The sequence below is a fragment of the Candidatus Darwinibacter acetoxidans genome (genome assembly GCF_041936445.1).
Classification (GTDB): domain Bacteria; phylum Bacillota; class Limnochordia; order Darwinibacteriales; family Darwinibacteriaceae; genus DTU010.
Genome location: NZ_JBHGXH010000298.1, coordinates 1 through 57022, shown reverse-complemented (window position 1 = coordinate 57022; position 57022 = coordinate 1). Strand labels below are relative to the sequence as shown.

Genomic DNA, 57022 nt, shown 5'->3' with positions numbered 1-57022 from the left:
GCGAATTTAGTGGACAAGCTTAACAGTTGGCGGGTCAATTACGTGGTCTACACCGGGGAAAGCGCGGGGGAAAAGGTGCTGGCCCCGGAGGGAAGCTGGCGGGAACCGGAAAACCTCCTCGCCTATTTCCTCGGCGAAGCCGCGGAATTTGCCCGGGACATCGAGATTACCAGCCCCCCTGTGCGCATCGCCATCATCGATCACCCGGCCAAGGTGGATCCCCTCTATGCCGAGATCAGAGAGAACTACGCCGGACAGGTGAGCGCCCTGCTCTTTGGCGCGGAGCGGGAGGACTGGCGGGGGATCGAGCTGCTCCCGGCCCACTCCAACAAGGGCACGGGGGTAGCCTTCGTAGCCGAGCGCCTGGGTCTTGCGGCAGCGGAGGTGGCCGCGGTGGGGGATAACATCAACGATCTGGAGATGATCCTCTGGGCGGGGCTGGGCATCGCCATGGAAAACGGCTCCCCCCTCCTGAAGGAAAAGGCGGGGCTGATTGCCCCCAGCAACGATCGGGACGGGGTTGCCTTTATCATTGAAGAACTGCTGCGCTAGTTAGGGGGCGGAAGTGTGACCGTTTTGTACGTGGTTCCCAGTGCTTATCTCAAGCAGACCAGGCGCCGCCTATCCCGGGAAGGGCAGCCGGCCCTGGCCGCAACATTAGGCGGGCTGGCCGCGCAGATTCTCCGGGCGGGCCTCGTTTCCTACCAGGAGAACCGCGTCCTGGAAGAGGTGGCGGTCTGGCAGAGCGTGGAGGAGCTCAAGGGGAGCCTGGAGTTTTTCGCGCCCATCGCCCAGTTCAGCGGGTTCATTCAGGAACTGAAGTGGCTCTTTAACCGGCTGGATTACGGGGAAGATATCTATGCCGCCATGCCCCGGCCGGGCCGGGCTGAGCTTGAGCTGCTCCACAGCCGCTACCAGGCGATCTTGGCAGAGCACGGCGTAGTCACTGCCCCCGGCCGGCTCCAGCGGGCCCTGGAGCTTATGGACGGGCAGGAAGTCCTGCCGGAGATCACCGTGATCAAGCTGGAGGGACTGGGAGAGCTCAGACCCCTGGAGGAGAAGTTCGTGCAGGCTCTGGCCAAGGGCCGCAGGCTGGAAGTGGTGGAGCCACCTATCCAGGAACCGGTGATCCAGGTGGTTAAAGCGGCGGATCCCACGGAAGAGGTGGAGCTGATGGCCGCGGCCCTGCGCAGGCAGATGGAAGAGGGCGCCGCGGTGGAAAGCCTGGCCGCGGCCTTTCCCCAGCCCAATCAGTACCTGCCCATTGTGCTTCCCGTCTTCGACCGAATGAAAATCCCCTGGCAGGTGCCGGGGACCAGCCTGCGCAACACTCCCCTGGGGAAGACCCTGCTCACCCTGATCGCCGGGGAGCTGGCGGGCTGGGATAAGCGGACCCTGGAGCTGCTCACCGCGCCGGGTTGGGGTTTCCCCTTTGGCCTGACCGCGGAAGAGCACCGCCTGCTGCGCCTGGCACCGCCTGTGAAGGGACTGCCCGCCTGGCGCAGCCGCCTGGGGCAGGCAGAGGGCTGGCAGCGGGTTTTGGCCCTCCTGGACCAGCTCGGTGCGGAACTGAAATCCAGGCCCCTGGCTGAGTACGGCAGTTGGCTGGCGGGCCTTTTGGCTAGGCTGGATCCAGAGCTTTGGGTCAAGCCGGAGGCGGACCTGGAAGGCTGGGCCGAGCTGGTGAAGGCCTGGGACGGCCTGCAGAGCATCGCCGAGACCCTGCAGGCCTGCAGCTGGAGTATATCCCCCGGGCAGTTCCTCCAGCTCCTCCAGGGCCTGCTGGACAGCTACCAGATCCAGGCCAAGCGGGTCTTTGCCGAACGGGTACAGGTGCTCAGCATCGAGCGGCTGGGGGGGTTTACCTACGATCATCTTTATGTGGGAGGGCTGGTGGAAGGGCAGTTCCCACCCCACAGCCGTGCCCACTGGCTCACCAAAACCCGGGCCGAGGTGCAGGGGGAAGAGCTTTTTGCCCGCCTCAAAGCCTCCGCTAAGTACCTCCATTTACACTATCCGGAAGTGGACAGGGAAGGGAAACTGAACCTGCCCTCCACGCTCCTGCCCAAGCTGGAAAAGGAGAAACGGGCCCCGGGCTTTGATCCCATCCACTACCCGTCCCTCTTTTTCGGCGACGGCCAGCTGCGGGACGGGGAGCTCCTGCGAACTCTGCGGGAAAAGGTTTTGGGGGAGGGGCTCAGCGTCTCTCAGCTCAACAACTATGCCAACTGTCCCTACCGCTTTTTCTGCGATTATGTTCTGGAACTAGAAGCCTTGGAAGAGGAATCCCTGGAGCCGGATGCCCGGGACAAGGGTATCATCATCCACGAGGTGCTCAAGGATTTCTGGCAGGAGCACCTAACGGGCCCCCTGCCCTCTGTGGAAACGGCGCAGGCCCTTTTGGAGGAGCTTTTGCACAGGGAGTACCTTAAGCTTGGAAACCCGGCCCCTGCTGATGTGCTGCGGGCCATGCGCTCTTTTATCCGCGAAGATCTGCTGCGGGTCCAGAGGGGATTTCGGCCGGCTTACCTAGAGCGCAGGTTTGACAGCGTGGCCATCCCCAGCCCCTACGGCCCTGTGCTTCTCCGGGGCCGGATCGACCGCATTGACCAGCATGCAGATGGCGCCTATGTCCTTTACGATTACAAGACCGGCTCTCCGCCCAAGCTGGAGTCCCTGCTGAAGGGGGAAGATGTGCAGATCGCCGCCTACCTTCTGGCCTCCAAGACCCTCCTGCCCCAAGGGCGCAATGTGGGGGCAGCCTACTATCCCATCGATGGCGCCGCGCCCCGGGGCATCTTCCAGGAGGATTACCTCAAGCAGCTGGGGGTGACCCAGCGGCAGAACATCCTGTCCGCGGAGGAATTTGCCCTACAGCTGGACAAGTTCGAGGGCATCCTGGCTGAACTGGTGAGCTCCATCTGCGAGGGGGCTTTCCCCATTGAGCCGGTGAGCCCCCGCATCTGCAGCTACTGCGCTTTCCAGGGAATCTGCCGCAAGGAGGTGGGCCTCAGTGGCTTTTAAGCCGACCGACAGTCAAAGAAAAGCCATAGTCACCATCGACCGCCCGGTGGCGGTGGTGGCCGGCGCGGGTTCGGGCAAGACCTGGGTCTTGGTGGAAAGGTACCTCCACCTCCTGGATCAAGGATTTACCACCGATGAGATCGCCGCGATCACCTTCACCAAGAAGGCAGCCCAGGAGATGAAGGAGCGTCTGCGGGAGGCCAGGCCGCAGCTCGCGGCCAGTTTGGAGCGGGCCCAGATCTCCACCATCCACAGCCTCTGCCAGCGCATTATCCAAGAGCATCCCCTCCAGGCCCGCCTGGATCCCAGGTTCCGGGTGGGGGAGGAGTGGGAAACCCGCCTCCTTCTGGCGGAGGTGATTGAGGAGATAGTGGCGGAGACAGAAATCCCCACTGAACTGGGGACCGCCGGGGAGGTCAGCGCTTTGGTCCTGGACCTCTACGAGAAGATGCTCAGCAAAGGCGACCTGCGCTTCCAAAGGTCTTTCCCGGAGCCTCTGGGGGAATTCCCCCTGCAGGAGCTGGAGCACCGGACGGAGCAGGTGCTTCGTTTGACGCCCAGCACCCCCCGTCAGGGGGAAGTCCTGGAACAGCTGGCCGAGGAATGGCCCTACCTGCGGGAGCTTCTGCGCCTGGGGGATGCGGATCTCCGCTTGGAGGCTTTGGAGATTTTGCAGAAGCTGGTGGGCGGCATCCGGGGGAAGCTGGCGGAGCACACCGCGGCTCTCAAGGTGCTCATCGCCTCGGCCCAGCAGATCATCACGGAAGGGCGGGGGAGGGTCATCCTCACCTATCTGGGCGAGGTGCTCCAGCGCGTGCACGGGCTCTACTCGGAGCGCAAACGCCTGGGGGGCCTGGTGGATTTTGGCGATCTAGAGCGCCTAACCTGTCAGCTCCTGGAGGATCCCCAGGTGGTGGCGGATTACCCTTTCAAGCACATCATGGTGGATGAATTCCAGGACACCAACCCCCTCCAGAAGCGGATCGTGGACGCCTTTACCGCGCAGGGTGCGGTGCTGTTTGTGGTGGGCGACCCCAAACAGTCCATTTACCGCTTCCGCGGCGCGGAGGTGGGGGTGTTTGTCCAGACCCAGCGGGAAGTTGCCGAAACGGGCAAGGGCATCTTCCTGGAGACCAATTTCCGCTCCAGGCCGGAGCTGATCAAGTTCTGCAATCAGTTCTTCCACCGGCTGCTCGCGGGGGAACCCATTGGCTTTGAGCCCAGCGAGGCGGATAAACCCGCAGCCGGCCGGCCCTGCGTGAGCATCCTGCTTACCCCGGCGGAGGCCTTGTCCGCGGACGAGGCCCGGGCCGCGGAGGCGGAGCAGATCGCCTTGCAGATCCGGGAGCTGGTGGAGGGCGGAAGGTATAAATACGAGGATATTTCCATCCTCTTTCGGGCCACAACCAGCATGTACATCTACGAGCAGGCCCTCAAAAAAGCGGGCATTCCCTATGTGAATTTAAGCGGGCGGGGTTTTTATGCCAAGCAGGAAATCCAGGATGTGCTGCACTACTTCCGCTGGCTGGAGGATAGCGGAGATGAAGTGGCCAAAATGGCGGTGCTCCGCTCCCCCTTTTACCTCCTTTCCGATGAGGGCCTCTACTGGCTGCGCAGGGGAGAGCTGGACAGGCTCACCCCCAAGGAGCAGGAGGCCCTGGCCAGGGCAGAAGAAGACTACAGCGCGCTGCAGCTTCTGGCCAAGCATCAACCTGCCCCCGTGGTCATCGGCGAGCTGCTCCGGCGCACGGGCTACGTGGAAAAGACCTGGCGGCTGCCCTTCGGCCCCCAGAAGGTGGCCAACATCGAAAAGCTCCTGGAGCAGAGCTGGGACCTGTTTGCCCGGGATGTGTACACGGTTCCGGAGCAGGTGCGGTACCTGCGCCTTCTGGCCAGGGAAGCCCACAAGGAGGGCGAGGCCCAGCTCGATGCGGAGCATGCCGATGTGGTCATCCTGCGCACCATCCACAACGCCAAGGGCCTGGAGTTCCCCGTGGTCTTCCTGGCGGACACCAACGCGGGGGCCGTGCGCACCCAGGGCGGCAAGGTGCTCTACCATCCCGAGTTCGGCCTGGTCTACCGGGAAATGGCAGACTACGAGCTGGCCAGGGGGCTGGACAGGGCGGAAGAGGCCAGCGAGGCCAAGCGCCTGCTCTATGTGGCCGTCACCAGGGCGCAGGAGGAGTTTTTCTGGTGCGCCCGGACGGGCAAGGCGGGCAAAGACAGCTGGTGGAGCTGGTTTCAGGAGCATCAGCCCCACATTGACCAGGACTGCTACCAGATCATACCCGGCGAGCTTCCACCCCTGCAGGAGGGGCCGCCCCAAGGCGAGCCGGCCCGCCTGGAGCTGCCTGAATACGCGCCCCTTGCTCCCCAGTACGTTCAGGTGCCCTTTTCCGTAACCGCCCTCATGAACTACGACCTCTGCCCCCGCTATTACTACCTGCGCCACATTTTGGGCCTGCCTGAGCGGGGAAGGGCCCAAAGCGCCGCCCCAACCCAGGGCAGCTTAAGCGCCACGCAGCGGGGCACCATCGTCCACCGGGTGGTGGAACAGATTAAAGATCCCAAGGAGCTGAGCAGGCTGGTGCAGGATGCAGCCGCGGTGGAGGGGGTTACACTGACCAGCCGCCAGCAGGCGCAGCTGGAGGAAATCATCCAGCCTTATCTGGCCAGCCCGTTCTTCCAGCGGGTGCAGGCGGGGGCCCCTGGGAGGCTGTACAAAGAGCACAATTTCTTCATCCCCGCGGGCAGCTTCCTCATTAACGGCTTGGTGGACCAGGTCTATGTGGGCGAAGAGGGCGTGGAAGTTGTGGACTTTAAGACCAACTGGATTGAGCCGGGCGAGGTGCCCAAGGTGGGAGATGCTTACCGGGTGCAGCTGCGCCTCTATGCCTGGGCCACGGCCCGGGAGTTTCGCCTGCCCGCGGTGAAAGCCCAGGCTTACTTCCTCATCCCCAACAGCCTGTATGATCTGGAACCGGAGCTTTTGGATGCAGATCAGACCGAGGCGTGGCTGGTGGACACCTGCCAGCGCATTATTGATGGAGCGGAAATCGGGGCGGAGGCCTTCCCCCCGGCGGCCAAGTGCGCGCTGTGCAGTGAGAGGTCTTACTGCCTCCACGGCCTGCCCGCTGGTAAGGTTGGGGTTTTTGGGGAAACTACTGATCTTGAAGAGGATCTCCTGGAGGAGGAACTGAGATGAATTTCACGCAGCAGGAGATGGGCCCGGGTGTAAGGCTTTATCTCTGCCCCACGGATAAGTTCAAAACGCTCACCTGTAAAGTATTTATCCAGCAGGATCTCCAGCCCAGGGAAGCGGCGCAAACCGCCCTGGTACCCCTGCTGCTGCGCCGGGGTTCCCAGAGGTTTCCCACCACCGGGGATATCGCCCGGGAGCTTGAGGATCTGTACGCCGCCGACTTCGGATCCGACGTTTTGAAGATCGGTGAGCGGCAAATTCTGGAGTTCCACTTCCAGATGGTGGATCCCCAGTTCCTGCCCCAGGGGCAGAAGCTTCTGCGGCGCAGCCTGGAGACGTTTTGGGAGATCGCTTCCCGCCCCTACGGCGAAGGAGGCTTCTTTGAGCCCTATTTCCAGCAGGAAAGGCACAACCTGGTGCAGGAACTGGAGGGGCTGATCAACGACAAACGCACCTATGCCCTGGTGCGCTGCACCGCCCTCATGTGCGCCCAGGAACCCTTCGGGATCTACAAGTACGGTGATGCCGACACGGTCCGCTCCTTAACGGCCGGGGAAGTGTACGCCCACTACCAGAAGCTTCTAGCCGGCTATCCCCTGGACATTTTTGTGGTGGGGTCCCAGGCGAAAAAGGCCGCGGAGATCCTCGCCGGGCTGATCCAGGGCCGGGACGGCCAGCAAAAACTCCAGCCCCCGCAGCGGGTGGAGGTGGAGCAGCCCCGGTACTTCGAGGAAAACATGGATGTGCAGCAGGCGGTTTTGGTTATGGGCTACCGCACCAAGCTCACCTACCCAGATGGGGACTACTACTCCCTCCTGGTGGGCAACGGCCTTTTGGGCGGTTTTGCCCACTCGAAGCTGTTCATCAACGTGCGGGAGAAGGCGAGCCTGGCCTACTATGTAAGTTCCAGCCTGGAGGGGAGTAAGGGCCTTTTGACCATCACCGCGGGCATCAGCGGCGAGCAGAAGGAGCAGGCTGTGGAGATTATCCAAAGGCAGGTCCGGGATGTCCAGGAGGGGCGGATCAGCGCCCAGGAACTGGAGCAGACCAAGCGGGGTCTGATCAGTTCCATGCGCAGCATGCAGGATAACCCCTCCAGCCTCGTGGACCGCAATCTCATCGGGATCGTCCATGAGGAGCTGCGCAGCATCGAAGAGGTGGTGGAGGCCATTGAGGCCGTGACCCTGGATAGTGTGGTCCGGGCCATGGGGCATCTGCAGCTGGACACCACCTACATCCTCCGTCCTTCCCCGCAGAAAGGAGCAGGCCATGGAACAGATTAAGCTGCCAGGCGGCGAAACACTCTTCCAGGAGCGTCTAGCCAACGGCTTACAGGTGATGGTGCTGCCCAAGAGGCAGTTCTTGCGAACCTTTGGCATTTTATCGGTGCACTATGGCTCTTTAGATTCTAAGTTTGAGCTTCCGGGAAGGGGGGCGGTTGAGGTTCCGCCGGGCATAGCCCATTTCCTCGAGCATAAGCTGTTTGAGGAGGAAGAGGGCAGCGTCTTTGACCGCTTTGCCGCCTGGGGGGCCTCGGTGAACGCCTTCACCAGCTACAACCAGACCAGCTACTTCTTCACCACCATTGATCACTGGCGGGAGAGCCTGGCTTACCTTCTGGAGTTCGTGCACACCCCCCATCTCACGGAGGAGAACGTGGAGAAGGAGAGGGGTATTATCGAGCAGGAACTGCGCATGTACGCGGATTATCCCGAGCACAGAATAGTCGCCACCCTCCTGGAGAACCTCTACCATGAAAACCCGGTGCGCCTGGATATTGGCGGGACGGTGGAGTCGGTGCGCAGCATCACCCTGGCGGAGCTGCAGCTCTGCTACGACACCTTTTACCAGCCGGGCAACATGGCCCTAGTGGTGGTGGGCGATGTGGAGCCCCAGGCTGTCCTTGAGCTTGTGCGCTCCAGCTGTCCAGCTGGGGGGAACGGCCAAGCGGTGCTGCGGGTGGACCCTGCGGAGCCTTCCGGCATAGTCAAGCCCTGGGCGGAAACACAGCTGCCCATCTCCCGACCCCGCTACATGCTGGGCTTCAAGCACGATCCCCTCTGGCGGGGGCAGGAGCTTTTGCGCATGCAGATTGCCATGACCCTGGGGCTTAGACTGCTCTCCGGCCGCAGCTCCCAGGCCTATGCCCAGCTCTACGGGGAGGGTTTGGTGGATGACTCCTTTTCCGCCAGCTTCCGGGGGCATCCCCGCTTCGCCCATTCGCTGATCAGTTCCGAGACCGATGATCCCCAGGCCCTCCATGGGCGGCTGGTCCAGATCATCGATGGCCTCAAGGCTGGTGGGGTAGAAGAAGGGGAAGTGGAGCGCTTGAAAAAGGGCTTTTACGGCCTGTTCCTGGGTGCCCTGGACTCCTTCGAATACACGGCCAACCGCCTCACCGCCCAGTACTTTGAAGGGACCCCCTACTACAGCTACCTGGAGGTGCTGGCAGAGGTTACAGCCCGAGACGTGCAGAGCGCCCTCGCTGAGATGTTAGATTGGGAGCGCTCCAGCGTTTCCATCCTAAGGCCGGTGCAGTCCCATGGCTAAAGCTGAGCTGCGCCGGCAGCTGAAGGCGGAAAGGGCTGAGGTCCCCCCAGAAAGGCGGGCGGTGTGGGATGCCCAGATCCGCCGGTTCCTGGCGGAGCTCCCTGCTTACCAGGGGGCGCGGCGGATCATGACCTACCTTTCCATCGGTTGGGAAGTGGATACCTGGGGCATTGTTGCCCATCTGGAGCAGCTGGGGCGGGAGATCTACGTTCCGGTGGTGCGCCGGGAACCCCGGGGCCTGGTGCCCACGCTTTATACCGGTAGGGAAAACCTGGTGCCCGCGGTCTTCGGCATCTTGGAGCCCGTGCCTGGCGCGCCAACCCTTTCCCCGGCGGAGCTGGATTTGATCATCGTGCCCGGCTTAGCCTTTACGCGCGCCGGTTTTCGCATTGGCTATGGAGGGGGCTACTACGACCGCCTGCTGGCCGCAAGCTCCGCCCCCACGGTGGGCCTTGTGTACAGCTCCTTCCTCCGGGATTTCCAGCCGGATCCCTGGGACCGGCCCGTGGATTTCTTGGCCACGGAAAGGGGCGTTCTGGGAAGGAAATAAACCTCGTTCTGCAGAATTCTGCACAGAGCAGAAGGAGGAGTGATCCCTTTGGAACAGTTCGTGCTGGCCATCGACCAAGGAACCACTGGAACCACTGTGACCCTGTTTAACCGGAACTCGGAGATGGTGGGCAAGGTCTATGAAGAATTCACCCAGCATTATCCCAAGCCCGGCTGGGTGGAGCACGATGCCCAGGAGATCTGGAATGGGACTATGACCCTGCTGGGGAGGATCTTTGCCGAGACCAACGTCAAACCCCACCAGGTGGCAGCCATCGGTGTGACTAATCAGAGGGAAACGGTGGTGCTCTGGGACCGCCGCACCGGGGAGCCCGTGACCAGGGCCATCGTCTGGCAGTGCCGCCGGACCGCGGGCATCTGCGATGAGCTGCGCAGCCGGGGGCTGGAACCCACTTTCCAGGAAAAGACAGGCTTGGTGCTGGACGCCTATTTTTCCGGGACCAAATTGAAATGGATCTTTGATTATTACCCTGAGCTGAAGCAGAGGGCCCGCCAGGGGAGCCTGGCCTTCGGCACCATCGACTCCTGGCTGATCTACAAGCTCACTGGGGGCAAGGTGCACTGCACAGATTACACCAATGCTTCCCGGACGCTGCTTTTCAACCTAAAGGAGCTGAAGTGGGATCCGGAGCTTCTTAAGATCTTGGATATACCGGAGGATGTGCTTCCCGAAGTGCGCTCCAGCAGCGAAGTGTACGGCCATACCGCGGATCTGGGCGTTCTGCCCGCGGGGATCCCCATCTCCGGTGCCGCGGGCGATCAGCAGGCGGCCCTGTTCGGACAGGCCTGCTACGATCCGGGTATGGTCAAGGCCACCTTCGGCACCGGGGCGTTCATCCTGATGAACACCGGGGAGTCGCTGATCAGCTCCAAAAACGGCCTGCTCACCACCGTGGCCTGGGGCGTGGACGGCCGGGTGGAGTACGCCTTAGAGGGCAGCGTTTTTGTGGCCGGCGCCGCGGTGCAGTGGCTCCGTGATGGGCTGGGCATCATCAAAAGCGCGGCGGAAACGGAGGGGCTGGCCCTCTCGGTGCCCGATACCAACGGCCTCTATTTCGTCCCCAGCTTTGTGGGCCTGGGCGCGCCCCACTGGAACCCCTATGTGCGGGGGATGATCATGGGTATCACCAGGGGAGCAGGTAAGGCCCATCTGGTCAGGGCGGCGTTGGAGGCCATCGTCTACCAGACCAAAGAAGTGGTGGATGCCATGGTGGAGGATTCGGCCATTCCCCTCACCGAGCTGAAGGTGGATGGCGGCGCCTCGGTGAACAACTTCATCTGCCAGTTCTTGGCGGATATCACCCAGACCAGGGTGCAGAGGCCCCAGATCTTTGAAACCACGGCCCTGGGAGCAGCTTATCTAGCCGGCCTGGCGGTGGGCTTTTGGGACGACCAAGAGGAAATCCGCCGCCTGTGGAGGGAGGACCGCACCTACGAGCCGCAGATCGGGGCGGAGGTGCGGCTGCAGCTGCTGGAAGGCTGGGCCAAGGCGGTACAGAGCGCGAAAAGCTGGGTAGCCAGCTCGTAAGAAAGGATGGTCAGCATGGATCAGAAGTGGCTGGAAGAACAGAAGGAGCAGATCAACCTGGCCCTGGCTCAGCAGGGCATCCGCCTGGTGGTGCCCGTGAGGCCCCGCGCCGGGCAGGGAGCGGCTGCAGATCAGGACCGCCCCCTGGCCAGCTTTATTGACCACACCCTGCTCAAGCCCACCGCGGCGAGGATGGAGATCGAGAGGCTCTGCGCGGAGGCGCGCCAGTACGGTTTTGCTTCCGTGTGCGTCCATCCAGTGCATGTGGCCTACGCGGCCCGGCTGCTCAAGGGCAGCGCGGTCAAGGTGTGCACTGTGGTGGGCTTCCCCCTGGGGGCCAATACCACACTGACTAAGGTCCTGGAAGCCAGGGATGCCGCGGCCGCGGGCGCAGAGGAGATCGATATGGTGCTCAATATCGGCAGCCTGCTGGAGGGCGATTACGCGCAGGTTTATTCGGATATCAAGGCGGTGCGGGATGCCGTTCCGGGATTGGTGCTCAAAGTGATCCTGGAAACGGGCTATTTGACCAAGGAGCAGATCGTCAAGGGCTGCATTTTGACCAAGATGGCCTGCGCCGATTTCGTTAAAACTTCAACCGGCTTCGGGCCCGGCGGCGCCACGGTGGAGGACATCAAGCTCATGCGCCGAGTGGTTGGTGAAGAGTTCGGTGTGAAGGCTTCCGGCGGCGTGCGCGACTACGAAACAGCAGTGGCCATGCTGGAGGCGGGAGCCAACCGCATCGGCGCCAGCGCGGGAGTGGCCATTGTTGAAGGGTTGAGGGGAGAGACCGGCAATTGACCCTGAGGAAGCACAAATCAGCACTGCTGATCACCATACTCTTACTCCTGCTCGCCCAGGAAGGGCGGGTTGGCGCTGCCCAAGGTGGGGACGGGCTTGAGCACGGCGCGGGCAGTGTCCATGTGGTCTCCCAGCTGATCCGGGAGGCTGAAGAAGTCCTGCTCATGGATGGACTGCTCCGTTTTGTCTACCCCCACAGCTTCCAGGTGCAGTACTTCTCCCAGGAAGGGCCGGTGATCATCACCAGCCACGCGGGTTTTCTGGAAGTCCAAGCGGGCAACGACGTTCAGTTCAGCTACGAGCGGTACTGGCTTTTCGAGGATTTCACCAACTACCTCTTTGCCTTTGCCGACTACCTCCGCGCGCCGCGCAAGTTTTCCGGCGTAGACCTGGTGGCCGGCGTTAAGGTGAAGCGCTACATATCCGAGGCAGATCCCGAGCTGTGGCTGTATGTCCATGAGCAGAGCGGGCTGCCTTTCCTCATCCGCCAGGGTAAGAAAACCCTGGTTTCTGTGGTGAGTTTTATCCTCGATGCGGTAGAGCCGGACAAGATCACCTGGGTGGAACTGGAACTGCTCTTTGCCAGGGAGAAGGCCACGCTCCAGCTGGAACTCACCGAGCAGGGCTGGGTGCCCACCCGCCTGACGGTGCATGAAGCCTTGGGGGAGGTGCACACAGACTTCACCGGCTGGTCCTGGGGTGCCCAGTGGCAGGACAGTCCCTTTGAGCGGCTGGAGGAGCTGCGGGAGTTCCACGATGCCTTCCTGGAGCGCTACGAAGAAGGGGATTGGGCCGCCGCCCTTCAGGCAGCCCAGACCCTGGCGCAGCTGGCGCCCCAATCCTGGCAGGCCTATCTGTACCAGGCCTTTGTCTATGACCGCCTGGACAATTACCTGGGGGCTGTGGAGAACTACCAGCAGGTTCTGATGCGCCAGCCCGACAATCCCCTGGCCTTGAACAATTTGGCCTACCATTATTTACTTAAGGAAGTGAATATCAGCAGGGCCCTGGAGATGGCGGAGCGGGCCGTGGAATTGGACCGGAAGGCCATCTATTTGGACACCTTAGGCTACGGCTATTACCTGGTGGGCCGGCTGGAGGAGGCCCGGGAACTTCTGGAGGAGGCTCTGGCCAGTGCTCCGGAAGAGGCCGTGGCGGAGATCACGGAGCACCTGGAGCTGGTGTTGGCCTCCCTGGGTGAGGAGCATGACTGATCACTATTTCACCGCCAAACCCGGAGCGGAGCACCGGCCCCTGGAGTTCACAGCAGAGCTGCGGGGCCGGACCTATCGTTTTCAGACCGACGCCGGGGTTTTCTCCAGGGCAGAGGTGGATCCAGGCACCCGCTTGCTCATCGACTGCCTGGAACTCGCGCCCGGCGATGTGGTCTTGGACCTGGGCTGCGGTTACGGCCCCATCGGTATGGTGGCCGCGGAGCTGGTGGGCCCTACCGGACAGGTGTACATGGTTGATGTAAATGAGCGAGCTGTGGAGCTGGCCAGGCGCAACCTGGCCGCCAACGGCATCAAAAACGCCCAGGTCTTCGCCTCGGACGGCCTGGCGGCCCTTACGGGCCTCACCTTTGACTGGGTGCTTTCCAACCCGCCCATCCGGGCGGGGAAAAAGGTGGTCTATCCGCTGCTCGCGGAGGCCTATAGCGCCCTGCGGCCGGGGGGCTGTCTGCTCGTTGTCATCCGCACCAAGCAGGGGGCCAAAAGCCTCCAGGCCTACTTGGCGGAACTGGCCGGTGAGTGCACCACTGTGGAGAGAAAGGGGGGCTTTCGGGTCCTGCGGTGTTGTAAACAGCCCCACGCCTGAATAGCTTTGGGTGTGGAGGTGTTTTTATGCGCGTGTGGTTTTTGCGCGCCCAGCATCTGGCCTGGTGGGTGTTGGGCTGCTTGACTCTCGGCATTTACTTGGGAACCGGGGGCCTTTGGGCGGTGCCCGCGGCCACAGGCGCAGGAGGGGGCATCTCCGGCCGCACCATCGTGCTGGATGCGGGACACGGGGGCATCGACCCGGGGGCGGTGGGCCCCGGGGGAGTTTTGGAAAAGGACATCACCCTGGCCATCGCCCGGGAGCTGGAGAGGCTGCTCAGCCGGGCCGCGGTTTTTGTAATCATGGTGCGCCATGGCGACTACGACCTGGCCGACTCCAGCGAAATGCAGCTGCTCAACCGCAAACGGCAGGATTTGGAGCGCCGGGTGCGCATTGCCGAAGAGGCCCAGGCGGATTTATACCTATCCATTCATGCCAATTACTTCCCTTCGCCGGTGTGGTCTGGTGCCCAGACCTTTTATTACGAAAACCAGGAAGCAAGCGCTGCCCTGGCCCGGGCCATCCAGGGGGAACTGGTCCGGCGCCTGGGACCCAACACCCGAACTGCCAAGGCCGGCAACTACCGGGTGCTGAGGGATACTTCCATGCCCGCAGCCTTGGTTGAGGTGGGATTTTTGTCCAATCCCCGGGAAGCGGAGCTCTTGGCCGATCCGGTTTATCAAAAGAAGGTGGCAGAGGCGATCTTCGCCGGGCTGTACCGCTACTTCCAGGAACAGCCTTAGGGCGGGGGCGCAATTGTCTCGGCGGATCTGATGTGTTAGTATAGGTTAGTAGAATGAACAACAGGAGGTAGAGTCGTTGCAGGCAGTTTGGCAGAATCGAGTTAAAGCCGCTGTCCAGCGGCGCATCACCGCGCATACGCTGGCAGCCTTTAATACCAATGTAGATGTTGTGGTGCACTTGGACCAGGCGAAGCTGGAACCCCTGGCCTCCCATCCCCGCATTGACTTCCCCGCGGTGGAGAGGCTCTTGGGGGAGGAGATACCGGCTGTACACAACGGGAACGAGTTTCTCGCCGTCTTAATGCAGGCGCTGCAGGAAGGCAAATCTGTGCACATCGTCCTCCGGGATCTGGATATGCTCAGCTGGTTGGAGGAGGTCTTCCCGGAGCGGGTGGAAAGCATGGGTGGACAAGCTGGCATCATCGCCAATCAGATGGCGGCACTCGGTGCCCATTCCCTGGTGTACACCTCCTTGCTCTCCAAGAAGCAGGCTTCCATGTTCTTCCCCGAGGTGGATGTGCCGGTGGTGCGCGATGGGCAGCTGGCCATTGTCAATGTGCAGGAGGCGGTGCGTCCCCAGGATCAGATCAAGGAGAACTGGATTTTTGAATACGCCAAGGATGAACGCTTTGAGCTGGGTGGACATGTGATCGTGACTCCCAGGGCCAACCGGGTGATCCTTGCCACCAGGCCGGCGGGTGTGAAAATGGCCTTTGATCCGCAAATCGAGGAACTCCTGCCTGAACTGGGCCGGACAGTGGACGTGGCCTTTTTGGCGGGCTACCACTACGCGCCTACGGAAGAAAAGGAGCTCGCCGCCTACCTGGAGTCGGCCATGGGCAGCGTGCGCAAGCTGAAGGCCCACAATCCCAAGCTGCGCCTCCATTTTGAATACGTCCCCATGACCGCGGAGGAGGCGGAAAAGACCATGCTGAAAGCCGTTGCAGGTGAGATGCACTCCTTCGGCATAAACGAAAACGAGATCAAGCGCGTGTTGCGGGCCTTCGGCTACGAGCACGAACGGGAGGCCATTGACAGCAATGAGTGCTCCTACACCCTCTACGACGGCACCCTGCGGCTCATGGAGGAGCTGGGCTTTTCCCGGATCCAGCTGCACAATCTAGGCTACTATGTGGTCCTGCTCAAGAAGCCCTATGATGTGTCCTGGGAGCATGTGCGCCAGTCCTGCCTCTATGCTTCGTCTGTCAACGCCATGAAGGCCAAGTATGGTGGTTATGTGCTCCAGGAACGGCTGGCCGAGGCAGGGGAGATTCCCCTTTCCAGCATCGGTTTCCGGCAGCTGGAAATGTTTGCCGAAGAAATGCGGCGGCGGGGAGTCCAGGTTCCCCAGAACTTCCTGGAGGAGGGCATCTTGGAGTTGGCTGACCATGCCGTGTTGATCATCCCGGCCCATGTGGTGCCCGATCCCGTGAGCACAGTGGGCATGGGCGATACCATCTCTTCCTCTGCCTACGCCTACGAACACAGCGGGTGTTAACAGGATCTGAAGTATTTTTGGAGAAGTAGGCAGAAGAAGGACAGGAAATGGGGGGCTAGAACCGTGCGCGTTCTGATTATGCACGCAGACGATCCGAAGACCCAGAAATCTGTAGAAGTGCTCCAGGAGTCCCTGGCGAAGGAGAATGTCAGGGTGGATTTGGTTTCTCCCGCCAGTGCCGGCACCGCGCCGGTGAGCACGGCGCCTTACGGGCTGGTGTGCATCGTCTGCGGGTACAAGGGCTGGTGGAAACCGCAGATTCCTGTGGAAATGGATAATTTGATCAAGCGGGCTACCCGCCTGGAAGGCAAGCGGGGCTGTGCATTTATCCTGCCCGGCCTTTTCGGTTCCACCAAGGCGCTGCGTGTGCTCATGAGCCATATGGAAAAGCAGGGCGTCATCGTGGAGGACTTTGGCGCGCTGAGCGGGCGTCAGGAGATCATGGCCATTGTTAAGCGCTTAAAGCGCTTAATGTAGGTTGACAACAAGAACAGCACAAGGAGGACTCAGTGATGTACCGTTTCAAGCCTGAACTGCGCATTCCAGGGCCCGTACCTGTGCCCAGCGCTGTCTCGCTGCAGATGGCCAGGCCGGTGGTGAACCACCGGGGAGCCGTTTTCCACGAGAAGTTCCCGGATGTCCTGTCACGCCTGCAGCCGCTCTTTGGCACCAAGAACCCCATTTACATGATCACCGGATCGGGGACCGCCGGCATGGAAACAGCGGTGAGCAACCTGGTTTCCCCGGGTACGCCGGTACTCTGTCTGGTGGGCGGATTTTTCGGCAAACGCTGGATGGAGCTGTGTACCGCCTACAAGGCCGAGGTGCATGTTCTGGAATTTCCCTGGGACCGGGGTGTAGATCCGGACCAGGTGGCTGATTTTTTGGCCAGCCATCCGGAAATCGAACTGATCTTTATGGTGCATAATGAATCCTCCACCGCGGTGCTCAACGATGTGGAAGGGGTCTCCCGGGCTCGGGGGGATCACCAGGCTCTGCTGGTGGTGGATGCGGTGAGCGCCCTGGGGGGCACCCCCTGTGAGATGGATGCCCGGGGGCTGGATGTGGTGGTCAGCGCTTCCCAGAAATGCCTGATGATGCCTCCGGGAGCTGCTTTTATCGCACTGTCGGAGCGGGCCCGGGCCTATGTGGAAAAGTCCGAGGCCAGCAGGTATTATTTCGATCTCCGTAAATACGAGCAGTTCCTGGCCAAGGGCGAAACGCCCTTCACTCCCAACATTCATATTGTCTTTGCCTTAGAGGAAGCCTTAAGAATGATGGAAGAAGAGGGGCTGGAGAACGTCTACGCCCGCCATCTCCTGATGCGGGATATGACCAGGGCTGGAGCCCGGGCCTTGGGGCTGGAGCTTTTGGTCAGGGATGAAGATGCTTCCCCCACCCTCACTGCGATTAAGTTCCCAGAAGCGGATAGCTTCCGCCAGCGCGTGCGGGAAAAATACGGTGTGGAGTTCGCCGGAGGGCAGGGCATCCACGCCGGCCGGGTCTTCAGGGTGGGGCACATGGGTTACGCCACACCCCTGGATGTGCTCACCGCCCTGGCGGTGCTGGAAATTGAACTGAAGAAGTACGGTCAGGCTACCGAGGCGGCAGAAAGGGTTATGGCCGCGCGGTAGGCTGCCTTAAGGGGGAACACTCGGTGATTTTCTCGCTGCGGGATGCCATTGACATTTTGATCGTGGCTTATGTGGTTTACCGGGTGATCCGTTCGATTCAAGGGACACGAGCCACTACACTGGTGAAGGGGCTGGCGGTGGTTTTTGCCAGCAGTGTAGTGGCTCGTGCGCTAAGCCTGCGGACTGTGAGCTGGCTTTTGGATCAAACCACCACGCTGGTCTTGGTGGCCCTGCCCGTTGTCTTCTACCCGGAGCTCAGGCGCGGTCTGGAGCAGATCGGCCGGGGGCAGCTGTTCAACTGGCCCTTGGGCCGGGGTGCGGCGCGGGAAGCCATGGACCTGGAGGCGGTCTGCCGGGCGGCGGCCCAGCTCAGTGCCCGCAGGGTGGGGGCGCTCATCGCCTTTCAGCGCAAGACCGGCCTGGATGAGTACATAGAAGCCGGTGTGCGGCTCGATGCCCTGGTCAGCAGCGAGCTCCTCCTGAACATTTTCGAACCTGGCGTTCCCCTCCACGACGGGGGAGTGATCATCGCCGGCGGCCGGATCGTGAGCGCGGCCTGCGTGTTCCCCCTGACAGATGCCAGATTGAGCGGGGGTTTGGGTACGCGGCATAGGGCTGCCGTGGGCCTGTCTGAGCAGACCGATGCGGTGGTTGTGGTGGTCTCGGAAGAAACGGGCGTGATTTCCTTGGCCGTCGGGGGCTCCCTGCGCCGCTATCTAACCGAGAGCCGCCTCAGGGAACAGCTGGCCTTCCACCTCCAGGGAGGTGAGCTGTCATGAGGGTGGCGCGCAGACTGTGGGCCCTGGTCACCAGGCCGGAGGTGTACTGGCGGCTGTTTTCCCTACTCCTTGCTGTCATTTTGTGGCTGTTGGCTGCGGGGGACGGCTCCCTGGGGGAAGCGGAGCGCACCGTCACCCTGCCCGTGGAGGTGCAGAACCTCCCGGCTGACCTGGTGCTTTTGGAATCCCCTGAACCTGTTAAAGTGCGCATTCGCGGGCTTTCTCCCCTCCTGAACAGGGGAGAAAGTTCCCTTTCCGCTGTGATCGACCTCGCAGGAGCGCAGGCGGGCACCGAAACGTATAATGTGGAAGTCACCGGCCCCCTGGGGATTCAGATCGTGGGGGTCACACCCAGCTGGGTGAGTGTTTATACTGAAGAGCTGGAGGAAGCGGTGTTTCCAGTCACCCTGGCCCTGCTAAGCGTGGAGCGGGCGCAGCCGGAAGCCCGGCTGAGGCCCCAGCCGGCGGTGGTAACGCTGCGGGGCGCCCGCAGCACCCTGGAGCAGGTGAATCATGTGGTGGCCTATGTGCAGATGGGAGCCGAAATGGAGCCGGGCAGCTCCTTCCCTGTGAGGGCCCTGGATGCCCAGGGGCGCGGCCTCTCCGGGCTGGAGATCGAACCGCCCAGGATCACCGTGGAACTGGAACAAGCTGAGCCAGCAGAAGTTGAGGAGGAATGAGCATGGGCAAGTATTTTGGCACAGACGGAGTGCGCGGCGTGGCCAACCGTGAACTCACACCGGAGCTGGCGCTGCGCATCGGGCGGGCGGCGGCCCTGGTCCTCGGGGAGCAGTCCACCAAGCCCATTGTGGTGGGCCGCGACACGCGCCTTTCCGGTCAAATGCTGGAAAGCGCGGTGGTGGCGGGCGTAGCCTCCACGGGGCTTGATGCCTTCTTGGTTGGTGTGATACCCACCCCCGGGGTGGCTTTTTTGGCTAAGGCCCTGGACTGTGCGGGGGGAATCATGATTTCCGCTTCCCACAATCCCCTGGAGGACAACGGGATCAAGGTTTTCGGGCCCGATGGTTATAAGCTCTCTGAAGAGGTGGAAGCCCGCATCGAGGAACTCATCCATGAGGACAGCGGCCCCCGGCCCATCGCCGCGGCTGTGGGAAAGGTTATCCCCAAGCCGGAGAGTGCGGGCCTGTACGTAGCAAACTTGAAAGAACAGGTCTCTCTGGATCTGCGGGGTGTGCATATCGCCCTGGACTGCGCCAATGGGGCAACTTCCGCCTACGCAGCGGAGCTGTTTAGAAGCTTCGGGGCAAAGGTTAGCGCCTTCTGCAACCAGCCCAACGGGACTAATATCAATCATCTGTGCGGTTCTACATATCCCGAAAAGATCCAGACCCTGACCAGGGAAGTTGGGGCAGATTTGGGCTTTGCCTTTGACGGCGATGGCGATCGCCTCTTGGTCGTGGACGAACAGGGCGGTTTCATCGACGGCGACCAGATCCTGGCCATCATGGGCCTGCACCTGCTCAAGCAGGACCGCCTCCCTGCCCGCAAGGTGGTGGCCACCGCCTATTCCAACGGCGGGCTGCGGCAGGCCTTTTTGGCCGGCGGCGGCGATGTGCTCTATGCCAAACCCGGGGACCGCTTCGTGCTGGAAACCATGCTGGAGGCCGGCTGCGTCCTGGGCGGCGAGCAGTCGGGACACGTCATTTTCCTGGAGCATTCCACCACCGGAGATGGCATGCTCACAGCCCTCAAGCTCCTGGAGAACAGGCAGATCCAGGGTAAACCCCTGGCGGAGCTGGCCAGGTGCATGGAGATCTTCCCCCAGCAGCTGGTGAATATCCATGTGGAGAGCAAAAACGGCTGGGAGGAAAATGCCCGCATTCAGGCTGCCATCCGCCGGGCCCAGGAGGAGCTGGCACCGGTGGGCCGCCTCTTTGTCCGGGCTTCCGGCACCGAACCGGTGATCAGGATCCTCGGTGAACACCCCGATGCCCAGCTGCTCCAGGCGGCACTGGAGCCTGTGGTCCAGGCCATCGAAGCGGAGCAGGGTGGCCGCCGTGCCGGTTAAGGGCTGCGGGATAGACCTGATTGAGGTGAAGCGCATCGCCAGGGCCCTGACCAGGCCGGGCCTGCGGGAGCGCATCTACACACCGCGGGAGCGGGCGGAGCTGCAGGGCAAGGGCGTAGAATCCTGGGCGGCCCGCTTTGCCGCCAAGGAAGCGGTGATGAAAGCCCTGGGCCGCGGCTTTCTCCAGGGTGTTCCCTTTGCCGCGGTGGAGATCTATGCGGATGCCTGGGGCAGGCCCCAGGTGCGGCTGCTGGAGCCCGCGGCCCAGCTCGCCGCGGAGCAGGGCATCCGGTCCTTCTGCCTGAGCCTGTCCCACACCAAGGAGCTGGCGGCGGCCTATGTACTTGCCTTGGGGGAGGAGGAGACATGCGGGTTGTAACCGGCGCGGAAATGCGCAGCTTGGAGCAGCAGGCCTTTGCAGAGCTGGGCCTCTCTTCTTTAGTGGTTATGGAAAATGCCGCGAGCCGCATCGTGGAGGTGCTTAAGGGGGAGTTTGCGCCCCTGGAGGGCAAGCGCATCCACATCCTAGCGGGCCCCGGCAACAACGGCGGCGATGGGCTGGCTGCCGCCAGGCAGCTTCTGGCCCTGGGCGCCCGGGTGAAGGTGTACTTAGTGGGCAAGCGGCAGCGGGCCAGTCAAGAGAACGGGGCTAATTTGGCCATCCTGGAGAAGCTGGGCGCGGATCTGAGCGTCGTGGACTTCGGTCAGCTGCACAGGGTGAAGCTGAGCCTCACCTTTGCTGATCTGATTATCGATGCCCTCCTGGGTACGGGTTTTGCCGGCGGGCTGGAGGAAGGTTGGCGGGAGCTGGTGGAGCTGGTGAACGAGCTGCAGGCGCCGGTGGTGGCTGTGGACTGTCCCACGGGGGTAAACTCCGCCACGGGCGAAGTGGTGGAAACCGCCATCAAGGCGGCCCTCACCATCAACCTGGGCCTTTTGAAGCTGGGCAACCTGCTCTACCCCGGCAGGGCCTGCGCGGGGAAGAACGTGGTGGTGGATCTGGGCTTTCCCCTCCAGGCCGAGGGTATTGCCCGGGAGCTGGTGGGCCCCGAGGCCTTGAGCTGGCTGCCTGAGCGGGAGCCCTGGTCCCACAAGGGAACCCACGGGCACACGCTGGTTGTGGCCGGATCCGCGGGCTATGCCGGTGCCGCGGCCCTCTGCGGTCAGGCGGTGCTGCGGGGGGGCGGGGGTATGGTGACTGTAGCAGTTCCAGAAGGCATCTACAGCCGCTTTTCCCCCGATGAGCTCATTGTGGTGCCTGTGCCGGAAACGGAGGCAGGTACCTTAGGTGAAGGCAGCCTGGAGAAGCTCCACGGCCTGCTCAAGGGTAAAGACGTCCTGGCCATCGGGCCCGGACTGGGGCGCAGCCGCCAGGTGGTCAAGGTGGTCCAGAGCCTTTTGAGCAGCTGGGAGGGGCCCGCGGTGATCGATGCCGATGGGCTTTCCGCCTTGGGCACGGATTTTATGCGCAGTGTGCCCCTGGACAAGCGGCGCCGCTGGGTGATCACTCCCCATCCAGGGGAGATGGCCCGGCTCACCGCCTCCGACCCGGCCAGCGTCAATGCGGATCGGGTGGGAGCGGCCAGCGGCTTTGCCCAGCAGTGGGGCCCGGTGGTGGTGCTGAAGGGGGCACCCACCGTTACAGCCGATGGAGAGCGGGTATACATTAACAGCACGGGCAATCACGGTCTGGCCACCGCGGGCACGGGGGATATCCTCACTGGCCTCACCGCGGCCCTCCTGGGCCAGGGCCTGGCGCCCCTGCAGGCGGGGGCGCTGGCGGCCTATGTGCACGGCCGGGCCGGCGATCTGGCGGGAGCCAAGGGCCAAAGGGGACTGAAGGCCGGCGACTGCCTGAACTTCATCCAGGAGATTCTGCAGTAGGACGGAGTGGTTTGTCCATGAGCAAGCTCACCAGACAGGTGTGGGCTGAGGTTAGCTTGGAGAATATCGCGCATAATGTGCAGCAGTTCCGTAGGCTCATCGGCCCCGGGTGCGAGCTTATGGCTGTGGTCAAGGCCAATGGCTACGGGCACGGTGCCCTGGAGACCGCCTACACCATGATCGAACACGGCACCAACTGGCTGGCCACCGCCCTGCCGGAGGAAGCGGTGCGCCTGCGCAGGGGCGGGATCACCGCTCCCATTTTGGTCCTGGGGGCGGTGGGGGAGGATGAACTGGATGTTTGCGTGGCCTACGACCTGGCTGTCACTGTGTTTGAGCCCCACATTGCCCGGCTGCTCTCCCGGGCCGCCGTGGCCCAGGGGAAGACGGCCAAGGTCCATATCAAGGTGGATACGGGCATGGGCAGGTTGGGGCTTCTCCCGTGTGATTTTGGGGCGCTGGTGGAACTGGTGCAGAGTCTGCCGGGTTTGGAGATCCAGGGTGTGTTCACCCACTTTTCCCGGGCGGAGGAGCCGGATCTGGAGTACACCCGCTGGCAGTGGGAGCGCTTTTCCCGGGTGCGGGCGGATCTGGCCGCCAGGAAAGTCACTGTCCCCTTTTACCACGCGGCCAACACCGCGGCCACCTTGTTTTTCCCCGAGTCCCGGCTAGACCTGGTCCGGGTGGGGCTGGGCATCTACGGGATGTATCCCGATGGGCGCAGGCCCCTGGAGCTTAGGCCCGCTTTGAGTCTGAAGACCAGGGTGGCCTTTGTGAAGAGGGTGCCCGCGGGCAGTGCGGTCAGCTATGGCGGTACGTATGTAACCTGGAAAGAGACTTCCCTTGCGGTTTTGCCCATCGGCTATGCCGACGGGCTGTCCCGGGGGTTGGGCAACAAAGCGCAGGTGATCATCAAAGGCAGGTACTGCCCCATTGTGGGCCAGATCACCATGGATCACACCATGGTGGATGTGGGGGATCTGCCGGTGGCCATTGGCGATGAGGTGATTCTTTTGGGCTCCGCGGACGGCCTGGAGATCACCGCGGACGACTGGGCCCGGCATCTGGGCACCATCAACTACGAGATCACCTGCATGCTCACGAGCCGGGTGGAAAGGGTGTATATCTAGCCTCCCCGTGCATAGGATCAAGGCGCGGGGGGATGGCCGTGAACAGGCTGGCGCTTGGGCTGCTGGTTGTGCTGCTTGTTTCCGCACAGGTGCTGGCGGCAGAGATCCTGGTGCAGTTTAAAGACCCGCGGGGAGATGATCGGGGAGCTGGGGAGCTTGTCTATCCCGGCCACGAGGTTTTCGTCCCTGGGCTTTTTGACCTGCTCCGCTTTAGGGTCAGTGCCGATGGGGAATTTGTCTACTTCGACTGTGAATTTGCTGCCCTCACCAATCCCTTCCGCGCCCCGGAAGGGTACTTCCACCAACGCCTCGAATTGTATATCACAACCGGGATCGAGCCTGGATGGGGCCAGATCCAGATCGGCCCCCACCTGCTCCACACCAGCCCGGAAGCGGGCTGGGATCTGCGCTTAAGTGCCGCTCCCTTTGGTGAAAGCAGGTTGTACACCGCCGGGGGTGCTGTCCACGAAGTTGCAGCTTCGGTGCTCCCCGACGGCAGGACCATTCGCCTGCAGGTGCCCAGAAGTTTACTGCCTGACCCCAGTCCAGCATGGGGTTATTATCTCCTGGTGGGGGCCTTTGACGGGCTGGCCCCAGGTTTCTGGCGGGATCTGGGGGAGGGGCCCTGGCAGGTGGGGGGCGCGGGAGTGCCCGTCTTTGATCTTCTAGCACCGCGCTGGGGAGCCCGCAGCCAGAGGGCCCAGCTGAGCGGCGGTGTACTTTACCCTGTGTACGGGGGAAAAAGCCCCGTTTGGTCCTGGCTGGCCGGGGGAGCCGGCGTGCTTATTATCTGCTGCTTGCTGTGGAGGTGGCTTCGTGGAACCTAGGATGGAAGATGTTTTTGCGCTGTATGAACAGAAGGTGGCGCCGCTGTCCAGCGCGCAGAAGGAGAAGCTCTTGGCCGCCCGCGACGAGGGCATGACCCCCTTTGTCCTGGGCTGCGCCATCCTCAGGGCCAAGCAGGAGCAGAGGCGCAGCCGCCTGGCGGGCAGGGAAAAGCATATCTCCTTCAACTATATTTACCGGATTATCCAGGACTGGCTCAATCACGGCATCACCACTGAGGAGCGTTTCCGCGCCTATTGGTCGGCCATAACAGAGGATCAGCACAAGGACGAAGGAGGCAAAGCCCATGGTGCTCAGACCAAAGTCACGCGGGAGGATTTCACCTACAACCCTACAAAGCAGGACCGCAGCCTTTTCTCGTTCTTGGATGAGTAGATACGGTATTAGGCGCAGGCTCCAGGGTGAAAGGTGCCCGGTCTGCGGAGAAGTGCGCCATAGGATCTATAAAAGCCACCCCTTCCCCATGCCCCCCTCGGTGGGCCGGGGACTGTGGCTTTTATCTGACTGTTCCTGCATCCGCCAAAGGCGGGCCCAGGAGCGTATGGAGCGGGAGCAGCTTCTGGCGGTGCCCGCGGCCCATCCCCTGCCCCCTGCGCTGCAGGAGAAGACCTTTTCCGGGTTTAAGGTGACCGACTTTAACCGGGAGGCCTACGAGGACAGCCTGACCTTTGCCCGCAACTTCGATAAGATCCACGATGGCCAGGGGATCATCTTGGTTGGACCTTCCGGCACGGGCAAAACCCACCTGGCCGCGGCCATTGCCAATGAGCTGAGGAGCAGGTTTTCCGTGGCCTTTGTGCACCTACCCATCCTCCTGGAGCAGATGCGCACGGGAAATGTCTCCCTGGAACCGCTGCTTTTTGCTGATCTCCTGGTCCTGGATGATCTGGGCAGCGAACGGGTCACCGACTGGACCATGGAGCGGCTGCTCATCATTGTGGACGGGCGCTTGAACAACTTGAAACCCACCGTTTTCACCACCAACCACGATCTGGAGGACCTGGAGAAAAGGGTGGGCATGCGGGTTGCCTCCCGGGTAATCGGCAGCAATCTGCACCTCTTTCTGCGGGGGCCCGACTACCGGCTGTTAGGCCTGGGCTATTACTAACGGACCGCGACTCTCTTTTCCGCCAGGTTCACCAGGCGGGAAACGGCAAAGGTCATGACAAAGTAGATCACCGCCACCGCCAGCCACACTTCGAAGGGGCGGAAGGTGCGGCCGATGATGATCTGGCCCTTGCGCACCAGCTCCTCCAGGGCGATCACCGAAACCAGGGAGGAGTCTTTTAAAAGGGCGATGAACTCGTTGCCCAGGGGCGGGAGGATCCTGCGGAAAGCCTGGGGCAGGATGATCAGGCCCATGGTCTGGCTGCCCGAGAGCCCTAGAGAGGCGGCGGCTTCCCACTGCCCCTTGTCAATGGACTGGATGCCCGCCCGCACGATCTCCCCCACATAGGCGCCGCTGTTGATGCTCAGGGCCAGCACCGCGGCTGTATAGGCGGGGATGGGGCGGGAGATCAGGCTGGGCAGCCCGTAGAAGATCAAAAAGGTCTGCACCAAAAGGGGAGTGCCCCTGATGATGTCGATGTAGGAGGCGGCGGCCAGGCGCAACGGGCCCTTAGACAGCCTGATCATGCCGGCGATGGTACCCAGGATAATGCCGAAAAAGACGGCGATGGAAGTGAGCTGCACAGTAAGTTTGGCTCCCTGCAGCAGCGTGGGCAGGGAGCTGAAGACTAGATCCCAGCGAAAGCCCAAGATTCGATTCTCCTTCCCGCAAACAGGTGCGCGAAGCCCGCGCACCTGTTCCTGCACCTATTAGTTTGCTCCAAACCACTTCTGGAAGATCTGGTCGTAAGTTCCGCTGGCCTTAAGCTCAGCTAAGGCGGCGTTGATCTGCTCCAGGAGAGCTTTGTTGTTCTTGTTGACCGCGATCCCGTAGAATTCATTGTCGGCCACCGGTCCCGCATGTTCCAGGGGGGCCTGGGGGTTGGCCGCCAGATACGCTTCGGCAACTGGCAGGTCGATGAGCACAATGTCCGCTACCCCGATGAGCACAGCCTGCATGGCATCGGCCACCGTATCAAAACGGGCTACTCCCTTGAGTTCCCCGGCATCCGCTAGATCCGAGGCCGTGAAATCTCCGGTGGTGTTAATCTGCACAGCGGCGGTCTTGCCCGCCAGCCCCTCCAGGCCGGAGATCTCTGTTCCGGTGTTGGCCACAACAGTAAGTACAGATTCGAAGTAGGGTTCCGAGAAGTCCACCGCGCCCTGGCGCTCGGGGGTGATGGTGATCCCGGCGATGAGGCAGTCGTAGTTGCCGTTGAGCAGGGCCGGAATCAGGCCGTCCCAGCTGATGTTGTCGATCTGCACCTCCAGGCCCAGCACCTCGCCGATGGCCCGGATCAGGTCCATGTCAAACCCCATCAGCTCTCCGCTTTCCGCATCCACATACTCAAAGGGCATAAAACCGGCTTCCGTAGCCACCTTGAGCACCCCCTGCCCCAAGGCAGAGAATCCAGCGCCAAGTACGAACAGGACGGTGAGTAATAATACAGAGAGTTTTTTCACGGCGAACATCCTTTCTTCCGTAACAAATTAGCTTCATTATACCACGGATGTGAAAATATGCAAGAAGCATTCATATTTATTCCTTGTTAATTGTGCAGGAACGCCCCTGGCAAACACGAATTAGTTAGCAGGAGGAGGTAGTGCCCCTATGAAACATCTCATCATCACCAACGGCACAGTGGTGACAGATAAACTCATTGAAAACGGTACTGTTGTGACCATCGGCGACCGCATTATGCTGGTGGCCGGGGAGGAAGAGGGCCGCCGCATTTTGGAAGCCGCTTCGCCCCATGTTTTCCGGATCATCGATGCCCAGGGCGGCTACATTGCCCCGGGCTTGATTGATGTGCATATGCACGGCGCTGGCGGCAGCGAGCTGATGGATGGAACTGAAGAGGCGCTGGAAACCATGGCCCGTTTTCTGGCCCGCAGCGGTACGGTGGCCTTTCTGCCCAGCACGGTCACCGCGGCTGAGGACAAAACCCGCGCCGTGTGTGAGCTGGTGGCTGGCTTCGAGGACCTTGAGGATGGGGCGGAAGTTTTAGGCATCCATCTAGAAGGCCCGTACATAAACGAAAAGTATAAGGGAGCCCAGTATGGGCCCGCGATCCGCCCGGCCAGCCTGGATGAGCTGGAGGAGCTTCATCGGATTTTAGGGGAAAAGCTGCGGCTCGTGACCCTGGCTCCGGAAGTGCCCGGCAGCCTGGAGGCCATCGCCTGGTTGCGGGAAAGGGGCGTTACGGTGAGCATCGGGCACACCAACGCCACCTATGAGGAGGCCTTGGCAGGGTTCAAACAGGGCATCACCCACGTCACCCACACCTACAACGGCATGCGGGGGCTCCATCACCGGGATCCGGGCGTGGTGGGAGCGGTGCTGGCCACACCGGGTCTCTACGCGGAACTCATCGCCGATCTGGTTCATGTGCATCCCGGGGCGATCCGGGTCATGCTGCGCAGCATAGGCGTTGAGCATATCGTGCTGGTCACAGATTCGGTGCAGGCCACGGGACTGCCCGATGGAGAGTACGTTTTGGGTGACCACAAGATCTTTGTGCGGGACGGCTCGGCCCGGCTGGCCGATGGCAATCTGGCCGGCAGCACCCTCACCCTGAAGCAGGCTGTGCAGAACATGGTGGAGCAGCTGGGGGTGGATTTGGTGGATGCGTTCCGCATGGCCAGCCTCAACCCCGCACAGACCCTCGGGCTGAAACACCGGGGCTGGATCAAGGAAGGCAACAAGGCGGACTTTGTGCTGTTGAGCCGCGATTTTCAGGTCCAGATGACCATCATCAGCGGCCGCACCGCCTACAGTGCACAATGACGGAGGAAGGGAGATGGCGATGAATATTGTGGTAGTGGCCAACTTCGACAGTATGAGCGCGGAAGCGGCCAAAATCGTGTATGGGCAGATCATGCGCAAGCCCAACAGTGTCCTGGGGCTGGCCACCGGCAGCACTCCCCTGGGGGTTTACAAGCTGCTGGTGGAGTACCACAACCGGGGGATGGATTTCAGCCGGGTGACCACCTTCAACCTCGACGAGTATGTGGGCTTGGGCCCGGATCATCCCCAGAGCTACCGCAGGTATATGCATGAACACCTCTTTTCCAAAGTAAACATAAACCCGGAGAGGACCTTTATCCCCAACGGGCTAGCGGAGGATCTGGAGGCGGAGTGCCGCCGCTATGATGAGCTGATCAGGCAGGCTGGCGGGATTGATCTGCAGATTTTGGGTATCGGCACCAACGGCCACATCGGCTTTAACGAACCGGGCACCGAGTTTGGCAGCACCACCCACGTGGTGGATTTGGCGGAGAGTACCATCAGGGATAACGCCCGCTTCTTCGAATCTATAGATCAGGTACCTACACGGGCGATTTCCATGGGCATTAAGTCCATTATGCAGGCCAAGGAGATCATCCTTATGGCCAGCGGCGGCAGCAAGGCCGATGCCATCTATGCAGCTGTGCACGGGCCGGTTACCACTGCTGTTCCCGCCTCAGTGCTCCAGCTGCATCCCTCGGTAACGCTCGTGGTTGATCAGGCCGCCGCCAGTAAACTGTAAGGCGGAAAGGCTTCCCGGGAGGAGTGGCCAGAGTGAGTAAACTGAAGTGGTTGTACCCGGGCATGCGCGTCAAGCGCTGGGTTGTCCTGCTTTTGCTCGGGGTGCTCGCCATCGACACGGGAACGGTGGTGATGCTGAACAGCCCCGTCTTTTCCCTTTGGGAAAGGAAGATCCTGGCCTGGGCAGCCGAGTGGCCGGTTAATCCCGTGGTTTCCGGTGTTGTTCTGATCCTCTTGGGTCTGGTGGGCGTGGCCCTGGGGGTGCGCAATGTGGTCAGTTCCGTGGTGGAGGCGGTGCGCCCCTCCGCGGCCCCCGATCTGGTGGAACATGTGTATAAAACCCGCAACCTGCAGAAGGGTCTGCACATCGTGGCCATCGGGGGAGGCACGGGTCTTTCCACGATGCTGCGGGGTCTGAAGGAGTACACCTCCAACATCACGGCAGTGGTAACCGTGGCCGATGACGGCGGCAGCTCCGGCCGCATCCGGGATGATCTGGGTATTCTCCCGCCGGGAGATATCCGCAACACCCTGGTGGCCCTGGCGGACACGGAGCCCCTCATGGAGACGCTGTTCCAGTACCGGTTTTCCTGGGGGGAGGGCCTGGCGGGGCACAGCTTCGGCAACCTCTTCATCGCAGCCATGACCGATATTACCGGAGATTTTGAGGAAGGCATCCGGGCCTTCAGCAAGGTTCTGGCGGTTAGGGGCAAGGTGCTTCCCTCCACATTGGAGTCGGTGCGCCTAGGTGCCATCTACACCGACGGCTCCACAGTGCTGGGTGAAAGCTGCATTCCGGAGCAGGGCAAAAAAATCAAGCGGGTTTTCCTGGAGCCCAAGACGGCCCAGGCGCTGCCCGAGGCCCTGGAGGCCATCCGCCACGCCGATGTGGTGGTGCTGGGGCCGGGGAGTTTGTATACCAGCATCATTTCCAACCTGTTGGTGGAGGGCCTAGCCCAGGCCATCGCCGAAACCCAGGCGCTGCGCATCTACGTCTGCAATGTGATGACGCAGCCCGGGGAAACGGACGGTTACAGCGCGAGCGACCATGTCAAGGCGCTCCTGGCCCACCTGGGGCCCCCCTCGGTGCTGGATTATGTGCTGGTGAACAAGGCGGCGGTTTCCTCCGGGCAGGCTAAGAAATACGCGGCGCAGGGGGCCTACCCCGTGCGGGCAGATACGGCTGCCATCGAGAGGCTGGGCATTAAGGTGCACACCGCCGATGTACTGGATCAGCAGGATCTGGTGCGCCATTCCAGCCTGAGGCTGGCGGAAGAGATCATCCGCCTGGCGGAGGGACGGGACAAAGCCAAAACACCGGCGGGCCGCGCAGTGTAGGCCCCTGGTTTATTTTCCCCCCAGGCCGAATACATTGGCTAGGGGGGGATGGGGATGCGCCGCCTTGCGAGCCTGCTCGTGCTAATTACCGCGCTGGGGGTGGGCCTGCCTTCTGTGTACCGCACCGTGCACCGCAGGTTTTTTGGGGTCAATCATGGGGTATACTTAGAGGACCAGGCCATGGAATACTACTACCCCAACGAGGTGCGGGTGATCGTGGAGCGGATGGCCCGGGCCCGCCAGCGCCCGCCGGTTCCCGCCGGTCTGGATAAGATCACCGGGGAGATCATCCCCCACGAAGAGGGCCTCTACTTCGACGTGGACAGCATAGTGCAGGAAGTGGTCACCGCTCCTGCCCACACCAGACTGGAGCTTAAGGGTATCCCCGTGGTGCCGCTGTTCCGCACCGAGCACCTTATGGAGCTCACCCACATCCTAGGCGACTTTTCCACCCCCCTCATGGGCAGCCCTGACCGGGTGCACAATATCCGCCTCTCCCTCCAGGCCATCAACAACACCATTGTCATGCCCGGGGAGATCTTTTCCTTTAATGAAGTGGTGGGTGAGCGCACGCCGGAGCGGGGCTACCGCAACGCCCCCATCATCCTGGGGGAAGCGGTGGTTCCCGGGGTGGGGGGCGGCGTGTGCCAGACTTCCACCACGCTGTACAACGCAGTGCGCCTGGCCGGGCTGGAGATTGTGGAGCGCCGCATCCACTCCATCGCCCCCAGCTATATCAAACACGGCATGGATGCCGCGGTGGCCTGGCCGTACACCGATTTTAAGTTCCGCAACGACTCTGCCTCGCCTGTGATTGTCAAAGCGGAGGTGCAAAAATGGCGGGTGCGGGTCTGGATCCTGGGAAAAGAAGGGGGTAAGTGAAATGGCCTTTTCCGATGATGTGCGCCAAGAACTGGCCAGGGTCATTCCCAGTGCTCGCTGCTGCCGGGTGTCAGAGCTGAGCGCTTTTTATGATTTGAGCGGCTTTCTGCTGGGCCGGCACAATCAGTTTCTGGACTTCAACACTTCCTCTCCTTTTGTGGCCAGGAAGATCTTGATCATGCTCAAGGGGCTCTATTCCGAACTGCCCACCCAGGTTCTGGTGGTCAGGTCCAAGTCCCGCCGCTCCCAGATCTGCACGGTGCGGGTTTTAGGGCGCGCCCACGCGGGACAAGTCTACCAGGATCTCAAGGAGCAGAGTGTGGTGGGTGAGGCGGGGATTCCCCGCAAGAAGTGCTGCCGCCGGGCTTACCTTCGGGGCGCCTTTCTGGTGAGCGGCTCCATCACCAATCCGGAGCGCACCTACCATCTGGAGTTTTCCAGCGAGCAGAGCCGGGTGGCGGATAAAATCCTGGCTGCCCTGTGGTCCCTGGACCTGGAGGCAGGCCTCACCCAGAGAAAGGGTTCCCTGGTTGTGTACATGAAAGATGGGGGGCAGATCGCCAGTTTGCTCGGGCTCATGGGGGCCCACAGCGCCCTGCTGCACTTTGAGAACGTACGGGTGATGAAAGAAATGCGCAACCAGGTGAACCGCCTGGTCAACTGCGAAACGGCCAATGTGGACAAAACAGTGAAGGCCGCCGTGGCTCAGCTGGAGGATATCGAGCTGATTGATTCCGTGATCGGCCTTGAGGAACTCCCACCCAAGCTGCGGGAAGTGGCCCGGCTGCGCCGGGAACACCCCTACGCTTCCTTACAGGAGTTGGGGGAGCTCATGAGGCCAAAATTGAGCAAGAGCGGTGTAAACTACCGCCTGCGGCAGATCCGGGAAAAAGCGCGACAACTTGACAAATTGGTTCCCAAACATTAACAACCCCATGGAGGGAATTATTTGCGTGAGCAGAATAATAATAACCAGAGCGGGACAAAATCAACCCCTGTGGGTCACTAAGCGTCCCGTAGGAGGGGTGTCCGACCATGGCCAGTCTCGGTGCCCTGCAGCAGCTCGTGCCTGAACTGGCTGGGCTTCTGGACAGGCGCTACAGCCTCTTGAGGATTATCCGCAACCAGGGCCCCATCGGGCGCAGGTTCATCGCCGCTCAAATGGGAGGTTCGGAGCGGGTAATCCGCAGTGAACTGGATGTCCTGCGGGAACAGGGCCTGCTGCACACCACCTCCCTGGGCATGCAGCTCACCCCGGAAGGGGAAAAGGTGTTTTTGGAGCTTGAGGACGTGGTACGGGACTTCTACGGCCTGGAACAGCTGGAAAAGAAGCTGGCTGCGGCCCTGGGCGTGGAGAGGATGATCATCGTCCCGGGGGACTGCGACAAAGATCCCGCCACGCGCAAGGATCTGGCCAGGGCTGCCGCGGATTACCTCTGCCAGGTGCTGGAGGACGGGCAGATTCTCGCCGTTTCCGGCGGCACCACCCTCGCCGGCGTAGCCGAGAGCGTAAGGCTTCACGATGTGCGCAAGCGGGTCACGGTTGTTCCCGTGCGGGGCGGCTTGGGAGAAGACATCAAAATCCAGGCTAACACCATTGCAGTGGCCCTGGCGGAAGGCTTAGGCGGTAGCTACCGCCTGCTCTATGCCCCGGAAGATGTGCGGCCCGCCAATTTGGAGCAGATCTTAAGTGAGCCGCGCATCCGCAGCGTCATCGCCCTGGGGCGCCGGGCGGACATCTTGGTCCACGGTATCGGCACAGCAGAAGAAATGGCCAGAAGGCGCGGTTTTGACGATGCTTCCATTATGGACCTGATCGCCGCGGGGGCCGTGGGCGAAGCCTTCGGCTGCTACTTCGATGCCCAGGGCAGGATCGTCCACAATACCGCTTCGGTGGGACTGCGCCTGGAAGACCTGGAAAGCATTCCCATGGTTATCGCCGTTGGAGGTGGTAGGAGCAAGGCATGGGCTGTGATGGCGGTGTTGTCCCGAGGTTATTGTGATGTGTGCATCACCGATGAGGGGGTAGCCCGGAGGCTGATGAAGTTAAAAGAAATAGAGTAAGGGGGAATCATGATGACAATGAAGGTTGGCATTAACGGTTTTGGCCGCATCGGCCGGTTGGTACTGCGCGGGGCTCTCGATGATCCCAATTTCGATGTAGTGGCCATCAACGACTTGACAGATGCGAAGACCCTGGCCCATCTCCTTAAGTACGATACGAACCACGGTACTCTGAAGGCTGATGTGTCGGTGGACGGCGATAACATCGTAGTTAACGGCAAGAAGATCAAGGTCTTTGCCGAGCGCGATCCCAAGAACATCCCCTGGGGCGAGCTGGGTGTGGAGTATGTGGTGGAATCCACCGGTGTCTTCCGCAAGCGGGATCAGGCTCAGTGGCACATCGACGCCGGGGCCAAGAAGGTGATCATCACCGCTCCTGCTAAAGAAGAGGACATCACCATCGTCATGGGAGTTAATGAAGACCTCTACGATCCGGAGAAGCACCATGTGATTTCCAACGCCTCCTGCACCACCAACTGCTTGGCACCTGTGGCCAAGGTTATCCACGATGCCTTCGGCATTAAGAAGGGCCTCATGACCACTGTCCATGCTTATACCAACGACCAGAGAATCCTGGACCTGCCCCATAAGGATCTGCGCAGGGCCCGGGCCGCTGCCATGAACATCGTTCCCACCACCACCGGTGCCGCCGCTGCCGTTGGCCTTGTCCTGCCTGAACTCAAGGGCAAACTGGACGGCTTTGCCATGCGCGTCCCCGTTTCCACGGTGAGCGTTGTGGACCTGGTAGTGGAGACGGAAAAGCCGGTAACCGCTGAGGCCGCCAATGCTGAACTGAAGAAAGCGGCCGAAGGCAAGCTCAAGGGCATTTTGGCCTTCGAAGAGGAGCCCCTGGTCTCCACAGACTTCATGGGCAACGACAATTCCTCCATCGTGGATGCAGCCCTGACCAAGACCATGGGCGACAACATGCTCAAAGTGGTAGCTTGGTACGACAATGAGTGGGGCTACTCCATGAGGGTGATTGACCTCATCCGCTACATGGAATCCCGCAAGTAAACAAGCTCAACCTGGAATCCCCCTGCTTGGGGGATTCCATACGAAAAGGAGGATGCTTATGGCCAAGAAAACAATCAGAGACGTGGATGTAAAGGGCAAACGGGTTTTGATGCGCGTCGATTTTAATGTGCCTATGCAGGACGGCGCGATCACTGACGATAAAAGAATTAGGGCTGCACTGCCCACCATCCAGCATGTGATCAAGGAAGGCGGCAAAGTGATCCTCATGTCCCACCTGGGCCGGCCCAAGGGCAAACCCGATGATGCCTTCCGCCTGGACCCTGTGGCTCAGCGCTTAAGCGAGCTTCTAGGCCAGCCGGTGCAGAAGGTGGATGACTGCATCGGGCCCGAAGTGGAAAAGGCCGTGGCTGGTCTGGAGCCCGGCGATGTGCTCCTCTTGGAGAACGTCCGCTTCTACGCCGCAGAAACAGAGAACGACCCCGAGTTTGCCAAGGCCCTGGCGGCCTTAGGCGACATCTTCGTCAACGATGCCTTCGGCACGGCCCACAGGGCCCACGCCTCCACCACAGGTGTGGCCGACTACCTCCCCGCGGTCTCCGGCTTCCTCATGGAGAAGGAACTGCAGTTCCTGGGCGGTGCGGTGGAAGATCCCAAGCGGCCCTTCGTGGCCATCTTGGGCGGCGCCAAGGTCAAAGACAAGATCGCGGTCATCGAGTCGCTGCTGAACAAGGTGGATACCCTGATCATCGGCGGCGGCATGGCCTACACCTTCCTCAAGGCCCAGGGATATGAAGTGGGCAGATCGCTTCTGGACGAGGAACGTCTGGAGTTCTGCCGCACCATTATGGCCCAGGCCAAGGAGAAGGGCGTGGAACTCCTCCTGCCTGTTGATGTTGTGGTGGCCAAGGAGTTTGCCGCAGATGCGGAGCATAAGGTAGTGGCCATTGACCAAATCCCCGCGGATTGGGAAGGCTTGGATATCGGCCCTGAAACGGCCAAGCGCTTCGCTGAAGCTGTCAAGGGCGCGGGCACCGTGGTCTGGAACGGTCCCATGGGAGTATTTGAGTTCGAAGCCTTTGCTAAGGGCACCCTCAGCGTAGCCCAGGCACTGGCCGATTCCTCTGCCGTGACCGTCATCGGCGGTGGGGACTCGGCGGCAGCTGTGGAGCAGATGGGCCTTGCTGACAAGATGACCCACGTCTCCACTGGCGGAGGCGCCTCCCTGGAGTTCCTGGAAGGCAAGGTGCTGCCGGGGGTAGCAGCCCTGGATGACAAATAACTGAGGTGAAGTCATGCGTACACCCATAATCGCTGGAAACTGGAAGATGTATAAGAATGTGGGGGAAGCGGTGGAAACGGCCCGCAAACTGGAAGAGCGGGTTCAGGACAGCCCCGTGGAAGTGGTGATCTGCGCTCCTTTCACCAACCTCCCCGCGCTGAGCGCCCTGGGCTTGACCAAGGTCAAGTTGGGTGCCCAGAACATGTACTTTGAAGATCAAGGTGCCTTTACCGGGGAGATCGCCCCCGGGATGCTTCTGGATGTGGGCTGTGAATACGTGATTCTAGGCCACTCGGAGCGTCGGCAGATCTTCAAGGAAGATGATGAGCTGATCAACAAGAAGGTGCTCAAGGCCCTCAATGTGGGCCTGAAGCCCATCCTGTGTGTGGGCGAAACACTGGAGGAGCGCCGGGCCGGCCGGACGGAAGAGGTGGTGGTGGCCCAAACCACCCGTGCCCTGGCGGGCGCCGCGGCTGAGCAGCTGACCAATCTGGTCATTGCCTATGAGCCTGTCTGGGCCATCGGCACAGGCGAGAACTGCGACGCAGAGGACGCCAACCAGGTCATCGCCAGGATCCGCCAAACGCTGGCTGAGCTCTACACGGCTGACCTTGCCCAACAGGTGAGGATCCAGTACGGAGGCAGCGTCAAGCCGGCCAATATCAAAGAATTCATGGAACAACCTGAGATCGATGGTGCCCTGGTGGGCGGAGCAAGTCTTGATGTGGACAGCTTCACCAGCATCATCCGGTACTGAAAACCAGGTGATCTTAGAGGCTGTTCCCGGAGGTGGAATCGTTAATTCATGAAGAAACCAACTGCGTTAATCATCTTAGATGGCTTCGGCCTCAGTGAACATGTGGAAGGCAATGCAGTCAAGGCAGCCCGCACCCCCACGGTGGACTGGCTGAACAGCAGCGCGCCCCGGAATGTGCTCTCTGCTTCCGGCGGCAGCGTGGGGCTGATGGACGGTCAAATGGGGGACTCCAATGTGGGTCACCTCAATATCGGGGCTGGGCGCATTGTCTACCAAGATGTAGTGCGCATTTCCAAGGCCATCGCTTCGGGGGAGTTTTTCACCAACCCCACTTTGCTGGCGGTCATGGAGCATCCGAAGAAGACAGGGGGGGCTCTGCACCTCATGGGGCTGGTTTCCCCTGGCGGCGTGCACAGCCACTCTGAGCACCTTTATGCCCTGCTCAGGATGGCCAAGGAGCACGGCCTGGAGCGGGTGTTCGTCCATGCCTTCCTGGATGGCCGTGACGTGCCGCCCTCCAGCGCCCACGAATACCTGGCGGACCTGGAGGAACAGATTGAACAGATCGGGATCGGCAGAGTTGCTTCCATCTCCGGACGCTATTACGCCATGGACCGGGATAGACGCTGGGACCGGGTGGAGAAGGCCTACCGGGCCCTTCTGGGCCAGGGGCCTGGGGCCCCCAGCAGCGCCGCGGCCATCCAAGAGGCCTACGCCCAGGGGGAGACCGATGAGTTTGTGGTGCCCAGGGTGATCGTGGAAAACGGAAAGGCCGTGGGACCCATCCAAGACGGTGACAGTGTGCTCTTTTTCAACTTCCGGGCAGACAGGGCCCGGGAGATCACTTGGGCCATGACCAACGATGATTTCCAGGGCTTTGACCGGGGGAAAAAACTGGACATCTACTACGCCACCATGACGCAGTACGATGCCGAGCTGGATCTCCCCTTTGCCTTCGCTCCCCAGGATCTCAGAAACACCTTGGGCGAGTACCTTTCCGGTTTGGGCAAGACCCAGCTGCGCATCGCCGAGACGGAGAAGTACGCGCATGTCACCTTCTTCTTTAACGGGGGCCAGGAGACGCCCTTCCCCGGCGAAGAGCGCATCTTGGTGCCTTCCCCCAAGGTGCCCACGTACGATCTGCAGCCGGAAATGAGCGCGCCGGAAGTGACCAGGCGGGTGGTTGAAGAGATCCGCCAAGGCAAGTTCGACTTCATCGTGCTCAACTATGCCAACTGCGATATGGTGGGCCACACCGGTGTGTTTGAAGCGGCGGTGAAGGCGGTGGAGGCGGTGGATGCCGGCCTGGGCCAGGTACTGGAGGCCATCAAAGAGATGGGCGGCACGGCCATTGTCACCGCGGACCACGGGAACGCCGAGCAGATGGTTGACCCAGAGACGGGGGAAGCCCACACCGCGCACACCAGCAATCTGGTGCCCGTCTGGCTGTTCAACGCACCTGAAGGCTGGGGCCTGAAGAGCGGAATCTTGGCCGATCTGGCCCCTTCGATCCTGGATCTGATGGGCATAGCTCAACCTCCGGAGATGACCGGACAAAGCTTAATTGTGAGGAGGAACGAACAATGATTATCAATGATGTGATAGCGAGGGAAGTTTTGGACTCCCGGGGCAATCCCACGGTGGAAGTGGAAGTGCATCTGGCCGATGGCAGCTTCGGCCGGGCCATCGTTCCCTCCGGTGCCTCCACCGGCGCCTTTGAAGCGGTGGAGCTCAGGGATGGGGACAAGGCACGCTACTTAGGCAAAGGCGTGCTCAAGGCGGTGGAGAATGTGGAAGAGGTCATCGCCCCTGAGATCATCGGCTGGGATGCCACGGATCAGATCGGCATCGATCAGCTCATGATCGAGCTGGACGGCACACCCAACAAGGGCAAGCTCGGCGCCAACGCAATCCTGGGTGTATCTTTGGCAGTGGCCCATGCCGCCGCCAACTCCCTGGGCATGCCCCTCTACCGCTACATCGGCGGTGCGGCTGCCTCCCAGCTTCCGGTACCCATGATGAACATCCTCAACGGCGGAGCCCATGCCGACAACAACGTGGATATTCAAGAGTTCATGATCATGCCTGTGGGGGCGGCGAGCTTCCGGGAAGCCCTGAGAATGGGCGCCGAAGTGTTCCACAACCTCAAGGCTGTGCTCAAGGAAAAGGGTTTGAACACGGCGGTGGGCGACGAAGGCGGTTTTGCTCCCAACCTGCAGTCCAATGAAGAGGCCATCCAGGCCATTATGCAGGCCATCGAGCGGGCCGGTTACCAGCCGGGCAAGGACGTGTGCATCGCCCTTGATGTGGCCGCCACAGAGCTGTTCAAAGATGGTAAATACCACCTGGAAGGCGAAGGCAAGATCCTCGATACCGATGAGATGATCGCCTACTACAAGAACCTGGTGGAAAAATACCCCATCATCTCCATCGAAGACGCCCTCTCGGAAGATGAGTGGGAAGGCTGGAAGAAGCTCACGGAAGCCATTGGGGACAAGGTTCAGCTGGTGGGCGACGACCTGTTCGTCACCAACACCGAGCGCCTGAGCCGGGGTATTGCCCAGGGCGTGGCCAACTCCATCCTGATTAAGGTCAACCAGATCGGTACCCTCACCGAGACGCTCCAGGCCATTGAGATGGCCAAGCGCGCCGGGTACACCGCTGTTGTTTCCCATCGCTCTGGCGAAACAGAAGACACCACCATTGCCGACCTGGTTGTGGCGGTAAACGCTGGCCAGATCAAGACCGGTGCCCCCAGCAGGACCGACCGGGTGGCCAAGTACAACCAGCTCCTGCGCATCGAAGAGGAACTGGATGCCGTTGGGGAGTATGCTGGTCTGAAGGCATTCTACAACATCAAAAGGTAGCGTTTGGCAAGGTGCAAGCACGGCGCGGCGGAAAGGCCCGCCGTGTTTTTTTCTGGGGAGGGAAAGGGAGTCCCCTTGGCGAAATCAAGGACCAAAGGAGGGGACAGTATGAAATTCCCGCGGGATTTTCGGTGGGGAGTCGCCACCGCTTCGTATCAGATCGAAGGTGCGGCGCAGGAAGATGGCCGGGGCGAATCCATTTGGGACCGGTTCAGCCGTACCCCAGGTAAGGTGCTCCACGGGCACACCGGTGATGTGGCCTGCGACCACTACCACCGGTATAAAGAGGATGTGGCCCTCATGGCGGAGCTGGGGGTGGACAGCTACCGCTTTTCCATCGCCTGGCCCCGGATCTATCCAGCCGGCAAAGGAGAGCTGAACCCCAAAGGGCTGGACTTTTACAAGCGTTTGGTGGATGAGCTGCTCCAGAGGGGTATTGAGCCCATGGCCACCCTTTACCACTGGGATCTGCCCCAGGTCCTGGAGGACAAGGGGGGCTGGCTGAATCGGGATACCGCCTATTACTTCCGCGACTATGCTGTCACCATGTTTGAAGAGTTGGGGGATACGGTGAAGCTCTGGATCACCCTCAACGAACCCTGGTGCTCGGCCTACCTGGGTTACGGAAACGGCGTGCATGCCCCGGGTAAGAGCGATCTGAACTGGTATCTCCAGGCGGCCCATATTCTCCTTTTGGCCCACGGGCTGGCGCTCCAGGCTTACCGGGAGCTGAACCTGCCTGGGGAGATCGGGATCACCCTCAACTTGTCGCCCCAATATCCCGCTTCCCCCAGCCGGGAGGATGGGGAAGCCTGCCGCAGGGCAGACGGGTTCCTGAACCGCTGGTTCCTGGATCCACTTTTCGCTGGGTTTTATCCCCAGGATATGCCGGAGTTTTTGACCGCGGTGGCGCCCCACATTCAGCCGGGAGATTTTGATTTGATTTCGGCGCCCCAGGACTTTTTGGGCATCAACTACTACAGCCGCGGCATCATCAAGGCTGCGGGCAAGGACGGCTATGAGGCGCTGCCCCCCGCTGGACCTGTGACCCACATGGGTTGGGAGGTCTACCCCGAGGGCCTTTACGACCTGCTGCTGCGAGTCCACCGGGATTACGGGCCCATTCCGCTGTATATCACAGAAAACGGTGCCGCCTATCCCGACCAGCTAATGGAGGGGCGGGTAGCTGACCCGGAGAGGACCGCCTACCTTAGGGAGCATTTCGCCCAGGCAGCCCGAGCCCTGGAAGCGGGAGTGCCCTTGAAGGGTTATTACGTATGGTCCTTTTTGGACAACTTCGAGTGGGCCTTCGGCTACGAGCGCCGCTTCGGAATTGTGTACGTGGATTTCCAGACCCAGGCCAGGATCATCAAGGACAGCGGCCGCTGGTACCAGTCCTTCTTGAAAGATCTTGCCCGCGGATAGACAGTGTGGTAGAATAGCTTTGTAGTGCCAGCAAGGAGCAGGGAGGTGTCAGCTAACTGTGGGAACGTTCTTGATGGTGATCCAGTTCTTGATCTGCATCGCCCTCATCGTGGCAGTTGTTCTGCAGGAGAGCAAGGGTGAAGGGCTGGGTTCCATTGGTGGCGGCAGCCGTATGTTCTTCGGCAAGCGTAGTAAGGGCTTGGATCAGATGCTGGAGACCGCTACCACCTATCTAGCCGTGGGTTTCATGGTCCTCTCTGTGGTCCTGACTATCTGGTTTTAACCTCAGATCTGTGCTAAATGCCTTTGCCTGTGGGCAAAGGTTTTTTGTTTTTGGGCAGAAAAAAACGCCTGCCAAGGGCAGACATAAGTCTTCAGGAAGTTTGGTGGAGGTGAGCGGAGTTGCACCGCTGTCCGCGAGCGAAATCACATCAGCATCTCCGAGCGCAGCTGCAATTCTTAGTCTCGTTCATCCTCCAGCCTTGCAGCGGGCCGTGAGGCTGAACCAGCCCGTAGGTTTCCCCCTTCAGCCCCGGGCAGTGCCGAAGAGGTAGTCTGTATTGTGACGCCGGTCTTGTTGCTTACAGACGGAAGGAACAAGCGGCGTTAGCTGAACTAAGCAGCTAAAGCGTAACGATTGTTTGCAGTTATTGTTTTCCCACTTTATTAACGAGGTAGCGGGGACCTCGGCTCGCTTCTGATGCTCTTCCTGCCCACGTCGAACCTAATTCACCCCCATGGTACCTTTAGCATAGCAGAGCGGGGCTGGGCTGTCAAGGTTGGGGCGGGCTGGCCGGAGGCTGCTCAGCGTATCAATGAAGGGACGGCGGCCCATCAGACGTCCCGGCGCAGGGCCTGCCGGGCCCGGCGCTCCGCATCTCGCTTGGCGTAGGATTCCCGCTTGTCGTATTTGCGTTTGCCCTTGGCCAGGGCCAGCTCTACCTTGCACTTGCCCCTGTTGAAGTAGAGGCGGGTGGGAACTAGCGTATAACCTTCTTCCCGGGTCTTTCCCAACAGGCGGCGGATCTCCCGCTTGTGCAGGAGCAGCTTCCTGGGCCGCAGGGGATCGTGGTTGAAGCGGTTGCCCTGCTCATAGGGGCTGATATGCATCCCGTAGAGGAATACCTCGCCGTTTTCCACCCGGGCGTAGCTGTCCTTGAGATTGACCCTGCCCAGGCGGATGGACTTAACTTCCGTTCCCTGCAGCACGATGCCGGCCTCCATGGTTTCTTCGATGAAATAGTCGTGGCGGGCCTTGCGGTTTTCTGTAACTACCTTGATTTGGGCCATAGCCTGATCCTCCTGCGGTTATTATACCAGAGTTGTTGCGGCGAAGAAAGGACCGAAAGGCGGAGAAAAGAACCCCCTAAGAGGTTACCGGAAGTATCCATAAAATGGGAAGGGAACCGTTGGACGACGGCGTATTGTCCAACAAAAAGTGTTGCGCCGAATTGTTAAGGAGGCAGATAGCATGGATCTGCAGGCAGTGCTGGCTCGGTTAAGGGGCGATGGGGACGAGTTGCTCAAGAAAGCCCTGCGGTGCTCCAGTGCCGATGAGCTCATGGAACTGGCTGGAGAGCACGGCATCGACTTGGGGGAATCAGAAGCCGTGGAACTCCTGGCTTTCTTACAGCACCGCCCTGAGGAACTGACGGAGCTGGAACTGGATGCGGTGGCAGGTGGCAGTGGGTTGGTCACGTGTTTGCTGTGCGGTTCCACCTCAGTAACCTACCTGCGGGATAGGTACGGGATCAAAGAGTACCGGTGTAACGACTGCGGTAGAGTATTCGGGATAAGGTGAGTTCGGGGCAGGGAGTGCTCCACTGGGAATCGAGAACCCGTCAGGAGGCAGATAGCATGGTTCTGCAGGAAGTGTTGGCTCGGCTTAAAGGCGATGGGGACCAAGTGCTCAAGAAAGCCCTGGGGTGCTCCAGTGCCGAGGAGCTCTTGGAACTGGCTGGGGAGCACGGCATCGAGTTGAGCGAAGCAGAAGCCGCAGAAGTGCTATCCCTTTTGCGCTTTCTGGCTGGGGAACTGACCGAGGTGGAATTGGACGTCGTGACAGGCGGCTCTGGTCAGACGATGAAGAAGTGTCCGGAATGCGGTTCGGCATCAGCAACCTTGGTCGGGGAAGGGCACGGTTTGGAACTTTGGCGCTGCAACAACTGCAACACAACATTCTTATGATGAGTAAGGAGCAAGGCATCGAGTTGAGCGAGTCAGAAGGCGTGGAAGTGTTCCAATGTGCCCATTGCGGTACTAGGTATTAGCCCCCGGTGAGAGTGGCAGAGGGCGAATCTGCCCAGCGCGGACAGGAGCGGGACACCGCGGAAGCGGTGTTCTTTTCTGTTGCGGTTAGGTCGCTCGGTCGGGAAAGGGCACAGGCGTCCGAATTAGATTAAGGGGAAGCCCCTCTCTGGGCAGGATTAAGGGGTTCCAGGGCGAAATGATGGTAATATTATCTGCTGGAGGTAGGATGATGAAACGGGCCGGACTTATAGCTTTTTTTCTTATCGCCATTATACTATTCTGCCCGCGCTTATCCCAAGCCGCGCTGAAACTGTTCGTAGAAGATGAAGAAGTGCAGCTGAAGAGCGATCTAGTCATGATCAACGGCAATTACATGATCCCCCTCTGGGTCTTTGCCGAGCACCTGGGGGCCCAGATCCAGGTGGATGAACCCCGCATAGAGATCGTCTTTGAGGACATGACTGTACATATGGAGCTCGGTGTGGAGCTGGCGCTGGTGGACGGCAGGGAGTACACGTTGGAGGTCGCTCCCCAGCTGCTCCAAGGAGAGATCATCGTTCCCCTGCGTTTCATGGCGGATCGGCGCCATTTGAGCTTGACCTTCGTCCAGGAACTGGGGGGATTCCGCTTGGCGCGCAAGAGTCCCCGCTTTACCGGCCTGAGCTCTCTGTTTACCCAGGAAGAAGAGGGGAGCGCTGCTGCCGTCTCCCATGGGGATTCTGACGAGAGGGAGCCGGAGCAGGAGGAAACGACCATCGTGCTCTACGAGCCCAGCGAGGAGCGGGGGCTGAGGGAGATCGTTTTCCTGGGCGGGCCCAGAGCCAGCATCTTCCTGGATCTGGAGTCCTACACCGGCTACCAGACCATCCTGCTGGAACATCCGGCCCGGTTGGTGATCGATCTTTACGGGGTCCAGGGCGATCCCCCGCCCATGCTGGAAGTGGACAGCTCCGTGGTCAGTGCTGTGCGGGCCAGCCGCTTTGATGACCAGACCCTGCGGGTTGTCTGCGACCTGAGGGCCCCCACGGGCTACCGGGTCCTGCCGGCTGCCGAAGGCGGGCTGACCATCGAGTTCAACTACCAGCTCTCCGCCCTGACTTTGGAGGAAGAGGATGGCAGCTTATGGCTCAGTTTCGAGATTTCCAGTGCCCCGGAAGTTCAGGCAACCTACCTGGAAAACCCCCTCCGCCTGGTGCTGGATTTTCAAGATACCACTTTGGTCAGCAGATCCTTCGACGTGCCGGTCAATTTGGGCCCAATTGCCCGCTGGCGGGCAGGGCAGCATTCGCCTTCTGTTACGAGAATCGTCCTGGAGCTGACTGAGCCGGTGGCGCCCCTGCCTGTGGAGGAACGGCCCCGCGGATATGTACTGCCCCTCTTCCCCGGGACCGCGGCGGAGGCCGCCGCCTACCTGCGGGCCCAGCAGGTTCCCGCGGCTGAAGTGCCCGGCACGGAGGTCCTGCCAGTGCAGGAAGGAGTACTCTCCGGTCTGGTCATCGCGGTTGACCCCGGACATGGCGGATCAGATCCGGGGACAATCGGCTACCGCGGCACCTTTGAGAAAGATGTGAACCTGGCCATCAGCCTCTACCTTGGCGAACTGCTCAGTGAAGCCGGGGCCAAGGTGGTCTACACCAGGGACAGTGATATCTACGTCTCTATCTTCAAACGCCCCGAGGTCGCGGTGGAGGCCCGGGCGGATCTGTTCGTGTCTGTTCATGCCAATTCCAACATCGAACGGGGGCGGGCTCGGGGTACCGAGACCCTGTACCGCGCCGGCGATCCCGTCTCTGAACTGTTTGCCCGCATCGTCCAGGAGGAGCTGGTGAAGGCCATTACCCTCATCGACCGCCGTATCTGGGGTCGGGAAGACCTGGCGGTGTTTAACGGGTCGGATATACCTTCCATTCTAGTGGAAGTGGGCTTTTTGGATCACCCCGATGAGGAAGTGCTCCTTAGGGCGCCTGGCTTTCAACAGGCTGCCGCCCAAGGCATTTTCAACGGTATTGTCCGCTTTTACCTGGAGAATAAGAGGTAGGGGGCGAGCATAATGAAGAAGGAGCGCATCTTGGCAGGACTGCTCTCGGCTGTCCTGGCGGTCCTGGCGGTTCGCGTCCTCATCGGCTGGCCGGCTTCCGATGGGGAGGTTGTGCCTGCTGCGCTTGATCCTGCCGAGCCTTTCTACCCTGTCTACTTTGCTTCCCGGGAAAACGGCCTGCTGGCGCCGGAGTTTCAGCAGGGCAGCCCCACCATTGACAGCGTGCTGGCCCGTCTTCTGGCGGGCCCTTCGCTCCAGCATTTGGTAGGCGCGCTTCCCGCGGAAACAGCTGTCTTAGGGTACAGCCAGGCTGGCGGAACCCTGTATGTGAGCTTCAGCCATCACTTAGTCACCAACCACCCCGGCGGCAGCACCGGCGAGATTTTGACTGTCTACAGCATTGTCAACAGCCTGGCCGTCCTGGCCGGTGTGGAGCAGGTACAGATTCTCGTGGAAAACCAGGTCATCGATACGCTGGCCGGCCACCTCAATTTGCGGAGGGCCCTGCGGCCGGATTATTCCGCCTTGGGAGCCAGCGTGTTGTAACGTGTACCAGTTGGAGGAATAGGCTTTGACCATCGGTATTTATGATTCGGGCTTGGGTGGGCTCTCGGTTTGGCGGGAGCTGTGCAGCAGGATCCGTGCGCCCTTCGTGTATTTCGGTGACACCGCGCACCTCCCCTATGGCGATAAGAGCCCCGACCAGCTCCTGGAGTATTTTAACGGCAGCCTTGCGTTTCTGCAGAGCAGGGGCTGCCGGACTATTGTGGTGGCCTGCAATACCACCAGTTCGGTTGTGCTGCCCAGGCTCAAACACCTGGTGCAGCTTCCTGTTGTGGGCATGTTGGAAGGAGTCTCCCAAGCAGCGGCTGCAGCTGGCAAAAGGCGGATTGGGGTGCTGGCCACCGAGGCCACTGTGCGCAGCGGCGTGTACGCCCGGACCCTGGAGGAGGCCCTGCCTGGCGCTGAAGTCCTGATGCAGAGCGCCCCTGAGCTCGTGCCCCTGGTGGAAGCGGGTGAAATCGCCGGCCCCAAGGTGCGGGCTGCCCTTCTGCGGTACTTAGATCCCCTGTTGACCCAGGGGATTGAGGCGCTGCTTTTGGGCTGCACCCACTACTCCTTCCTGGCGGAGCCCATTGGTGAGCTGGTGGGCGGGGAGATTTCAGTGATCGATCCCGCACCGGCGGTGGCCAGCCGGGTGCAGGAAGCTTGGGCCGATGGGGAAGGCGGGAAAGGTACCGATGAGTTTTGGGTCAGTGCCGCACCCGAGCGCTTCCGGGCCACCGCGGAGCTGATCCTGGGGGAAAAGCTTCCGCCGGTGCGCTTAAGGCCATGGGGGGAGGAGGGCAGTTGATGCAGCAGAGGATTAAAGAGGAATGGCAGGGCAAGAAAGTCGCCGTCATCGGCCTTGGGGTGAGCAACACCGCTTTGATTAGGTTCCTCAAGGAGGCGGGAGCCCAGATCAGCGGGCGGGATCAGAAGACGGGTCCGCAGTTGGGTGGGCGCCTGGCCGAGCTGGAGGCCCTGGATGTGGAGCTGGTTTTGGGCCCCGGGTATCTGGAAGACCTGGACCAGTTCGATGCGGTCTTCGTCAGCCCCGGAGTGCCCAAGCACCTGCCCCAGCTGCAGGAAGCGGCCCGCAGGCGGCCCCTGGAAAGCGAGATCAGCCTGTTCTTTCGCTACTGCCCGGCGCCCATCTACGGCATTACAGGCAGCAGCGGCAAAACCACAACCACCACCTTGGCCTGGGAGATCATGCGGGCCTCGGGGCTCAAGGCGGTGATCGGGGGGAACATCGGGAACCCTCTGATCGAAGAGCTGCCCCGCTTGAGCCCGGAGCACAAGGTGGTCTTGGAGCTGTCCAGCTTCCAGCTGGAGGATCTCCCTGCTAGTCCCCATGGGGCGCTGATCACCAATCTTGCCGAAAACCATCTGGATGTCCACGGTACCATGGAAAACTACATCGCCGCCAAGCGGAATATCTATCTCCACCAGGGCCCAGGGGATTTCCTGGTCCTCAATTTCGACGATCCGGTAACCAGGGCCATGGGGGAAGAAGCCTCGGGAAAGGTTTTCTTTTTCAGCATGGAGAATAAGGTAAGGGACGGAGCTTACCTCAAGGGTGCAGAACTGGTTTATGTCCAGGACGGAGAGGAAGAGCCCATCCTTAGGCGCTCCGAGCTGCAGCTGCGGGGGGAACACAACGCCGCCAACTTCTTGGCTGCCGCGGTGCTGAGCCGGGCCGCTGGGGCCGGCCTCAGGGCCGCGGCTGAAGTGGGCAGGACCTTCCAGGGGGTGCCCCACCGCCTGGAGTTTGTGGCGGAGTACGGCGGGGTGCGCTACTACAACGATTCCATTGCCACAACACCCCAGAGGACCCTCGCTGCTTTGCAGTCCTTTTCCGAGCCCATCATCCTCATCGCCGGCGGTTACGATAAACAGCTGTCCTTTGCGCCCTTGGCTGAGGGAGTGCACAGACGGGTGAAGCACCTGGTGCTCCTGGGCGCCACTGCGCCTAAGATCCGCGAGGCAGTCCTGGCTCTAGGGGATTTCTCCCTAGAGGTGGTGGAAAATCTAGAGCAGGCGGTGGCCGCGGCCAAAAACAAGGCCAAGCCAGGCGACTGCGTGCTTTTGTCGCCGGCCTGCGCCAGTTATGATCAGTATGCCGATTTCATGGAGCGGGGGGCCCACTTCCGCAAGCTGGTGCATGAGCTGAATAAATAGAAAGGTGGAGAAGTGAGCATGATTCGTCTGACAACGCCCCTGGAGAACGTGGAGACCCTGCGGGCCGGTGATCAAGTCGCCCTCAGCGGTGTGATCTATACCGCCAGAGACGCGGCCCACCAGAGGCTGGTGCAGCTGATTCGGGAAGGCCAGCCCCTGCCGTTTCCCATCGAGGGGGCTGTGATCTACTATGTAGGCCCCACCCCGGCCAAGCCCGGCAAGCCCATAGGTTCAGCGGGCCCCACCACTTCCATGCGCATGGACGGCCTGACCGTGCCCCTTTTAGAGCTGGGCCTCAAGGGCATGATCGGCAAAGGCGGCCGCAGTCCGGAAGTGATTGAGGCCATGAAGCGGCACAAGGCCGTTTATTTCGCCGCGGTGGGAGGGGCAGCAGCGCTGATCGCCCAGCACATTAAGGAAGTTGAGGTGGTGGCCTATCCGGATCTGGGGCCGGAGGCCGTGCACCGCATGGTGGTGGAGGACTTTCCGGTCATTGTGGCCATCGACGCCCAGGGCAATAATCTCTATGAACAAGGGGTGGCCAAGTACCGGCAGGCAATTGCTGAAGGGGGTAACTAAATGAGCTTTGTTCGCGCCGACGGGCGCCGCCATGATGAGCTGCGTCCAGTTCAGATTACACGGAATGTCAACATGTACGCCGAGGGTTCTGTGCTCATCGAAGTGGGGAACACCAAGGTGATCTGCACAGCCACGGTGGAAGATAAGGTGCCCCCTTTCCTGCGGGGTACGGGCGAAGGCTGGATTACTGCGGAATACTCTATGCTGCCCAGGGCTACTGCGGAGCGCAATCCCCGGGAGTCCACCCGGGGCAGGATCGGCGGGCGCACCCATGAAATCCAGCGCCTCATCGGCCGCGCCCTGCGCGCGGTTGTGGACCTGAAGGCCCTGGGTGAGCGCACCATCTGGCTGGACTGCGATGTCATCCAGGCCGATGGCGGCACCCGCAGCGCCTCCATTACCGGGGCCTTTATTGCCCTCTCCGATGCCCTGCGCAAGCTGGAGGGCGTCGATGTGGGGGTTAAGGAGTACCTGGCTGCGGTGAGCGTGGGTATCGTGGACGGAGAAGTGCTCTTGGATTTGAACTACGGGGAAGACTCCGCCGCCGAAGTGGATTTCAACGTGGTCATGACCCAAAGCGGCCGGATCGTGGAAGTGCAGGGCACCGCGGAGGGCAGGCCCTTCAGCCGCGAGGAGATGGAACAGCTGCTGAACCTGGCGGAAAAGGGTATTTTCGAACTGATGGACATCCAAAAGGCCCTGCTCATGGAGGATCTATCCAAGAAGTTCGGGGGACAATAAATGGCATTCAGGCTGGTTTTGGCAAGTCACAATCAACACAAGATCAGGGAAATCAAGGAGCTCACAGCCCACCTGGGCTTTCCGGTCCTGGGCCTGGGGGAAGTGGGGGATCTGCCCCCCGTGGAGGAAGATGGGGAAACGTTTCACGCCAATGCCCGGAAAAAAGCGGTGGAAACCGCCAGAAAGCTCGGGGAATGGGTATTGGCCGATGACTCGGGCCTGGAAGTCGATGCCCTGGGGGGCGCCCCAGGCGTGCACTCGGCCCGCTTTGCCGGGGAAGGTGGGGGAGATGCCCGCAACAACGAGCTGCTCCTGAGGAAACTCGCCGATCTGCCCCTGGAGCAGCGGGGTGCGCAGTTCCGCTGCGTGATGGCCCTAGCCTCTCCAGATGAGGAGGTGGAGTTTTCCGAAGGGGTCTGCCGGGGTGTGATCGGCTATGCACCCCGGGGCAGCAACGGTTTTGGTTACGATCCCCTCTTTATCGTACCGGAGCTGGGCCGTACCTTTGCTGAGCTGAGCCCCGAGGAGAAGAACCGGATCAGCCATCGCTCCCGGGCCATGCGGGGCATGCTGGAAATCCTGGAGAGGGTAAGCCGAGCCCAGAAAGGCGGTTGACACAGCCGAGGGGGTTGTGGTAATATTGTGAATGTCAGTCTGGGAATGCGGCGGGGCGTGGCGCAGTTTGGCTAGCGCGCCTGCCTTGGGAGCAGGAGGCCGGAGGTTCAAATCCTCTCGCCCCGACCAGTTCGTGCGGGTGTAGCTCAATGGTAGAGCCCCGGCCTTCCAAGCCGGTGGTGTGGGTTCGATTCCCATCACCCGCTCCATTCTGAAACCTCTGGCGCCTGTAGCTCAGGGGATAGAGCATCGGACTTCTAATCCGAGTGTCGCAGGTTCGATTCCTGCCAGGCGCGCCATGAATCGTGGTGGGTATAGCTCAGCTGGTTAGAGCGCCAGGTTGTGGCCCTGGAGGTCGCCGGTTCGAATCCGGTTACTCACCCCATTTTCGAACATGAGGAGGCAGCTCTAAGGTTTAGGCCTTAGGGCTGTCTTTTTGTTTTGGCATCCATTCAGGTCTCGGGCTGTTTTACATCGGGCAACGACGGGTGAAAAAAATAATACAAATTAGCAGAAAATATTCAAGATCCGGCGAATACCTAAAGCCGTGTTCACACAATAAAAGGACCCGGGCCTAAGCATGGAACAACTAAGGAGGTACATTATGCGGAAGAGAGTATTGGTATTGGCTGTAGCGTTTCTGCTGCTTCTTTCAGGGCTGGCCATGGCCTACCCCACTCGCAATATCACTTTTGTCATTCCGTTCAATCCTGGTGGAGCAACGGACGTAGTTGGGCGTCAGCTGGCTCAATTCGCAGAGAAGTATTTGGGAACACGCTTTATCATTGACAACCGGCCTGGAGCCGGAAGCGGTATCGGCATGAATTTCGTGTACAATTCTCGCCCCGATGGGTATACCCTAGGCCTAGGCGGAGCGCATCTTGTGGTGAGCAGTGTCCTCCAGGCCACCCAATATCCTGCCCATGAGTTCACCAACATTGCCAGGATCAACCTTGATCCCTTCGTTTTGGCGGTGCGGGCAGATTCTCCGTATCAGAGCATTGAAGGGCTGATTGCCGCCACCCATGAGCAGGCCATCAGCTTGGGGAATGCCGGTGTGAACACCACAACCTACATGGTGTGCGCAGCCATCAACTCGGTCACCGGTGCTAACTTCAACATTGTACCTGCCGATGGCGGTGCGCAGATGAGAGCCCTCATTATCGGTGGACACATTGATGGAGGTATCTTCTCCCAGTCAGAGCTGATCGGTTACGAGGAGGAGCTCAGACCCCTGTTGGTCATGAGTGATCAAAGGACCGTGCTCTATCCGGAGGTTCCCTGCGTTGCTGAATTCGGTTGGACTGGAATCCCCGAAGGGTCTTGGCGGATGGTTACGGCACCTCCCGGCCTGTCTGAAGACATCAAGTCCGCTTTAGTGGAAGCTTTCCACAAGGTGGTCAACGATCCCGAGTGGATCGCCTGGTCCCAGAGCAATGGCTTCATCGAGTTGTTCCTGGCCGGGGAAGAGCTGGATCAGTATGTGCGGGATCAGGAAGAGCTCTTCACAGATTTGGTACAGGCCATCGGTCTTGAGTAACGACCAGCAGCAAAAGGGGTACCTAGAGTACCCCTTTTAACAAGATGAGGGGGTTGTCATGAAGGTCTTAAGGCAGAACGACTTTTGGCTGGGTGTGGGTCTCAGCGTTTTTTCCATCTGGTACCTTGTGGTAGCCGGCCAAATCCGCCGCGGGGCGACTCACCCCGTTGATGTTGGGCCGCGGGCACTTCCGCTCATTTATGGAAGCCTGCTGCTCATTTTGAGCATCGCGCTCATCATCAGAACGATCCTGGAAGCCAGGAAGACAGCGGAGGAAGGGGAAAGCGCGGGGCTGCCCCTGAAGTCAGTGGTGACTGCTGGCTTGGCCGTGGCCTATGCCTGGCTGATCCCGCGCCTTGGCTTTGTGCTCAGTTCCACCGCCCTGCTGCTCTGCACCACCAGGGTGATCGCGAATAAGAAATACAACTACTGGCTGCTGACACTGACCTATCTGGTGCTTTCCTTGGCCCTTTCTTTCATCTTCAGTCGGTGGTTCTACGTGCAGTTTCCCGAACCTTTACTGGATGCATTGGGGGTATAGACTATGTGGGAAACATTGGGAACAGCCATTGCAGCAGTCTTCAACTTCAGTGCACTGCTTTGGATTAGTATTGGTACGGTTCTAGGAATTGTCGTCGGCGCACTGCCCGGCTTAACTGCCACCATGGGCATTGCCATCATGCTTCCACTCTGCATCACCCTCGGGCCAGAGCTGGGCATGGCTACCTTACTTGGAGTTTATATGGGCGCGGTAACCGGTGCGTCCATTCCCGCCATCCTGCTGGGGATCCCGGGCAATCCCAACGCCATAGCCACCGTGGCCGACGGGCAGGGCATGGCTAGAAACGGTGAGCCGGGCCGAGCCTTGGGTTTGGCTGTAACCGCGTCTTTCATTGGCGGCATGTTCAGCCTTTTGGTTTTGGTGCTGGTTTCTCCATTCTTGGCCAAGGTGGCACTGTCGTTTGGCCCACCTGAATACTTCGGACTCGCCCTCATGGGCTTGACGCTGATTGCCACGGTGTCTGGCAAAAACATGATCAAGGGGCTCATCGCCGGTATCTTGGGATTGATGGTAAGTACGGTGGGCTTTGATCCCCTCACCGGCTCGGGACGCTTCATTTTCAACAATCCCAATCTGATGAGTGGTATTTCCCTGGTACCTGTCTTGATTGGCATGTACGCGATTGGTCAGGTGCTGGTGTCGGCATCCGATGAATCGCAGATGGGTCAGGTCAGGGCATTCAAGAAAGAAAAAATATTCCCCAGCCTCAAAGAGCTGTGGGAGTATGGGCGGACCATTTTGGAAGCAGCTCTGATCGGTACAGGTATAGGCGTGCTTCCAGGAACCGGGGCCAGCATCGCGGTGTTTTTGGCCTATGAACGGGCCCGGAAGATCTCTAGGCATCCAGAGAGTTTTGGCCAAGGAGCCCCAGATGGGATCCTTGCTCCCGAGACGGCCAACAACGCGGTGACGGGGGGAGCCATGGTTCCCACTTTGACTTTGGGCATTCCCGGTGATGGATCCACCGCCCTGCTTCTGGGCGCGCTCACCATTTTCGGCTTGCGCCCGGGGCCGCTGCTGTTTAGGGACCAGTCCGCCTTTATGTACACCATCTTTCTAGCCATTTTCATGGCCAACATCTTCATGGTGATCTACCAGATCGGCGGCATCCGTCTTTTTGTCAACATCCTCAAGGTGCCCCCGGCTATCCTCATGCCCATCGTTTTGGTATTGAGTGTGGTGGGTGCCTACGCCATCAACATCAACGCGTTTGACATCGGCGTGGCCGTGGTCTTTGGCATAGTGTCGTTCATCTTCAAAAAGACGGACGTGCCGTTAGTGCCCATGATTCTAGGCGTGGTGCTGGGGGGCATGTTCGAGGCGGAGCTGCGGCGCGGTCTGGTGCTGTACCAAGGAAACTTCTTTGGCTTCTTCTCCCGTCCCATTTTTGCCGCGCTCTTCCTGGTCACCGTGCTCAGCCTGATGTGGCCTTGGCTTTCGGCTTACATCAAAAAGAGGAAAGGAGCGGCGGCCTGATGCGCTTTGCCTTTTTGGGTTACAGCGGCGCTGTGCAGCTGAAAGGGTCTGATAATGCCTCGCTGCTCTTGGAGCGCGGCGGAGAAGGGCTGCTCGTTGATGTGGGCGGCGGTGCCTGCGGCAAGCTGCGGGAGCTGGGATTCGACCCCCAGAACCTGGCTGCTGTTTTAATCACCCATGGGCACATCGATCACATTTACGGACTGCCTTCGCTCCTCCACCAGATGTGGCTGCTGGGGCGCACCAAGCCCCTGACTATCCTCGGGCTGCCCGCGGCCCTGGATACGGCCGAAAGGCTTGTGGAGCTGTTCGCCCTGCCTGAGAAAAAGGGGATGTTCCCCCTGGAGTTCAGGGAAGTCGCGCCAGGTGAGGTGTACAGCTGGAGGGATCTCTCGCTGCGCTGGGTGGCCATGGAGCACAGCGTTCCCACGGTGGGATTCCAAGTTCTTCAGAACAGCCAAGGTCAGCTGTTCTACTCGGCCGATACAAGTTACTGCCCAGAACTGGGTCCTGTGCTGGGCCCCACCAGGGTGGTGATTCATGAGGCTGCCACCTTGGAAGAGGTGGGGGAAGCGACGCGCAGCAAAGGCCATTCCACAGCCGCGGACGCGGGGCGCTGCGCCAGGGATCTGGCTGCAGAAACGCTCTATCTATTTCACTTCGATCAGGTTTACGAGAGCCGTTTAGCTGAGTTTGTGCGCGAAGCTGCGTCCACTTTCCACGGCGCCATTTTGTTGCCAGAAGCGTTGAAGTGGTATACGATAACCTAATGGGCGGGTTCTGCGCTTTGGCGCGGAGAGACCGCTTGCAAGCCCATGGGAAGGGGGAGGAGCCCGGTGACAGCCGAAGACCTCCGGAAGTTGATCAACGCGAACATGGATCAGCTCACTAAGACGCAGAAAGCACTCGGGGCCTTCATTTTGGAGCATCTGTCGGAATGTGCCTTTGCCACTTTGGAAGAGATAGCCCAACAGTCGGGCGTTAGTACTGCCAGCATCATCAGATTTGCGCGGAAGCTGGGGTTCACTGGATTTCCTGAACTCAAGGAGAAGATTCAAGAGGAGTTTCGCGATTCGGTGACCACCGCGACTAAGCTGGAGCGGCGGATTGAGATGTTCAGCGGATCCGCCCAGGTTTTGCGCGAGCTTCTGGAGATGGAAGGAGAACAGGCCAGCCGGCTGATCACGGAGGAACTGGCCCTCAACTATGCGGCGGCAGTGCAGAAACTGGCCAGCGTGCGGGAGCTGATCCTGTATGGGGAAGGGGCTTCAGCGACCTTAACTTATCTTCTGGAATTCCGCTTTCGCCGCTTCGGGTATCGGGTGACCCGCATTAACGAGAGCGGGCGCTACTTCTTCGATGCGGTGCTGAACCTGCCCCGCGATGGCGCGGCCGTTGTGTGCGGATTGGGCAGGCCCCCTAGAGAGCGGCAGTTTTTTCTGAGACGGGCCAAAAAGTGCGGAAACACCACGATCTTGATTACGGACAGCAGTGTGTCCGGGCTGCGGGCGGGTGCAGATTACGTGCTGCCTGTGGCAGGACGGTCCGTGGGCGTCTTCCAATCCCTAGTTATGCCCACGCTCATCGCCGAGGCCCTGGCCCTGGGGGTAGCCGTGGAAAAGCGTGAGGAGATCATGGACTCCTTTCAGGAACTGGATGATCTGAGACGGGAGTTCGGCTATCCCAACATCGGCGGCCTGCTGTGGCGCTAGTCGGGAAACCCAAGCAGGAAAAGCAGCCTGAAGGCTTATGCCTCCAGGCTGCTTCTTTTCTGCTTCTCTCCAGCTAGTTCTGCCAGCCTTTCCGCGCTGCGCACCATTTCTTCCAGGGCAGTGTGGAGCTCTTGCGCCAGTTGCCCTTGCTGGGCTTCGACTTCTTGGACCTCCTGCACCACCTTGTGTACGCTGCTGGCCATGCTTTCCAGCACGCCGCGCATCTTCTCCATGGCTGCGTCCACTGAGCTTACCGAGTTGATGGTGCTGGCGGAAAGCTTGTGGATGGCATCGGCCACCACCGCAAAGCCCCGGCCCAGTTCCCCGGTGCGGGCCGACTCAATGGATGCGTTGATGCCCAGGATGCGGGTTTGGGTCGCCACGTTGCCGATAATGCCCATGACCGCCTCGGCCTCCTGCACTAGCAATTGGCTTTCCGCGGCCAGCTCAGAAAGGGCGCGGATCTCATCGGCCACTTCCTTGAGCACCTGCCCGTGCTGGCTGTGGAGAGTCTCGATATGGGCTAAGCCCTGCTCGATGAAGGTGAGCAGGCTGCTGGACTCGGCCATGAGCTGGCGGTTGACCTGTTCCCTTGCTGTCACCAGCTCCCAGATCAGTCTAGCTCCCTCCGGGGGAACCACCACAGTTGTCTCCGAGGCGGCAGAGGCCAGCTCAGCGGCTACCGCCGCGTTTCCCGTGGCGTCGAAGACTATCTTTTTCCCCGGCTTGCTGAGTAAGTCATGGAAGTTTCTGGTGGTAAATATGCCGTGCTTCCGAGCCAGCTGAATGCCCGGGCTTTGGAGATCCAGGTCTGCTATGCCCAGGATTTTGATACCGGGAGTGTGCAAAAAGGTTTTCAATAAGGCTGTTCCACCGGGACCTGCACCGATTATTGCTAACTGTTCCACTGCTGCGGCACCCCTTCCTCGTAAGGTGAATGGCTGAATATATTCTGGTTCATCGTGGTAATTCCTTTGAGGGAGGCAGGATATTGCCATGGGAAAATGGAAGAACTATGTGTGAAAAAAATCCCTTGCTGTGGAGGAGAACGCTGCATGTCACAGGTGAAGTGGGCGGCGGTGCAGGCTAGGGCCGCTCCCGTTTTTCCAGCGAGGCAGCACTGCTGAAGTCACATCCAGGCATTGGCGATTATTATTTTCCAAATGGGAGTGAAGGCGAATGGATGCACTTAGGTTCTTGGATGAGGAACTGCAGAGTTTGAAAGATCAGGGGTTGTACCGTGAGCCCCGCACTTTAGCAGGCCGGCAGCGGCCCCGCAGTGTGTTTGACGGCAAATCGGTGGTCAACCTCTCTTCCAACAACTACTTAGGTTTGACCAATCATCCCAAGATGATTGAAGCGGCGATCAAGGCCACCGAAGAGCTGGGCGTAGGTTCGGGTGCGGTGCGCACCATTGCCGGCCAGATGGAGCTGCACAGACAGCTCGAGAAGAAGCTGGCGGAGTTCAAACACGTGGAAGCCTGTCTGGTCTTCCAGTCCGGCTTTACCGCCAACTCGGGTACAGTCGCGGCCATTTTGGGCAGGGAGGATGTGGTGATCAGCGATGAGCTGAACCATGCCAGCATCATCGACGGCTGCCGGCTGAGCAGGGCCCAGATCAAGGTCTATCCCCATGCCGACATGGACGGCCTGCGCAAAGCCTTGGAAGAAGTGGAAGGCCGCCGCAAGCTGGTGGTGACCGACGGCGTCTTCTCTATGGACGGCGATATTGCTCCCCTGCCGGAAGTGGTGAAACTGGCCAAGGAATTCGACGCGGCGGTCATGGTGGACGATGCCCATGCCAGCGGCGTTTTGGGGCGCAACGGCCGGGGAACGGTGGATCACTACGATCTCCACGGCCAGGTGGATATCCAGGTGGGTACCCTCTCCAAGGCCATCGGTGTGCTGGGAGGCTATGTTGCCGGTCCCCAGAAACTCATCGATTACCTGGTGCAGCGGGCCCGTCCCGTGCTGTTCAGCACCACCCATCCACCGGCAGTTACCGCGGCCTGCATTGCCGCCATCGACATCCTCTTGGAGCATCCGGAACTCATCGACAAGCTCTGGGCGAACACCGAGTTCTTCCGCTCCGGCTTGAGGAACCTGGGCTTCGACACCGGCAAGAGCCAGACCCCGATTATCCCCGTGATCGTGGGTGATGAGCGCAAAGCCATGCAGCTCGCCGATGAGCTGTTCGCGGAGGGGGTCTTCGCCCAGGGAATCGCCTACCCCACGGTGCCCAGGGGCAAGGCCCGGGTGCGCACCATCGTTACAGCGGAGCACACCCAGGAAGATCTCCAGTACGCGCTGGACGCCTTCGAGAAGGTCGGGCGCAAACTGGGTATCATCTAAAGACAGCAAAGCCCCGGCTCAGGCCGGGGCTTCAGACTGTCGAAAAACCCCTGCGTTTTCCATGGTTTATGGATCGCGGGGGTTCTTGGTTTATGCTAAAATCGATATGGTGATGGGAATGCTTGACAAAGCAGGTAACAGAAGAAATCAGATCCAGATGGTTGACGTGGA

Annotated in this window: 55 protein-coding genes, 4 tRNA genes and 1 other RNA gene (1 of these 60 cut by a window edge); 55 read left to right on the top strand and 5 right to left on the bottom strand. The window is 60.6% G+C overall.

Annotation, left to right across the window (positions count from 1 at the left end):
* The 23 genes from ACE4YL_RS12040 to ACE4YL_RS11930 form a co-directional block, all read left to right on the top strand.
* A protein-coding gene (locus ACE4YL_RS12040) for a Cof-type HAD-IIB family hydrolase (protein WP_461359327.1) crosses the window boundary here: on the top strand, positions 1-552 show its 3' portion. Its footprint begins 270 nt before the window's first position; 552 of the gene's 822 nt are visible here — the last part of the coding sequence; its start codon lies beyond the left edge, outside the window; its stop codon occupies positions 550-552.
* A gap of 15 nt (positions 553-567) precedes the next feature.
* Positions 568-3024, top strand: a complete 2457-nt coding sequence (locus tag ACE4YL_RS12035) for a PD-(D/E)XK nuclease family protein (protein WP_461359326.1) — start codon at positions 568-570, stop codon at positions 3022-3024.
* On the top strand, positions 3014-6229 hold the full coding sequence (locus tag ACE4YL_RS12030) for a UvrD-helicase domain-containing protein (protein WP_461359325.1): 3216 nt from the start codon (positions 3014-3016) through the stop codon (positions 6227-6229). Before ACE4YL_RS12035 ends, ACE4YL_RS12030 begins: the two co-directional genes overlap by 11 nt.
* The gene (gene yfmF, locus ACE4YL_RS12025; protein WP_461359324.1) at positions 6226-7509 is read left to right on the top strand and encodes an EF-P 5-aminopentanol modification-associated protein YfmF; all 1284 of its coding nucleotides are present in this window, start codon (positions 6226-6228) and stop codon (positions 7507-7509) included. Before ACE4YL_RS12030 ends, yfmF begins: the two co-directional genes overlap by 4 nt.
* Entirely contained in the window at positions 7496-8776 is a 1281-nt protein-coding gene (gene yfmH / locus ACE4YL_RS12020) for an EF-P 5-aminopentanol modification-associated protein YfmH (RefSeq protein ID WP_461359323.1), read from the top strand. The genes yfmF and yfmH overlap by 14 nt, the downstream gene beginning before the upstream one ends.
* Positions 8769-9326, top strand: a complete 558-nt coding sequence (locus ACE4YL_RS12015; RefSeq protein WP_461359322.1) for a 5-formyltetrahydrofolate cyclo-ligase — start codon at positions 8769-8771, stop codon at positions 9324-9326. Before yfmH ends, ACE4YL_RS12015 begins: the two co-directional genes overlap by 8 nt.
* Before the next feature lie 48 nt (positions 9327-9374).
* A complete protein-coding gene (gene glpK, locus ACE4YL_RS12010) occupies positions 9375-10874 on the top strand; it encodes a glycerol kinase GlpK (protein ID WP_461359321.1) in 1500 nt (499 codons plus the stop codon).
* A gap of 15 nt (positions 10875-10889) precedes the next feature.
* The gene (gene deoC, locus ACE4YL_RS12005; RefSeq protein WP_461359320.1) at positions 10890-11675 is read left to right on the top strand and encodes a deoxyribose-phosphate aldolase; all 786 of its coding nucleotides are present in this window, start codon (positions 10890-10892) and stop codon (positions 11673-11675) included.
* Entirely contained in the window at positions 11672-12889 is a 1218-nt protein-coding gene (locus ACE4YL_RS12000; RefSeq protein WP_461359319.1) for a hypothetical protein, read from the top strand. Before deoC ends, ACE4YL_RS12000 begins: the two co-directional genes overlap by 4 nt.
* Positions 12882-13493 carry a class I SAM-dependent methyltransferase gene (locus ACE4YL_RS11995; RefSeq protein WP_461359318.1) on the top strand — a complete coding sequence of 204 codons (612 nt, stop codon included), beginning with the start codon at positions 12882-12884 and terminating at the stop codon, positions 13491-13493. Before ACE4YL_RS12000 ends, ACE4YL_RS11995 begins: the two co-directional genes overlap by 8 nt.
* A 26-nt stretch (positions 13494-13519) precedes the next feature.
* Positions 13520-14236, top strand: a complete 717-nt coding sequence (cwlD, locus tag ACE4YL_RS11990; RefSeq protein ID WP_461359317.1) for an N-acetylmuramoyl-L-alanine amidase CwlD — start codon at positions 13520-13522, stop codon at positions 14234-14236.
* Between the two features lie 76 nt (positions 14237-14312).
* Positions 14313-15734: an ADP-dependent glucokinase/phosphofructokinase gene (locus tag ACE4YL_RS11985; protein WP_461360251.1), complete on the top strand. Its 1422-nt coding sequence runs from the start codon at positions 14313-14315 to the stop codon at positions 15732-15734.
* 63 nt (positions 15735-15797) lie between these two features.
* Positions 15798-16211 (top strand): hypothetical protein, encoded by a 414-nt coding sequence (locus ACE4YL_RS11980; protein WP_461359315.1) that lies wholly within the window; start codon positions 15798-15800, stop codon positions 16209-16211.
* 35 nt (positions 16212-16246) lie between these two features.
* Positions 16247-17368 carry a pyridoxal-phosphate-dependent aminotransferase family protein gene (locus ACE4YL_RS11975; RefSeq protein WP_461359314.1) on the top strand — a complete coding sequence of 374 codons (1122 nt, stop codon included), beginning with the start codon at positions 16247-16249 and terminating at the stop codon, positions 17366-17368.
* Positions 17369-17391: 23 nt separating this feature from the next.
* Positions 17392-18147, top strand: coding sequence for a diadenylate cyclase CdaA (gene cdaA, locus ACE4YL_RS11970; RefSeq protein ID WP_461359313.1), 756 nt, complete (start codon positions 17392-17394; stop codon positions 18145-18147).
* The gene (locus tag ACE4YL_RS11965; RefSeq protein WP_461359312.1) at positions 18144-18827 is read left to right on the top strand and encodes a CdaR family protein; all 684 of its coding nucleotides are present in this window, start codon (positions 18144-18146) and stop codon (positions 18825-18827) included. The genes cdaA and ACE4YL_RS11965 overlap by 4 nt, the downstream gene beginning before the upstream one ends.
* 2 nt (positions 18828-18829) lie before the next feature.
* Positions 18830-20176, top strand: a complete 1347-nt coding sequence (gene glmM / locus ACE4YL_RS11960) for a phosphoglucosamine mutase (RefSeq protein ID WP_461359311.1) — start codon at positions 18830-18832, stop codon at positions 20174-20176.
* On the top strand, positions 20166-20555 hold the full coding sequence (acpS, locus tag ACE4YL_RS11955) for a holo-ACP synthase (protein ID WP_461359310.1): 390 nt from the start codon (positions 20166-20168) through the stop codon (positions 20553-20555). Before glmM ends, acpS begins: the two co-directional genes overlap by 11 nt.
* Entirely contained in the window at positions 20543-22060 is a 1518-nt protein-coding gene (locus ACE4YL_RS11950; RefSeq protein WP_461367130.1) for an NAD(P)H-hydrate dehydratase, read from the top strand. Before acpS ends, ACE4YL_RS11950 begins: the two co-directional genes overlap by 13 nt.
* A gap of 17 nt (positions 22061-22077) precedes the next feature.
* Positions 22078-23190, top strand: coding sequence for an alanine racemase (gene alr / locus ACE4YL_RS11945; RefSeq protein ID WP_461359329.1), 1113 nt, complete (start codon positions 22078-22080; stop codon positions 23188-23190).
* A 38-nt stretch (positions 23191-23228) separates the two neighbouring features.
* The gene (locus ACE4YL_RS11940; protein WP_461359308.1) at positions 23229-24017 is read left to right on the top strand and encodes a glucodextranase DOMON-like domain-containing protein; all 789 of its coding nucleotides are present in this window, start codon (positions 23229-23231) and stop codon (positions 24015-24017) included.
* A complete protein-coding gene (locus ACE4YL_RS11935; protein ID WP_461360253.1) occupies positions 24007-24411 on the top strand; it encodes a DnaD domain-containing protein in 405 nt (134 codons plus the stop codon). The genes ACE4YL_RS11940 and ACE4YL_RS11935 overlap by 11 nt, the downstream gene beginning before the upstream one ends.
* 52 nt (positions 24412-24463) lie before the next feature.
* Complete coding sequence (locus tag ACE4YL_RS11930) at positions 24464-25144, top strand: ATP-binding protein (RefSeq protein WP_461369670.1); 681 nt, start codon at positions 24464-24466, stop codon at positions 25142-25144.
* On the opposite strand, the gene ACE4YL_RS11925 is transcribed toward ACE4YL_RS11930, so the two are convergent.
* Together ACE4YL_RS11925 and ACE4YL_RS11920 are read right to left on the bottom strand one after the other, a co-directional pair.
* Positions 25141-25794, bottom strand: a complete 654-nt coding sequence (locus ACE4YL_RS11925) for an amino acid ABC transporter permease (protein WP_461358337.1) — start codon at positions 25792-25794, stop codon at positions 25141-25143. The genes ACE4YL_RS11930 and ACE4YL_RS11925 overlap by 4 nt on opposite strands.
* Positions 25795-25854: 60 nt before the next feature.
* Positions 25855-26607 (bottom strand): basic amino acid ABC transporter substrate-binding protein, encoded by a 753-nt coding sequence (locus ACE4YL_RS11920; RefSeq protein ID WP_461358338.1) that lies wholly within the window; start codon positions 26605-26607, stop codon positions 25855-25857.
* Between the two features lie 148 nt (positions 26608-26755).
* Here ACE4YL_RS11920 and nagA point away from each other — a divergent pair, with 148 nt between their 5' ends.
* From nagA to secG, 13 genes are all read left to right on the top strand, one after another.
* Positions 26756-27931, top strand: coding sequence for an N-acetylglucosamine-6-phosphate deacetylase (nagA, locus tag ACE4YL_RS11915; RefSeq protein ID WP_461358339.1), 1176 nt, complete (start codon positions 26756-26758; stop codon positions 27929-27931).
* Positions 27932-27950: 19 nt separating this feature from the next.
* Positions 27951-28673: a glucosamine-6-phosphate deaminase gene (gene nagB, locus ACE4YL_RS11910; protein ID WP_461358350.1), complete on the top strand. Its 723-nt coding sequence runs from the start codon at positions 27951-27953 to the stop codon at positions 28671-28673.
* Positions 28674-28705: 32 nt separating this feature from the next.
* Positions 28706-30010 carry a gluconeogenesis factor YvcK family protein gene (locus tag ACE4YL_RS11905; protein ID WP_461360254.1) on the top strand — a complete coding sequence of 435 codons (1305 nt, stop codon included), beginning with the start codon at positions 28706-28708 and terminating at the stop codon, positions 30008-30010.
* 54 nt (positions 30011-30064) lie between these two features.
* Positions 30065-30892 (top strand): VanW family protein, encoded by an 828-nt coding sequence (locus ACE4YL_RS11900; RefSeq protein WP_461358341.1) that lies wholly within the window; start codon positions 30065-30067, stop codon positions 30890-30892.
* Between the two features lies 1 nt (position 30893).
* Positions 30894-31820 (top strand): DNA-binding protein WhiA, encoded by a 927-nt coding sequence (gene whiA, locus ACE4YL_RS11895; protein ID WP_461358342.1) that lies wholly within the window; start codon positions 30894-30896, stop codon positions 31818-31820.
* Between the two features lie 107 nt (positions 31821-31927).
* The gene (locus ACE4YL_RS11890) at positions 31928-32956 is read left to right on the top strand and encodes a sugar-binding transcriptional regulator (protein ID WP_461358343.1); all 1029 of its coding nucleotides are present in this window, start codon (positions 31928-31930) and stop codon (positions 32954-32956) included.
* Positions 32957-32968: 12 nt separating this feature from the next.
* Positions 32969-33973: a type I glyceraldehyde-3-phosphate dehydrogenase gene (gene gap / locus ACE4YL_RS11885; RefSeq protein ID WP_461358344.1), complete on the top strand. Its 1005-nt coding sequence runs from the start codon at positions 32969-32971 to the stop codon at positions 33971-33973.
* Positions 33974-34031: 58 nt separating this feature from the next.
* The gene (locus ACE4YL_RS11880) at positions 34032-35213 is read left to right on the top strand and encodes a phosphoglycerate kinase (protein WP_461358345.1); all 1182 of its coding nucleotides are present in this window, start codon (positions 34032-34034) and stop codon (positions 35211-35213) included.
* Between the two features lie 13 nt (positions 35214-35226).
* Positions 35227-35970, top strand: a complete 744-nt coding sequence (gene tpiA, locus ACE4YL_RS11875; protein WP_461358346.1) for a triose-phosphate isomerase — start codon at positions 35227-35229, stop codon at positions 35968-35970.
* A 48-nt stretch (positions 35971-36018) separates the two neighbouring features.
* Positions 36019-37557 carry a 2,3-bisphosphoglycerate-independent phosphoglycerate mutase gene (gpmI, locus tag ACE4YL_RS11870; protein ID WP_461358347.1) on the top strand — a complete coding sequence of 513 codons (1539 nt, stop codon included), beginning with the start codon at positions 36019-36021 and terminating at the stop codon, positions 37555-37557.
* Positions 37554-38837: a phosphopyruvate hydratase gene (eno, locus tag ACE4YL_RS11865; RefSeq protein ID WP_461358348.1), complete on the top strand. Its 1284-nt coding sequence runs from the start codon at positions 37554-37556 to the stop codon at positions 38835-38837. The genes gpmI and eno overlap by 4 nt, the downstream gene beginning before the upstream one ends.
* A 108-nt stretch (positions 38838-38945) precedes the next feature.
* On the top strand, positions 38946-40262 hold the full coding sequence (locus ACE4YL_RS11860) for a GH1 family beta-glucosidase (RefSeq protein ID WP_461365238.1): 1317 nt from the start codon (positions 38946-38948) through the stop codon (positions 40260-40262).
* Between the two features lie 58 nt (positions 40263-40320).
* Positions 40321-40545 carry a preprotein translocase subunit SecG gene (gene secG, locus ACE4YL_RS11855; protein WP_461358791.1) on the top strand — a complete coding sequence of 75 codons (225 nt, stop codon included), beginning with the start codon at positions 40321-40323 and terminating at the stop codon, positions 40543-40545.
* Between the two features lie 101 nt (positions 40546-40646).
* Here secG and ssrA read toward each other — a convergent pair.
* Together ssrA and smpB are read right to left on the bottom strand one after the other, a co-directional pair.
* Positions 40647-40999, bottom strand: a transfer-messenger RNA (tmRNA) gene (gene ssrA, locus ACE4YL_RS11850).
* A gap of 97 nt (positions 41000-41096) precedes the next feature.
* Positions 41097-41552 (bottom strand): SsrA-binding protein SmpB, encoded by a 456-nt coding sequence (gene smpB / locus ACE4YL_RS11845; RefSeq protein ID WP_461358792.1) that lies wholly within the window; start codon positions 41550-41552, stop codon positions 41097-41099.
* A gap of 181 nt (positions 41553-41733) precedes the next feature.
* On the opposite strand from smpB, the gene ACE4YL_RS11840 reads away from it, so the two are divergent.
* The 18 genes from ACE4YL_RS11840 to ACE4YL_RS11755 all read left to right on the top strand — a co-directional run bounded on the left by ACE4YL_RS11840 (position 41734) and on the right by ACE4YL_RS11755 (position 54499).
* Positions 41734-42063: a hypothetical protein gene (locus tag ACE4YL_RS11840; protein WP_461358793.1), complete on the top strand. Its 330-nt coding sequence runs from the start codon at positions 41734-41736 to the stop codon at positions 42061-42063.
* A gap of 56 nt (positions 42064-42119) precedes the next feature.
* Complete coding sequence (locus ACE4YL_RS11835) at positions 42120-42449, top strand: hypothetical protein (protein ID WP_461360000.1); 330 nt, start codon at positions 42120-42122, stop codon at positions 42447-42449.
* Between the two features lie 292 nt (positions 42450-42741).
* Positions 42742-44550: an N-acetylmuramoyl-L-alanine amidase gene (locus ACE4YL_RS11830; RefSeq protein WP_461358795.1), complete on the top strand. Its 1809-nt coding sequence runs from the start codon at positions 42742-42744 to the stop codon at positions 44548-44550.
* A gap of 12 nt (positions 44551-44562) precedes the next feature.
* Entirely contained in the window at positions 44563-45096 is a 534-nt protein-coding gene (locus tag ACE4YL_RS11825) for a GerMN domain-containing protein (RefSeq protein WP_461359998.1), read from the top strand.
* Between the two features lie 25 nt (positions 45097-45121).
* Positions 45122-45904 carry a glutamate racemase gene (gene murI / locus ACE4YL_RS11820; RefSeq protein ID WP_461359178.1) on the top strand — a complete coding sequence of 261 codons (783 nt, stop codon included), beginning with the start codon at positions 45122-45124 and terminating at the stop codon, positions 45902-45904.
* Positions 45904-47274 carry a UDP-N-acetylmuramoyl-L-alanine--D-glutamate ligase gene (gene murD, locus ACE4YL_RS11815; RefSeq protein WP_461359179.1) on the top strand — a complete coding sequence of 457 codons (1371 nt, stop codon included), beginning with the start codon at positions 45904-45906 and terminating at the stop codon, positions 47272-47274. The genes murI and murD overlap by 1 nt, the downstream gene beginning before the upstream one ends.
* 18 nt (positions 47275-47292) lie before the next feature.
* The gene (locus ACE4YL_RS11810; protein ID WP_461359180.1) at positions 47293-47853 is read left to right on the top strand and encodes a Fe-S-containing hydro-lyase; all 561 of its coding nucleotides are present in this window, start codon (positions 47293-47295) and stop codon (positions 47851-47853) included.
* On the top strand, positions 47854-48594 hold the full coding sequence (gene rph / locus ACE4YL_RS11805; RefSeq protein WP_461359181.1) for a ribonuclease PH: 741 nt from the start codon (positions 47854-47856) through the stop codon (positions 48592-48594). It abuts the gene before it with no gap.
* Positions 48595-49209 carry an XTP/dITP diphosphatase gene (locus ACE4YL_RS11800; RefSeq protein ID WP_461359182.1) on the top strand — a complete coding sequence of 205 codons (615 nt, stop codon included), beginning with the start codon at positions 48595-48597 and terminating at the stop codon, positions 49207-49209.
* Between the two features lie 51 nt (positions 49210-49260).
* Positions 49261-49338 (top strand) — tRNA-Pro (locus ACE4YL_RS11795).
* A gap of 6 nt (positions 49339-49344) precedes the next feature.
* Positions 49345-49418: transfer RNA gene (locus ACE4YL_RS11790), tRNA-Gly, on the top strand.
* A gap of 14 nt (positions 49419-49432) precedes the next feature.
* Positions 49433-49508 (top strand) — tRNA-Arg (locus tag ACE4YL_RS11785).
* A 9-nt stretch (positions 49509-49517) separates the two neighbouring features.
* A tRNA-His gene (locus tag ACE4YL_RS11780) sits at positions 49518-49594 on the top strand.
* A 219-nt stretch (positions 49595-49813) separates the two neighbouring features.
* Positions 49814-50749, top strand: a complete 936-nt coding sequence (locus ACE4YL_RS11775) for a tripartite tricarboxylate transporter substrate binding protein (RefSeq protein WP_461359997.1) — start codon at positions 49814-49816, stop codon at positions 50747-50749.
* 58 nt (positions 50750-50807) lie between these two features.
* On the top strand, positions 50808-51290 hold the full coding sequence (locus tag ACE4YL_RS11770) for a tripartite tricarboxylate transporter TctB family protein (RefSeq protein ID WP_461359996.1): 483 nt from the start codon (positions 50808-50810) through the stop codon (positions 51288-51290).
* A gap of 3 nt (positions 51291-51293) precedes the next feature.
* The gene (locus ACE4YL_RS11765) at positions 51294-52787 is read left to right on the top strand and encodes a tripartite tricarboxylate transporter permease (RefSeq protein ID WP_461365600.1); all 1494 of its coding nucleotides are present in this window, start codon (positions 51294-51296) and stop codon (positions 52785-52787) included.
* Complete coding sequence (locus ACE4YL_RS11760; RefSeq protein WP_461365241.1) at positions 52787-53557, top strand: MBL fold metallo-hydrolase; 771 nt, start codon at positions 52787-52789, stop codon at positions 53555-53557. Before ACE4YL_RS11765 ends, ACE4YL_RS11760 begins: the two co-directional genes overlap by 1 nt.
* 66 nt (positions 53558-53623) lie before the next feature.
* Positions 53624-54499 (top strand): MurR/RpiR family transcriptional regulator, encoded by an 876-nt coding sequence (locus ACE4YL_RS11755; RefSeq protein ID WP_461358353.1) that lies wholly within the window; start codon positions 53624-53626, stop codon positions 54497-54499.
* 35 nt (positions 54500-54534) lie between these two features.
* Here ACE4YL_RS11755 and ACE4YL_RS11750 read toward each other — a convergent pair whose 3' ends face one another.
* Positions 54535-55407, bottom strand: a complete 873-nt coding sequence (locus ACE4YL_RS11750) for a methyl-accepting chemotaxis protein (protein WP_461360186.1) — start codon at positions 55405-55407, stop codon at positions 54535-54537.
* 271 nt (positions 55408-55678) lie between these two features.
* Between ACE4YL_RS11750 and ACE4YL_RS11745 the strand changes: the two genes are divergently transcribed.
* The gene (locus ACE4YL_RS11745; RefSeq protein WP_461360185.1) at positions 55679-56851 is read left to right on the top strand and encodes a glycine C-acetyltransferase; all 1173 of its coding nucleotides are present in this window, start codon (positions 55679-55681) and stop codon (positions 56849-56851) included.
* Positions 56852-57022 lie beyond the last annotated feature (171 nt).

Excerpts from the sequence above, each read along its gene's own strand:
- yfmF (WP_461359324.1), top strand. The coding sequence starts at position 6,226 with ATGAATTTCACGCAGCAGGAGATGGGCCCGGGTGTAAGGCTTTATCTC.
- yfmH (WP_461359323.1), top strand. The coding sequence starts at position 7,496 with ATGGAACAGATTAAGCTGCCAGGCGGCGAAACACTCTTCCAGGAGCGT.
- ACE4YL_RS12015 (WP_461359322.1), top strand. The coding sequence starts at position 8,769 with ATGGCTAAAGCTGAGCTGCGCCGGCAGCTGAAGGCGGAAAGGGCTGAG.
- deoC (WP_461359320.1), top strand. The coding sequence starts at position 10,890 with ATGGATCAGAAGTGGCTGGAAGAACAGAAGGAGCAGATCAACCTGGCC.
- ACE4YL_RS11995 (WP_461359318.1), top strand. The coding sequence starts at position 12,882 with ATGACTGATCACTATTTCACCGCCAAACCCGGAGCGGAGCACCGGCCC.
- cwlD (WP_461359317.1), top strand. The coding sequence starts at position 13,520 with ATGCGCGTGTGGTTTTTGCGCGCCCAGCATCTGGCCTGGTGGGTGTTG.
- ACE4YL_RS11975 (WP_461359314.1), top strand. The coding sequence starts at position 16,247 with ATGTACCGTTTCAAGCCTGAACTGCGCATTCCAGGGCCCGTACCTGTG.
- ACE4YL_RS11965 (WP_461359312.1), top strand. The coding sequence starts at position 18,144 with ATGAGGGTGGCGCGCAGACTGTGGGCCCTGGTCACCAGGCCGGAGGTG.
- glmM (WP_461359311.1), top strand. The coding sequence starts at position 18,830 with ATGGGCAAGTATTTTGGCACAGACGGAGTGCGCGGCGTGGCCAACCGT.
- ACE4YL_RS11950 (WP_461367130.1), top strand. The coding sequence starts at position 20,543 with ATGCGGGTTGTAACCGGCGCGGAAATGCGCAGCTTGGAGCAGCAGGCC.
- alr (WP_461359329.1), top strand. The coding sequence starts at position 22,078 with ATGAGCAAGCTCACCAGACAGGTGTGGGCTGAGGTTAGCTTGGAGAAT.
- nagA (WP_461358339.1), top strand. The coding sequence starts at position 26,756 with ATGAAACATCTCATCATCACCAACGGCACAGTGGTGACAGATAAACTC.
- nagB (WP_461358350.1), top strand. The coding sequence starts at position 27,951 with ATGAATATTGTGGTAGTGGCCAACTTCGACAGTATGAGCGCGGAAGCG.
- ACE4YL_RS11900 (WP_461358341.1), top strand. The coding sequence starts at position 30,065 with ATGCGCCGCCTTGCGAGCCTGCTCGTGCTAATTACCGCGCTGGGGGTG.
- whiA (WP_461358342.1), top strand. The coding sequence starts at position 30,894 with ATGGCCTTTTCCGATGATGTGCGCCAAGAACTGGCCAGGGTCATTCCC.
- ACE4YL_RS11890 (WP_461358343.1), top strand. The coding sequence starts at position 31,928 with ATGGCCAGTCTCGGTGCCCTGCAGCAGCTCGTGCCTGAACTGGCTGGG.
- gap (WP_461358344.1), top strand. The coding sequence starts at position 32,969 with ATGACAATGAAGGTTGGCATTAACGGTTTTGGCCGCATCGGCCGGTTG.
- ACE4YL_RS11880 (WP_461358345.1), top strand. The coding sequence starts at position 34,032 with ATGGCCAAGAAAACAATCAGAGACGTGGATGTAAAGGGCAAACGGGTT.
- tpiA (WP_461358346.1), top strand. The coding sequence starts at position 35,227 with ATGCGTACACCCATAATCGCTGGAAACTGGAAGATGTATAAGAATGTG.
- gpmI (WP_461358347.1), top strand. The coding sequence starts at position 36,019 with ATGAAGAAACCAACTGCGTTAATCATCTTAGATGGCTTCGGCCTCAGT.
- eno (WP_461358348.1), top strand. The coding sequence starts at position 37,554 with ATGATTATCAATGATGTGATAGCGAGGGAAGTTTTGGACTCCCGGGGC.
- ACE4YL_RS11860 (WP_461365238.1), top strand. The coding sequence starts at position 38,946 with ATGAAATTCCCGCGGGATTTTCGGTGGGGAGTCGCCACCGCTTCGTAT.
- smpB (WP_461358792.1), bottom strand. The coding sequence starts at position 41,552 with ATGGCCCAAATCAAGGTAGTTACAGAAAACCGCAAGGCCCGCCACGAC.
- ACE4YL_RS11840 (WP_461358793.1), top strand. The coding sequence starts at position 41,734 with ATGGATCTGCAGGCAGTGCTGGCTCGGTTAAGGGGCGATGGGGACGAG.
- ACE4YL_RS11835 (WP_461360000.1), top strand. The coding sequence starts at position 42,120 with ATGGTTCTGCAGGAAGTGTTGGCTCGGCTTAAAGGCGATGGGGACCAA.
- ACE4YL_RS11830 (WP_461358795.1), top strand. The coding sequence starts at position 42,742 with ATGAAACGGGCCGGACTTATAGCTTTTTTTCTTATCGCCATTATACTA.
- ACE4YL_RS11825 (WP_461359998.1), top strand. The coding sequence starts at position 44,563 with ATGAAGAAGGAGCGCATCTTGGCAGGACTGCTCTCGGCTGTCCTGGCG.
- murD (WP_461359179.1), top strand. The coding sequence starts at position 45,904 with ATGCAGCAGAGGATTAAAGAGGAATGGCAGGGCAAGAAAGTCGCCGTC.
- ACE4YL_RS11810 (WP_461359180.1), top strand. The coding sequence starts at position 47,293 with ATGATTCGTCTGACAACGCCCCTGGAGAACGTGGAGACCCTGCGGGCC.
- rph (WP_461359181.1), top strand. The coding sequence starts at position 47,854 with ATGAGCTTTGTTCGCGCCGACGGGCGCCGCCATGATGAGCTGCGTCCA.
- ACE4YL_RS11800 (WP_461359182.1), top strand. The coding sequence starts at position 48,595 with ATGGCATTCAGGCTGGTTTTGGCAAGTCACAATCAACACAAGATCAGG.
- ACE4YL_RS11775 (WP_461359997.1), top strand. The coding sequence starts at position 49,814 with ATGCGGAAGAGAGTATTGGTATTGGCTGTAGCGTTTCTGCTGCTTCTT.
- ACE4YL_RS11770 (WP_461359996.1), top strand. The coding sequence starts at position 50,808 with ATGAAGGTCTTAAGGCAGAACGACTTTTGGCTGGGTGTGGGTCTCAGC.
- ACE4YL_RS11765 (WP_461365600.1), top strand. The coding sequence starts at position 51,294 with ATGTGGGAAACATTGGGAACAGCCATTGCAGCAGTCTTCAACTTCAGT.
- ACE4YL_RS11760 (WP_461365241.1), top strand. The coding sequence starts at position 52,787 with ATGCGCTTTGCCTTTTTGGGTTACAGCGGCGCTGTGCAGCTGAAAGGG.
- ACE4YL_RS11745 (WP_461360185.1), top strand. The coding sequence starts at position 55,679 with ATGGATGCACTTAGGTTCTTGGATGAGGAACTGCAGAGTTTGAAAGAT.